Genomic DNA, 55,892 nt, shown 5'->3' with positions numbered 1-55,892 from the left:
TCAGCCTCACCAATAATCTCAGCAATTCCTGCCAAAATTTTTCGGTTATTCAACTTTACAACTACATTCAACTGAAGTCTTTTGTAAACCTGATCAACAATCTGAATTAATTCAACTTCATTTAAAAGAGAATTGCTGCCAATCACATCAACATCGCACTGAAAAAATTCACGGTAGCGCCCTTTCTGAGGTCTGTCTGCTCTCCAAACCGGTTGAATCTGATAACGCTTAAAAGGGAAATCAATTTCGTTACGATGCTGTACAACGTAACGCGCAAAAGGCACTGTCAGATCATAACGAAGTCCTTTTTCACTTATTTTTGTGGTTAATTTTACCGAATTCTTCTCCCGGATTTGATCTTCATTTATTTTGGATAGAAAATCGCCTGAATTCAGCACTTTAAACAATAGTTTGTCTCCCTCTTCTCCATATTTTCCCATTAGAGTAGACAAATTTTCCATTGATGGTGTTTCTATCGGCATAAAACCATATAACTGAAACACCTCTTTTATGGTATCAAAAATATAGTTTCTCTTTACCATTTCAACAGGAGAGAAATCTCTCGTCCCTTTAGGAATAGACGGTTTTTGAGCCATTTTTAAGTCTTTATTTTGGTTATTTTATTAGAGCTGTAAAATTATCAAATTATTTGACAGATACCACAGCATTCCAATGCGATCTTGTATTTGAAATGCAAAACAGACAACAATTTTAACTATGTCCTTTTTATCCGGCGAAGTATATTAGCAAAAAAATCGACTAGAAGCCCTAAAACAAATGGATAATACCACAGTTTAAAATCAATCACAAAAAGAAGAAATATTGAAGTCAGAAATAAAAGATTTACCGATAATTTCAAATAATCAAAGGTCCACCAATCCGTAATGCTTTTATAAAACAAAAACCTAATCTGAACGCCTGAATACAGCAGTACTCCAATTGTAAATAAAATTTCGCCGTAGGACAAATGATTTAGTAAGCGGATACCTCCCAAAACAATAAAGACAATCCCAACATAGTAGATTGTCTTATAACCAGAAAAAGATTTCATTCTTTCAATTTAGAAATTTAATACTCAGAGGATATTGGTAATCTTCCCCATTTAAAGTTTTTACAATCGCAATAACAACAAAAATCAAATTTAGCAAAGCAAGCCCAATCAGCAATAAAATTCCAATTCCAATAAAAACCAATATTGCGGATACAAAGATGTATATACACATCGATATCTGAAAATTAATTGATTTTTTTCCCTCTTGATCAACCAGTTCGGAATAGTCCTTTTTCATCGACCATAAAATGAGTGGCCCTATTACATTACCAAAAGGAATTATAACTCCGGAAAATGATGCTAAATGACAAAACATAGCCCAATTTTTCTCATCGGTTGGTGTTGCAAATTGATTCATGGAAATAGAATTAAGTGATAAATTATTTTGTTCCGTCAAGGTACAAAAACAAAGGGAAGAAAACCAATCCGGCTTCTTCCCCTCTGTTTTTTTGGCAGGCAAAGCGCTTCTTTATTAATCAATTAACTAATACCTGTTTTATGGCCTCCGGTATAGGTAATTGTTGGTGTTGCGAAATAGTTGTTCTTTTTCCAGAAACGAAGTAAGAAATCGATATCAGCCAAATACATTTTTCCAGGTTCCTCTTTAAAGAAAGGCAATTCCGATTTAAAATTAGTAATACAATACATTGCTAATTCGGCAGAAATATTTTCTTCTTCCAGTAATCTCATAAGATGCTCTTCGCTGTCTTCTTTGATAAAAAAAGGATTATTTAATATCGGAAAAGCACTGTTTACATCGAAAGCAATCTCCACTCCACTCTTAGGGTTAAAGAAAATCAAAGCACTTTCTGATCTATCTGTAAAATCAATTGATTCATCTTCGCCACCGAAGAAACCATCCGCTTTAGCGCGCTCTTTTGCCTTTTCTTTCTGTCTTTTAGAAAGCTTAAGTGAGTTATTAAAGTACTCAATATAGCTTTCTATAAAATCGTTTACTTTGTCAGAGTTCATAAACGCAATTGGATAGCCATTAGTAAAGTCCTTAAATGCCGCATATTGTTCCTCCAGCAATTCGTCAACTTTCTCATTCTGATGATCTAAGAAATTTACCGCTCCACGACTTTTTACTGAACTCTTTTCAGCTAAAACCAAATCAGCATTAAAGTCAGATTGAAAAGATATGCCCGAAAACCACCATTCATTTTTCCATTTAGCAATGCCAAGAAACAAAATTGCATCAATTTTTTTTAACGATTCAAAATGCTCATAAGACTTTTTAGTTAGATTGAATTTTTTACCTGATGCAATGTGTTCAATAAAAATATTCTCTGAATCCTGACCTTTGTAAAAAAAATACCCACTTATTTTTTGAGATATCTCCAAAAAATCATTCTTTAACGGATGGTTAACTTCCAATATTCTTGATGCCCATTCTTTTCCCTTTAAACCTAACAATCTTGTATGTACATTATGCAGTGCGTAATCCCGATGTTCATTTAGGTAGTTCAGCAAGTTTTCTTCATCGCTATTTTCTTCTATAATATCTAGTTCCTGGTCTTTTAAATCAAATAAGCTATCGGGATAAAACAGATATGTTTTAAATAAGATGGTATCAATTAAATTACGGGCTATGTAAAAATCCGTTTCATTTTCAGTAAGAGTATAAGCTGTTTTTAGCAATTCGTTTTCGGGGGCGTAATCCCATGCAGAATCGAACACATTCATTACCTTATTGGCAGTTTCAACAATAAAATCGTTAAGCGGAGCTATAAATTTATCATTCTGGATGGTATTCATAAAATACCAAATTAAGAAACTGATATCCTGCGGATTAATTTCTTCTGTATAATATTCATCTACATTGTAAAAAGGCAGTGGCTTGTTGTATAATTCGGTGTGATAAGCTGCAAAGCTATTCCAAATATTAGTTCCGGATATTATATCTTCGAAATATGAAGTAAGAAAACATGCCAATAAATCAATATCAGTATCATCCAAAAAGCGTTGTAAAACAAAAGACTGTTTGTTTGTTATAACAGCCTGTTTTACCTCGTTAGAAATTTTAAGGTAGTAACTGTCTGTGATAGTTTGTTTTTCATATGGCTTTAACTCCAGCCATTGCTGGATATAAATGCGCTCTTTTTGTTTTTTCATTGCGTTTAATTTTTCCCGATAAATTAGGTGCAAATATACAATTCGCACCCAAAATAATCCAGCAGTCTTTTAAATCTTAACCTTGTTCAAACATTTCCGCTTTTCAACAGTATTCTTCCTCGTACTTTTCTTCCGGAATTTGCAGACGTTCCTCACGTCCATTTTCTATATACGCTTCAACTTCGGCCCAATCCACATCATTCGGGTTTGTATCCGATTCCATTAACTTACCTAAATCAAAAAGTTTATCTATTCCTGCTTCCTGCATAATTCTCTTGATCAAACTATCCTCTTCGGGAGGATTTGAAAGAAAAGAGCTTACTGAATCGAAACGCCAATAGCTGATATCCTTTTTTCCCAGACCCGAAACTTTTTCCAGAAGATGCCCCTCGGGAGTAGATTGATGTGTTATAAATAGAAACGTTTTAATGATTACCTTTTCATCAATAACAGCCGCAACGAAATAACCAATCTTAATATCTCCATAATACTGAGGGATGAGAATCTTACCTCTAAACACCTCTGCAATAGAGTAATTTCGAAGTAATTTTGCCATAAACAGCCTACAGAAAATTAAGGATAGAGGCCTTGTTCTTTCTTCGAACCTTCTAATGGCATGAGATTGAATATAAACTTCCAGCTCTTTCTTATCTCCTTTATAGATATCTTTTATTTTGTGATTTTTAATTTTAAAGTACCAAATACCACCATTTGCTATGGGCCAGCCAAATTGTATAATCGGTCTTCGTTTTCCTTCAATGGCAATACTTCTTTTAACCGGACGATAATGTTTTACTTTTACAATATGAAACACGCCGCTAACAGGGTATTCTTTCCTGACAAAAGCTGTTTTAATACTGAACATTTCGCGGCCAACTGCATTCAACATTGCCAGTATATTGTCATACATACCGTAGAGGAGATCTTCGGGTGATTCCAATTCATTGTATGCATCAATTAAAGGTTTAAAGGCAGAATTGAATGCTTCCAAATCAAGCCCATTATCTTCTTTACGGATAAAATAAATAAAACAGTCAATAACGTAAACATCTCCAATTGAAATCAACTCTCTTCCCTTAATCAATTCAATATTGCGTCTCTCCCTCCAACTTCGGAATACCAAAGCCAAAATTTTTGCCAGTTCTTTACTGATTGGTTCCCCTTTATCCACACGCGGTTGGGTCAAATGAATCCTTAAAAGATACATCATCATTCGGTTGCTCTTATTTAAGAGCTTGCAGGCATCTTTGCATCCTGCTATTTCAGCTAGTTTCTCGAATCGATTAATAAATTCGGATTGGCCTCCCAAATTAATACCTTGACCTTTGAAATTAGATATTTCTCTGTTCTTTTTTTTTCGTTTTTTAGTCGTTTTTTTGGGCATAGCTTCATTTTTGGATATCATTACGAACCTATCATAATTTTATGAATAATCCAACAAATCGGATTAAAAACTTAACATTTTACAAGAAATTAGTACGATGAAATGGGAAGGCTTAAAGATTTACCCATGAGTCCAAAAAACAGTTAGTGAAACCTTGGAGGTTTACCCACGTGTCCGAAAAACAAAAAAAAAGACGTGGAGGTTTACCCATGAGTCCAAAAAGCAGTTAGTGAAGCCTTGGAAGTTTACCCATGTGTCCGAAAAACAAAAAAAACAGGCGTGGAGATTTACCCATGGGTACACAAAACAGTTGGTAAAAGCTTAGAGGTTTCCCCACAGCACACTTAAAAGAGTAAAGCAAGGTATGGAGGTGTGAATCCTATTTGCATTTGAAAAATTTAAATTACTTGTCATAAAAAGTTGCAAATATTTTCTCCTTCTAAATAAATATCTGTAAGTTTATTATCAATAACATATTTATGACGAATATTATTTCATATTAAAACAATCAAAATCATTTATTAACAAACTAAAAATCCAAAAAGATGATACCAAAACTTATTTCTCAAAGCAGAACAACCGAAGTAAATACAACTGCCGATAGTATGTTGCTGGCCTATCAAAAACAAAGCTGGGAAATTGATACTTATATGCTTACTATTTTTACTGATCTGCAAACAAAATCGAATGAATTAAAAACGGCCATTAACTGCAGTAAAACCGAGTCGAATCTCGATAAAAAGGATATTGTAAGAGATGAAAAAGTGAAAGCACTGCACTATTTGATACTGGGCTCAATTCATCATCCTGATCCGGAAGTGAAAGCGGCAGCTTTACATTTAAATGCTGTTTTTGCAAAATATGGGCTAAAGATGATCCACGAAAGCTATACCATTGAATCGTCGCTGATAGAATCCCTGCTCGAAGATTTTTCGGCTCCCGAACTGCAGGCAGCTATTGCTTTGGTATCGGGCTGCGCCGAACTTATTGCCGGTTTGCAAACAGATCAGAGTGATTTTAAAACAGCTCATTTTGCCTGGGAAGAAGAGAAAGCAAAAAATGGACTCACCCAATGTTCCACTGATATAAAAAAAGAAGTTATTTCGATTATCAACAATAAAATAGTGCTGCATTTAAAAGCCATGCAGCAGGCAAATAATGAGCTTTATGGGGAATTGTCCCAAACTGTTGCACAGATAATTAACGACACCAATCAGGCGGTGAAAAGAAGGAGAAAAAAGGAAGAAACTGCACCGGAAGCTGCAATTTAAAATTAGTGCTAAACTATTGAATTTTGTAAGTTGATAAAATTGAAAAAAGGTGAAAACTTCAAAACAGAGTTTTCACCTTTTATACTTTAATCAGCTATCAGCTTTTTATATCTGATTCGCTTAGGACCTTCATCGCCCATCCGCTTTTTCCGGTTGATTTCGTAATCGGAATATCCACCTTCAAAAAACTGAACATGGGAATTGCCTTCAAATGCTAAAATATGTGTTGCAATACGATCCAAAAACCATCGGTCATGCGAAATCACCACAGCACAGCCGGCAAAGTTTTCCAAACCTTCTTCCAAAGCCCGAAGTGTATTTACATCAATATCATTGGTTGGTTCATCCAAAAGTAAAACATTAGCCTCTTCTTTTAAAGTCAGAGCCAAATGCAGGCGGTTACGCTCTCCCCCAGATAATACACCACATTTCTTTTCCTGATCGGCACCATTAAAATTAAAACGGCCAACATAAGCCCGGGCATTTACTGTTCGTCCTCCTACATTAATCAAATCACCTCCACCGGAGATCACCTCATAAACCGATTTTTCCGGATCGATATCAGCATGCTGCTGATCAACATATCCTACTTTTACGGTCTCTCCTACCTCAAAAGTTCCTTTGTCCGGTTTCTCAAGATCCATAATCATCCTGAAAAGCGTCGTTTTACCAGCTCCATTGGGTCCAATAACCCCCACGATTCCTGCCGGCGGCAATTCAAATTCCAAATCATCAAATAACAACTTATTTCCGAATGCCTTTGAAACAGACTGAACCTGAATTACCTTACTTCCCAAACGCGGACCGTTAGGAATAAAGATTTCCAGTTTTTCTTCCTTCTCTTTCAAATCTTCATTCATCATACTGTCGTAGGCATTTAAACGAGCTTTACTTTTTGCCTGACGTGCTTTAGGAGCCATACGCACCCACTCCAACTCTCTTTCAAGGGTTTTCCGCCGCTTACTGGCGGTTTTCTCTTCCATTGCCATACGTTTGGTCTTCTGATCCAGCCAGGCGCTGTAATTGCCCTTCCAGGGAATTCCTTCTCCTCTATCCAACTCCAGAATCCAACCTGCTACATTGTCAAGAAAATATCTATCATGAGTAATACTGATTACAGTTCCTTTGTATTGCGCCAAATGTTGTTCCAGCCACTCCACCGATTCTGCATCCAAATGGTTGGTAGGTTCATCCAAAAGCAAAATATCCGGTTCCTGCAGTAATAGTCTGCAAAGAGCAACACGTCTTCTTTCTCCTCCCGAACAATTTTTAATTAACGCATCTCCCTCCGGACAACGAAGTGCGTCCATCGCCCGTTCAAGCTTAGTATCTAAATTCCAGGCATCAAAATGATCAATCTTCTCCTGAAGATTTGCCTGTTCATCCATTACGGCCTGCATCTTATCGGCATCTTCAAGAACTTCCGGATCACCGAATTTTAGATTAACGGCTTCGTATGCATTTAAGGCATCAACAATTTCCTGAACACCTTCCTCTACAATTTCTCGTACAGTTTTGCTGTCATCCAATGTTGGTTCCTGTGCTAAGTAGCCAATATTATGCTCTTTCGACCAAACAACATGTCCTTCAAATGAACTTTCCAGGCCGGCAATAATTTTTAAAAGAGTAGATTTACCGGAACCATTAAGACCGATAATTCCAATCTTTGCACCATAGAAAAAAGAAAGATTTATGTTATTCAGTACTTTTTTTTGTGATGAAAAGGTCTTGCTGACCCTATCCATCGAAAAAATAATTTTTTTATCGTCAGCCATTATTTCGCTTTTATTTATTTCATTCAAATCTTAAACGCAAAAATAGGAAAATTGCTTTTAAAATTTATCAATTCCATTTTCTTTAGAATTCTTAATTTATAGATTGATAATCACACTATTCTCATTTTTTAAATCAAAACTGAACATTTGTTTTTTTATTATAGTTAAAAATCACTATTTTTAAGTGTAAAATACTTTGGTTATTATGGAGAAAACAGCAAATAAAAAGCTTTCTGAATTACTTGAACAGATAGGTATTGAAACCAAGAAGAAAATATATTGGGAGGAAACACTTGATTCTGCCATTGTTGTAAAAACACATCCCAACAAAAGGAACATTCCCATAAATGAAGCAAAAATTCTATTGGTTGAAGACCAACCCAGCAATAGAAAAACGATTGAGGTTTATCTAAAACAAAAAGTTGCTAAGGTTGATATCGCCGAAAATGGAAAGCAAGCAGTAGAACTTTTCGAAAAAGAACAATACGATATTGTTTTAATGGATTTGCAAATGCCAATAATGGGAGGCATAGAAGCCTCATTGCGCATGCGTAAAATTGAAGAAGAACGTGAATTTTCTATTCCGATTATTGCATTTACAGCAAATTTTTATTCCGATGATAAGGAAATATCAATTGAGGTAGGAATGGATGCTTATCTTTCTAAACCTTTCCAGTGCAAAACTCTATATGGTTTAATACTGGAGTATATTTAAAAAAACAAATTGTTTTGGAATAAAACCAAACATAAAAAAGGGATCTTTACAGATCCCTTTTTTAATATATATTCCAATTAAGCTTAGCAACCAAAAATTGCATTTTCGCCTAATTCTTCTTCAATACGAAGTAATTGATTGTACTTAGCCATACGGTCAGAACGGCTCAAAGAACCTGTTTTGATCTGTCCTGCATTAGTAGCTACAGCAATATCAGCAATAGTAGCATCTTCAGTTTCTCCGGAACGGTGAGAAGTTACCGAAGTGTAACCAGCACGATGTGCCATTTCAATCGCATTTAAAGTCTCAGTTAAAGTTCCAATTTGGTTTACTTTAATCAAGATTGAGTTAGCAGCTTTAAGCTCAATACCTTTAGCTAAGTACTCAACATTAGTTACGAATAAATCGTCACCTACAATCTGACACTTATCACCAATAAGAGCATTTAAAGCAACCCATCCATCCCAGTCTCCTTCGTCCATACCATCTTCGATAGAATCAATAGGGTACTTAGAAATCAATTCAGCCAGGTAAGCTGCTTGCTCGTTAGAATTTCTTTTAGCTCCGTTTGGCTCAAATTTACTGTAGTCATACAAACCATCTTTGTAGAACTCAGAAGCAGCACAGTCCATAGCAATTGAAACATCACCACCATCTTCTTTACGTCCGGCTTTGTAACCAGCGTTTTTAATCGCGGTAAGAATACACTCAATAGCTTCTTCAGTTCCACCTAACATTGGAGCGAAACCTCCTTCGTCACCAACAGCAGTAGAAAGACCTTTACCTTTAAGTACTTTTGCAAGAGCGTGAAATACTTCTGCACCCATTCTTAAAGCTTCGCGGAAAGATGGAGCACCAATAGGACGGATCATAAACTCCTGAAATGCGATTGTAGCATCAGAGTGAGAACCACCATTGATAATGTTCATCATAGGAACAGGAAGTACATTTGCATTAGTACCACCAATGTAGCGATACAATGGCATACCTGAATACAATGCAGCTGCTTTAGCAGTAGCTAAAGAAACACCTAACATAGCATTCGCACCTAATTTAGATTTAGTTTTGGTACCATCAAGAGCAATCATTGCTTTATCAACAGCAACCTGGTCAGTAGCGTCCATACCAACTAATGCTTTTGCAATAACGTTATTCACGTTATCAATTGCCTTTAAGACACCTTTACCTAAGTAACGAGACTTATCGCCATCACGTAGTTCTAAAGCTTCGTTTTCACCAGTTGAAGCTCCTGAAGGAACACCGGCACGACCCATAAAACCACTAGCAAGAGTTACTTCAACTTCGATAGTAGGATTTCCTCGTGAATCAAGAATTTCACGACCATGAATGTTTACAATTTCTGACATAACTTTCGGATATTAAAAGTTTTACTGATTTATTTATACGATCATATGCAATCGTATGCAATTTCTATAGGGTACTAAAAAAGGGATAAAGATTTAACTTTACCCCCTTTTTTATCTTAGAAAGGAAGCTTATTCTTCTTCCTTTTTAATTTCTTCTGTAGCAGTTTCCGGAGCTTCAGGTGCTGTTTCGGTCTTAACCGCTTCAGCTTTTACTTCTGATACTTCAGTTGCCACTTGTTCTGAAGCTTTAGAACCACCACGTTTTCTACGTGTCGATTTTTTAGCTGCAGCTTTCTTTTCAGTTAAGTAAGTTTCATTGAAATCAACCAACTCCACAATACACATCTCTGCATTATCACCTAAACGATTACCAGTTTTTAAAATTCTGGTATAACCACCGTTACGGTTAGTGATTTTTGGTGAAACTTCTCTAAACAACTCAGTAACTGCTTCTTTTTGTTTTAAATAACCAAAAACAATACGTCTTGAGTGTGTAGAATCAACTTTACTTTTTGAAATTAGAGGCTCAACATACATTTTTAAAGCTTTCGCCTTAGCAGTTGTAGTCGAGATTCTTTTATGCAAAATCAAAGAAGAAGCCATATTTGAAAGCATCGCTTTTCTATGTGCTGTTTTTCTTCCTAAATGATTAAATTTCTTTCTATGTCTCATTTTCCCTTATTCCTTATCTAATTTATACTTAGAAATATCCATACCGAAAGTAAGATTCAAGGATACCAATAGATCATCCAGCTCGGTTAAGGATTTCTTACCAAAGTTTCTAAATTTCAGAAGATCATTCCTGTTGAACTGTACTAAATCACCTAAAGTATCCACATCAGCAGCTTTCAAGCAATTCAAAGCACGCACTGAAAGATCCATATCTACCAGTTTTGTTTTCAATAGCTGACGCATATGCAAAACCTCTTCATCAAACTCCTCGTTTGCAAACTTCTCGTCAGAATCAAGAGTAATCTTTTCATCCGAGAACAACATGAAGTGATAAATAAGAATTTTTGCTGCTTCTTTTAAAGCTTCTTTTGGGTGAATTGAACCATCAGTAGTAATATCAAAAACCAATTTTTCATAGTCAGTTTTTTGCTCTACACGATAGTTTTCAACAGCATATTTAACATTCTTGATTGGTGTAAAAATTGAATCGATCGGAATCACTCCAAACTCTACATCAACAGGTTTGTTTTCAACAGAAGGTACATATCCACGACCTTTGTTAATAGCTAAATCCATTTGCAATTTGGCAGAGCTGTCCATTTTGCAAATTACAAGCTCTGGATTCAACACTTCGAAACCTGTTAGAAACTTGTTAATATCGCCAGCTGTAAAAGTATCCTGATCCGAGATAGTTACAGTAACCAACTCGCTGTCAACTTCTTCAACTTTTTGTTTAAACCGAACTTGCTTCAGGTTCAGGATCATCTCAGTAACATCTTCGATTACTCCTGGTATTGTAGAAAATTCATGATCAACACCCTGTATTTTGATAGTCGTAATCGCAAATCCCTCTAATGAAGAAAGTAATATTCTTCTTAAGGCATTACCAATTGTTATACCATATCCAGGCTCTAATGGACGAAATTCGAATTTACCGAATTTATTGTCTGCGTCGAGCATGATAACTTTGTCCGGTTTCTGGAAAGCTAAAATTGCCATAAATTACTGATTAACTATTTATTACTTAGAATACAATTCAACGATTAACTGTTCCTTGATGTTTTCAGGAATTTCCGTTCTTTCTGGTGTATTAAGGAACTTACCACTAAGAGAGGTTTGATCCCATTCCAACCAAGATGATTGGTTATATCTAGCAGTAGATAAAGAATCGGTAATAACTTCTAAAGACTTCGATTTTTCACGAATTCCAATGATATCCCCAGCTTTTACTGAAAATGAAGGAATGTTACAAACTTGTCCGTTAACAGTTACGTGTTTATGGCTAACCAACTGACGAGCAGCTGATCTTGTTGGAGCTACACCTAATCTGAAAACTACATTGTCTAAACGACATTCTAAAAGTTGCAATAAAACTTCACCAGTAATACCTTTACTACGCGCGGCCTTTTCAAATAAGTTTGAGAATTGTTTCTCCAATACACCGTAAGTGTATTTTGCTTTTTGTTTTTCTTTTAGCTGAACACCATATTCAGACATTTTCTTTCTTCTACGGCTGTTACCGTGCTGCCCCGGAGGGTAGTTTTTGTTTTCAAATGCCTTATCAGGTCCAAAAATTGCTTCACCAAATTTACGAGCAATTCTACTCTTTGGTCCAATATATCTAGCCATTACTTCTTAAATTTAAATTTTTCTAACAATAGAAACTTTGCCATAAGTTTTGAATTATAAAAGTGCCGCGTTTTTTAGAGAGGATATCAATAAAACTAATTCAAAATCTTAAACAGCATTTTTTATTAAACTCTACGTCTCTTAGGAGGACGACATCCGTTGTGTGGTAATGGAGTAACATCTACGATTTCCGCAATGTCGATTCCACATGAATTGATCGCACGAATAGCCGATTCACGACCATTTCCAGGACCTTTTACATATACTTTCACTTTTCTTAATCCAAGATCGTGAGCAACTTTTCCACAGTCTGTTGCAGCTTGCTGGGCAGCATAAGGAGTGTTCTTTTTAGAACCTCTAAAACCCATTTTACCAGCTGAAGACCAAGAAATAACCTGTCCTGTGCTATTGGTTAAGGAAATGATAATATTGTTAAAAGATGAATGGATATGCGCCTGTCCTACAGGTTCAATTTTTACTACCCTCTTTTTAACTGATACTGACTTTTTTGCCATAACTTAACGATTATTTAGTCGCTTTCTTTTTGTTTGCAACTGTTTTTCTCTTACCTTTTCTAGTACGTGAGTTGTTTTTGGTTCTCTGACCACGCACTGGTAATCCAATACGGTGACGAATACCACGATAACAACCAATATCCATCAAACGCTTAATATTCAGTTGATTTAAAGAACGTAATTCACCCTCAACTTTTAAATTAGCATTAATCGCTTGACGAATACGATTAGACTCATCATCAGTCCAATCTTTTACTTGCTTATCGTAAGAAACTTCTGCTTCGTCCAAAATCTGACGAGCAGCACTTCTACCGATACCGTAGATATAAGTCAAGCTAATTATCCCTCTTTTATTTTGAGGCAAATCAACTCCAACAATTCTAGCCATAAATTAAAATATTTATCTATTACAAAGTTTACTAAATTATCCTTGACGTTGCTTGAACTTAGGATTCTTTTTATTAATCACATACAAACGTCCTTTTCTTCTAACAATCTTACAATCATCAGAACGTTTCTTTACAGATGCTCTTACCTTCATTATTATTGTATTTAATTTTTATATCTAAAAGTAATGCGCCCTTTAGTAAGATCATAAGGTGACATTTCTACCTTTACCTTATCACCAGGCAAGATCTTAATGTAGTGCATTCTCATCTTACCGGAAATGTGAGCTGTTATCACATGTCCGTTTTCAAGTTCTACACGAAACATTGCATTAGATAATGCTTCGGTAATTGTACCATCTTGTTCTATTGAAGGCTGTTTAGCCATAAGCTCATTAAATTTTATTAGTTTATATCTTCAATAAATTCAAAACTGGATAAGATCTGAGCTTTTCCCTTTCGAACTACCACAGTATGTTCAAAATGTGCTGAAGGTTTTCCATCAGCAGTAACAATTGCCCATCCATCACTATCCTGGTAAATATCTCTTTTTCCAAGATTAAACATCGGTTCAATTGCCACGACCAGTCCTTCTCTCAATTTCAATCCACGTCCTTTTTTTCCATAATTCGGAACTTGTGGATCTTCATGAAGATTTTTCCCAATTCCGTGTCCTACCATTTCTCGAACTACAGAAACTGAATTCTGTTCTGCATGCTTTTGAATAGCAAAACCTATGTCGCCTAAATGATTACCTTCAATGGCCTGCTCTACTCCTTTGTAAAGAGCCTCTTTGGTAACCTTCAACAGTTGCTGAACATTAGGAGCTACTGCCCCTACAGTAAATGTATATGCCGAATCGCCGTAAAAACCATTCAACAAAACACCACAATCACAGGAAACAACATCTCCTTCTTTCAGCTCATAGCTAGATGGAATTCCATGAACAACCTGACTGTTTATAGAAACACATAAGGTATTCGGGAATCCATCGTAACCAAGAAACCCTGGTTTACCGCCATTGTCTCTTATGTACTCCTCTGCGATTTTATCCAATCTCAAAGTTGATATTCCAGGGGTTATTTCTTTCGATATTACACCTAAAGTTTTCGCCACCAGCAAGTTGCTCATTTCGAGCCACTCTATCTCTTCTTCTGTTTTGTAAAAAATCATTGCAAAGAAAGCAAAAATATTTTAATAAGCAGCAGCTCCTCCCGGAGATTTACCTTTTATTCTACCAGACTTCATTAATCCATCATAGTGACGCATCAAAAGATGACTCTCTATTTGCTGTAAAGTATCCAATACAACTCCAACTAAAATCAATAAAGAAGTTCCGCCATAAAAATGTGCAAATTGATTATTTACTCCGGCAATCATTGCGAATGCAGGCAAAATTGCAACCAAACCTAAAAATATAGATCCTGGCAAAGTTATTCTAGACATTACAGTATCTAAAAAATCGATTGTTTTCTTACCAGGCTTAATTCCCGGAATAAATCCACCGTTCTTTTTCATATCCTCGGCCATTTGCGTTGGATTTACTGTAATTGCAGTATAGAAATAAGTAAATAATACAATCATTACAAAGAATAAAGCATTGTAGTAAAATCCAGTAAAATTGGATAAAGCTGCAGCTACTCCAGTTAACGCATCTGAACTGGCATAGTTAACAAACGCCATTGGCAAAAACATAATTGCCTGAGCAAAAATGATTGGCATTACACCAGCAGCATTCACTTTTAAAGGAATGTACTGGCGAACACCACCATATTGTTTGTTTCCTACGATTCGTTTTGCATACTGTACAGGTATCTTTCTTGTTCCCTGAACTAACAAAATTGTTGCTGCAAAAACAAGGAATAAAACTACGATCTCTAAAACCAATAGAATTAAACCTCCTCCTTGACCTTCAATTTTTGAAAGCAATTCTGCAAAGAATGAGAATGGTAATCTTGCAATAATACCGATCATAATAATGATGGAAATACCGTTACCAATTCCTTTATCGGTAATCTTTTCTCCCAACCACATAATGAACATTGATCCTGCTGCAAGAATCATCACAGAAGACACCGTAAATAATGTACCTTTAAGAATAAAGGCTGTTTCAGGCAATTGTGAATGTAAGTTTAATAGATATCCTGGTGCTTGAAGTACAAGAATTATAACTGTTAGATACCTTGTAATCTGGTTGATTTTACGAGTACCGCTTTCTCCCTCTTTCTGTAACTTCTGAAAATAAGGAACCGCAATTCCCATTAACTGAATTACAATAGAAGCCGAGATATAAGGCATGATTCCTAAAGCGAAGATTGATGCATTCGAAAATGCTCCTCCTGAAAACATATCTAATAATCCCAAAACTCCGTCTTGAGTTTGCGTTTTTAACGCGCCTAACTGTGCAGGGTCTACCCCTGGCAAAACTACCATGGTACCTAAACGATACACTAACACAAGACCGAGAGTAGTTAAGATTCTAGATCTTAAATCCTCAATCTTCCAGATGTTCTTCAATGTTTCTATTAAACCTTTCATATCTAAACTTACAATTTAACAACTGTTCCTTCGACTGCTTCAATCGCGGCAATAGCCGATTTTGAGAATGCGTGAGCTTTTACTTCCAGCTTCGCAGTAATAGTTCCATGTCCTAAAATCTTAACATTGTCGTTCTTTGACACCATACCTGCTGCCATCAAAACTTCCTGGTCGATTGTAGTAATGTTATTCTTTTCTGCTAAGGCCTGTAAAACTTCAACATTAATAGCTTTGTATTCTTTTCTATTAACGTTTTTAAATCCAAACTTAGGAACTCTTCGTTGTAAAGGCATTTGACCACCTTCGAAACCAACTTTTTTAGAGTATCCAGATCTTGACTTCGCACCCTTATGTCCTCTGGTTGAAGTTCCTCCTCTTCCAGATCCTTGTCCGCGACCAATTCTTTTTGAAGTCTTGGTTGATCCTTCTGCGGGTTTTAAGTTACTTAAGTCCATATCTATTTAATACTAAATATTAACAATAATTATTCTACAACGGAAACAAGGTGTTGTACTTTAGCCACCATACCTTTAATCTGAGGTGTAGCTTCATGTTCAACAGTTGCATTGATCTTGTTTAATCCCAATGCTTCCAAGGTTTTCTTTTGGCGATCAGTGCTTCCAATTTTGCTCTTTACCTGAGTAATTTTAATCTTAGCCATTTCCTTATTTGTTAACCGTTAAACACTTTATCTAATGATACACCTCTGTGTTCAGCAACGGTATGAGCATCTCTTAATTCAGCCAATGCACCAATTGTCGCTTTTACAAGGTTATGTGGGTTTGATGAGCCTTTTGATTTAGCAAGTACATCGGTTACACCAACACTCTCCAATACAGCACGCATAGCACCACCAGCTTTTACTCCGGTACCATGAGAAGCAGGCTTAATGAAAACCTCTGCTCCGCCAAATCGTGAAAGTTGCTCGTGAGGAATAGTTCCTTTATAAACCGGCACTTTGATTAAATTTTTCTTAGCTGCATCAACACCTTTTGAAATAGCAGTGGTTACTTCGTTTGCTTTACCAAGTCCCCAACCTACTAATCCATTTTCATTTCCTACAACAACAATTGCAGAAAAGCTGAAGGTTCTACCCCCCTTTGTTACTTTTGTAACACGATTAATAGCTACAAGCCTATCTTTAAGATCTGCATCGCTAGTTTTAATGTTTTTATTATCTGCCATAATTATTAAAATTTAAGGCCACTATTACGAGCAGCGTCCGCTAAAGATTTAATTCTACCATGGTATAGATAACCATTTCTATCGAATACAACACTAGTAATACCGGCTGCAACTGCTTTTTCAGCAATTGCTTTACCTACTAGCTCAGCTTGTTCAAGCTTAGTTGTAGTTTTCTCAGCGATTTCCTTAATCAAAGAGGAAGTTGCAACTATAGTTTGTCCTGATAAATCATCAATAATTTGTACTGAAATCTGCTTGTTAGAGCGAAAAACTGACATTCTAGGTCTTTCAGCAGTTCCAGCAATTGACTTACGAATTCTTCTTTTAATTCTAAGTCTTCTATCTTGCTTAGTTAAAGCCATAATTTACTGTTTTAAGAAATTATTTACCCGCAGATTTACCAGCTTTTCTTCTTAGCTGTTCACCAACAAATTTAACACCTTTACCTTTATATGGTTCAGGTTTTCTGAATGATCTGATTTTAGCCGCTACCTGACCAATAAGTTGCTTATCACAACTCTCTAATGTGATGATCGGGTTTGCACGCTTTTCAGTTACAGCGGTAACATTTACCTCTGGAGCAATTTCCATGTGGATAAGGTGAGAATAACCTAAAGCTAATTCCAAAATCTGACCATTTGAAGTAGCACGGAATCCCACACCTACAAGTTCTTGCTGCAATTTATAACCTTCAGCAACACCAAATACCATGTTGTTCATCAACGAGCGATACAAGCCATGCATGGCTTTGTGTCTTTTTTGCTCTGATGGACGTTCCAATACTACAGTATTTTCTTCAACAGATACCTTGATGTCAACATCAATTTGTTGTGTTAATTCACCTTTAGGCCCTTTAACTGTTACTGAATTATCTTTATTCACCGTTACGCTTACTCCTGCAGGCAAATTGATAGGTAATTTTCCAATTCGTGACATTTCTATCCTCCTTTATTAATAAACGTAACACAATATTTCGCCACCAACGTTTTTCTGACGAGCTTCCTTATCAGTCATTACTCCTTGCGAAGTAGAGAGAATTGCAATTCCCAAACCGTTTAGTACACGTGGTAATTCAGCCGCTCCACAATATTTTCTCAAACCAGGCTTACTCACCCTTTTAAGATTTTTGATCGCGGAAATTTTTGTCTCAGGATTATATTTCAAAGCAATTTTAATTGTGCCTTGAACTCCGTCATCAACAAACTTGTAATTAAGGATATAACCTTTATCCTTAAGAATTTTTGTCATTTCTTTTTTCACGTTAGACGCAGGTACGTCAACCACTTTGTGATTGGCCATAATCCCGTTTCTTAGACGTGTAAGAAAATCTGCTATTGGATCTGTCATTTTAAAAAAATTAAATTGATCCCGATTGCTCGGGACAATATTTAACAAAATTGTTTTTACAAACTAATCTGCTTACCAACTTGCCTTCTTAATACCTGGAATTAATCCTGAAGAAGCCATTTCACGAAAAGTAATACGACTAATACCGAATTGTCTCATGTATCCTTTAGGACGACCAGTAAGTTTACATCTGTTATGCAATCTTACAGGAGAAGAATTTTTTGGCAAACGACTAAGTCCGATGTAATCGCCTTCCTCCTTAAGTTGAGCTCTTTTTGCTGCGTATTTTTCAACAAGCTTTTGACGCTTAACTTCGCGAGCTTTCATTGATTCTTTAGCCATCGTCTTATTTTTTTAGGTTTTTAAATGGTAAGCCAAACTCCTTTAATAAAGCAAAAGCTTCCTCATCAGTTTTAGCAGTTGTAACGAAGGTAATATTCATACCCATTATTTTGTTTACTTCATCCAAAACAATTTCTGGGAAAATAATTTGTTCTTCGATACCTAAGGTATAGTTTCCTCTACCATCAAGTTTACCGTTAATACCTTTAAAGTCACGGATACGAGGCAAAGCAACACGCACTAATTTCTCAAGAAATTCGTACATACGCTCACGACGTAAAGTTACAGTTGTACCAACCGGCATCCCTTTACGAAGTTTAAAGTTCGAAATATCTTTCGAAGAAAGAGTTTGAACTGCCTTCTGACCAGTGATAGAAGTCATTTCGTTTACCGAAAATTCCAAAATCTTCTTATCAGCAATAGCCGAACCAACACCCTGATTAATAACTATTTTCGTTAATTTAGGTGCTTGCATTACAGATTTGTAGCTAAATTCCTTCATTAAAGAAGGAATCACTTCTTCTGTATATTGTTTTTTAAGAGTAGGTATATAGCTCATTACTTAATCTCCTCCCCTGACTTTTTAGAATATCTAACTAATTTATTGTCATCACCCAAACGTCTACCAACACGGGTAGCCTTTCCGGTTGAAGCATCTTTCACATTCAAATTAGAAATGTGAATTCCTGCCTCCTTTTTAACAATACCGCCCTGAGGATTTTCAGCATTAGGCTTAGTATGTTTAGAAATCATATTAGCTCCTTCAACAATTGCTCGTTGCTTATCTACTAATACTTCTAATACTTTACCTTCTATACCTTTAGATTCCCCTGAGTTTACAATAACGGTATCACCTTTTTTAATATGTAACTTTTTTCGCATTGTTCTAGGTTTTCAAAGATTATAAAACTTCTGGTGCCAGAGAAACGATCTTCATATCAGTATCACGTAATTCTCTTGCAACAGGTCCAAAAATACGGGTTCCTCTCATTTCACCAGTTGTATTCAATAATACACATGCGTTATCATCGAAGCGAATATAGGATCCGTCTGGTCTTCTAATCTCTTTTTTGGTGCGAACAACGACCGCTTTTGTAACTGTTCCTTTTTTCATATCGGAACCGGCTATAGCATTCTTTACGGTAACAACAATTTTGTCCCCAATCGAAGCATAACGCTTTTTAGTACCGCCCAACACACGGATACAAAGAACTTCTTTGGCTCCGCTGTTATCAGCAACTATTAGTCTACTTTCTGTTTGTATCATGTTTACTTAGCTCTTTCAATAATTTCAACTAATCTCCAACTCTTGTTTTTACTAATAGGTCGGGTTTCCATGATTTTTACGGTATCACCTTCATTACAGGTGTTTTCTTCGTCATGAGCAGTGAATTTCTTCGACTTGTTCACAAACTTGCCGTAAATTGGGTGCTTCTCTTTGGTATGCACAACAATAGTTATGGATTTCTCCATTTTATTGCTTACCACAACCCCGATACGTTCTTTTCTAAGATTTCTTTCCATCACTTTTTACTTATCAGTTAATTGCCTGTGACGCAACTCAGTTACAAGTCTAGCAATGTTACGTCGGGTTACCTTTATTTGCAAAGGATTTTCCAAAGGTGAAATAGCGTGATTTAGCTTGAATCGAGTTAATGTAGATCTTTCAAGATCTACCTTTTCTACTATTTCCGGTGTTGTTAACTCTTTAATTTCTGAATTCTTCATGATTAATCATTTGAATTTTCAACATAATCACGTCTTACGACAAATTTGGTAGTTACAGGTAATTTTTGAGCTGCTAAACGTAGTGCTTCTTTAGCAACTTCGAAAGGTACCCCTTCGCATTCGAATAACATTCTTCCTGGCGATACAGGAGCAACGAATCCTTCTGGTGAACCTTTACCTTTACCCATACGAACCTCAGCAGGTTTCTTAGTGATTGGTTTATCTGGAAAAATTCTAATCCAGATTTGACCTTGTCTTTGCATATATCGGGTTACTGCCACACGAGCAGCTTCAATTTGACGACCAGTGATCCACTTAGTTTCAAGTGATTTGATCCCAAAAGATCCGAATGCTAATTCAGTACCGCGACCGGCATTGCCTTTGATTCGTCCCTTTTGTTGTCTCCTAAATTTTGTCCTTTTTGGTTGTAACATCGTACTAATTCTTTAAAATTTAAAGACTACTTCTTTTTTCTTCTATTAAAACCACCTTTTCCTTTTGGAGCTCTTCCATCACGCATTCCTGCGTTAGGGGTTAAGTCACGCTTACCGTAAACTTCACCTTTACAGATCCAAACTTTGATACCTAGCAAACCGTAAGTTGTTAAAGCTTCGGCTAAACAATAATCGATATCAGCTCTTAAGGTGTGCAGCGGTGTACGTCCTTCTTTGTACATTTCTGAACGAGCCATTTCAGCACCGTTCAAACGACCAGAAATCTGTATTTTTATTCCCTCTGCACCCATTCTCATAGTAGAAGCAATAGCCATCTTAATTGCACGACGATAGGCGATACGACCTTCAATTTGACGAGCAATGTTATTAGCAACGATTACTGCATCCATTTCCGGACGCTTAATTTCAAAGATGTTAATTTGTACCTCTTTGTCAGTAATCTTCTTCAACTCTTCTTTCAGCTTATCAACTTCCTGACCACCTTTTCCGATAATAATACCCGGACGTGCAGTGTTAACAGTAATAGTGATCAACTTTAGAGTTCTTTCGATGATGATTTTAGAAATACTTGCTTTTGCTAAACGAGCATTTAGGTATTTTCTAATTTTGGTATCTTCAACAAGCTTATCGCCGTAGTTTTTTCCGCCAAACCAGTTAGAATCCCATCCTCTGATGATTCCTAGTCTATTTCCGATTGGATTTACTTTTTGTCCCATTCTAACTATTGTTTAGTACTATCGGCTTCAGCTGTTTTGCTGCCCAACAATATAGTTACATGATTTGATCTCTTCTTTATTCTATGTGCTCTTCCCTGAGGGGCAGGTCTTAAACGTTTAAGGATTCTCGCTGAATCTACGCTAATTTCTTTAACGTATAATGCGCTTTCCTCAATTCTTTGCCCTTCATTCTTAGCCTGCCAATTGGCAATAGCTGAAAGCAATAGTTTTTCTACGCGATTTGATGCCTCCTTCGGACTGAAACGAAGTACATCTAAAGCTCGGTTCACCTCCATACCTCTTACCATATCGGTAACCAGTCTCATTTTGCGAGGTGAAGTAGGAACATTTCTCAAGCTAGCAAATGCTTTGCTCTTGTTTTCCTCCTTTATTTGGTTTGCTTTTATTCTTTTTCTTGCACCCATTTTTACAAATTCAAAATGTTAATTAAAACCAATGACATGCTTATCTTTTTTTCTTGTCAGCATGTCCTCTAAAAGTACGAGTTGGTGCAAATTCACCTAATTTATGTCCTACCATGTTTTCAGTAACATAAACAGGAATGAATTTGTTTCCGTTGTGCACGGCGATCGTATGACCTACGAAATCCGGAGAGATCATTGAACGTCTTGACCAGGTTTTAACAACTGTTTTTTTCCCTGATTCGTTTTGTCCCAACACTCGTCTTTCCAGCTTGAAATCGATAAAAGGTCCTTTTTTTAATGAACGACTCATAACAATCTAATTATCAAATTATTTTTTCCTTCTTTCAACAATATACTTATTAGAAGCATTCTTTTTAGCTCTGGTTTTGAAACCTTTTGCTAAAACACCTGTTCTAGAACGTGGATGTCCACCTGAAGATTTACCTTCACCACCACCCATTGGGTGATCTACTGGATTCATTACCACACCACGAACTCTAGGTCTTCTTCCCAACCAACGAGTACGTCCGGCTTTACCACTTCTTTCTAACGCATGGTCAGTATTAGAAACAGTTCCGATAGTAGCCTTACAGGTTACAAGAATCATTCTAACTTCACTAGAAGGCAATTTGATAGATGCATACTTACCATCTCGTGCTACGAGTTGGGCATATGCACCAGCGCTACGAGCCATCACTGCACCTTGAGAGGGTCTTAATTCAATATTATGAATTATTGTACCTAATGGGATATCAGATAATGGCATTGAATTTCCGATTTCAGGAGCTATTTTATTTCCAGAAAGCAAAGACTGACCAACTTCCAATCCATTTGGTGCGACGATGTAACGTTTCTCACCATCTGCATACACTAGCAAAGCTATGCGCGCAGTACGGTTTGGATCGTACTCAATCGAAACCACTTTGGCAGGAACGCCATCTTTGTCTCTTTTGAAATCAATAACTCGATATCTTCTTTTGTGACCACCACCTATATATCTCATTGTCATCTTACCGGAGTTATTTCTACCACCGGTTTTTTTCATTGGTCTTAACAATGATTTTTCAGGTTTGTCTGTAGTAACCTGCTCAAAGGTGTTAAGAATCTTATGCCTTTGACCAGGAGTTACAGGTCTTAATTTACGTACAGCCATTTTCTAATTAAATATTGCTATAAAAATCTATTTTATCCCCATCAACTAAAGTAACGATCGCTTTCTTAAAAGAAGCAGTTCTTCCTTCAATTGCACCAGCTTTAGTAAAACGGCTCTTCTTCTTACCCTGATAATTCATGGTATTGACTGCCGCTACCTTAACGTTGTACATTGATTCAATTGCCTTTTTAATTTCGATCTTCTTCGCTCTGCGATCCACGACAAATCCAAAGCAATTTAATTTTTCGCTTTGGGCTGTCATCTTCTCGGTAACGATCGGTTTGATTAAAATTTCCATCTTTTAAACTTAATTTAGTTTAAACATTTCATCGAGCCCTTTTACGGAGCTCTCTACAAATAACAAAGCTGAAGCTTTCATAATATCGTAAGTTGCAAGATCAGAAACACGTACAACTTCAACATTCTTCAAATTACGAGAAGACAAATATATGTTTTTATTGTCTTCGGCTAACACCAAAAGTACTTTTTTATCAGATACTTTCAGGTTTTTTTGAAGTTCAACAAAACTTTTTGTCTTAACAGCTTCAAAATTGAAATCTTCGATAATTAACAAACCATCATTTTGAGCTTTTAAACTTAAAGCTGAACGACGAGCTAATTGCTTTAATTTCTTATTCAATTTGAAACTATAGTTTCTTGGACGTGGACCGAATACTCGTCCTCCCCCTCTGAACACAGGCGATTTAATGCTACCCGCACGAGCTGTACCAGTACCTTTTTGTTTCTTTATTTTCTTAGTACTACCTGAGATCTCAGCTCTTTCTTTCGATTTGTGAGTTCCCTGACGTTGGTTAGCTAAATATTGCTTAACATCTAGGTAAATAGCGTGTTCGTTTGGTTCAATTGCAAAAACCGAGTCGTTCAACTCAATTTTTCTGCCTGTATCTTCTCCAGATTTATTTAAAATAGTTAATTCCATTACTTTTCAATAATTACGTATGAACCTTTAGACCCTGGAAGAGATCCTTTAACTAATAATAAGTTGTTCTCAGGAATAACCTTAAGAACCTGAAGGTTTTCCACCTTCACAGTGTCCCCACCCATACGTCCGGCCATTCTCATGCCTTTAAATACGCGAGCTGGGTAAGATGCAGCACCAATAGAACCTGGAGCACGCAAACGGTTATGCTGACCGTGTGTCTGTCCTCCTACTCCGCCAAAACCATGACGTTTCACTACCCCTTGAAAACCTTTACCTTTTGATATACCTGTGATATCTACAAAAGTAGACTCCTCGATAATATCAATTGTAATAACATCTCCTAACTTGTACTCAGCTCCGAAATCGTCGAATTCAACAAGTTTTTTCTTAGGGGTTGTATTTGCCTTTTTAAAGTGCCCATCTAGCGCCTTCGTTGTTCGCTTTTCTTTCTTTTCGTCGAAAGCCAACTGAAGTGCTTCGTAACCATCAGTTTCAATAGTTTTGATCTGGGTTACAACACATGGACCTGCCTCAATGACAGTGCATGGAATATTTTTTCCCTCGGCACTGTAAACGGAAGTCATTCCGATTTTTTTTCCAATTAATCCTGGCATTTTTCTTTATTTTTTAAAAAATAAATCTAACAGTTTATCAAACTTTAATCTCTACCTCAACTCCACTAGGCAACTCTAGTTTCATTAGAGCATCAATTGTACTTGCAGTAGAACTGTAAATATCAATCAGACGTTTGAATGAAGAAAGTTGAAACTGCTCTCTTGATTTCTTGTTCACGAAAGTTGAACGAAGAACGGTAAAAATTCTTTTGTGAGTTGGAAGTGGAATAGGACCACTTACTACTGCACCTGTAGCCTTAACTGTCTTAACGATTTTCTCAGCCGAGTTATCAACCAAGTTGTGATCGTAAGATTTCAGTTTAATTCTAATTTTTTGGCTCATATTATTTAATATTATACGATAAAACTATAGTAATTCAACTTTACCCTTGGCTTTCTCAACCACTTCTTTTGCAATACCTTTTGGCACCTCAGCAAAATGATCAAATTCCATAGAAGAATTTGCTCGACCAGAGGATAAGGTTCTCAATACAGTAACGTATCCAAATTGCTCTGACAATGGCACTGTAGCATTAACAACGCGTGCTCCATGCTTAGACTCCATTCCTTCAATCTGACCTCTACGTTTATTCAAGTCACCAATGATATCACCCATATATTCTTCTGGTGTGATAACTTCAATTTTCATGATTGGCTCAAGAAGTACCGGTTTCGCTTTACCACAAGCTTCTCTGTATCCTTGCTTTGCTGCCAATTCAAACGAAAGCTGATCAGAATCCACAGGATGGAAAGATCCGTCAAGCAATTCAACTTTTAATGAATCAACAGTATAACCTGCCAACACACCATTTTTCATTGCTTCTTTGAAACCTTTTTGTACAGATGGAATAAATTCCTTAGGGATATTACCACCTTTAACTTTGTCTACAAACTGTAATCCTTCTCCTTCAAAATCGGCATCCACTGGAGACAAGTTGAAAATAATATCAGCAAATTTACCACGACCACCAGACTGTTTCTTAAATACCTGACGGTGATTAACAGTTCCGGTAATAGCTTCTTTGTATGCAACCTGAGGCGCACCTTGATTACACTCTACTTTGAATTCACGCTTCAAACGGTCAACGATGATATCCAAGTGAAGTTCACCCATACCAGAAATAACAGTTTGTCCTGATTCTTCGTCAGTTTTCACATGGAAAGTTGGATCTTCTTCAGCTAATTTAGCCAATGCCATACCCATTTTATCAAGATCTTTCTGAGTTAAAGGCTCAATAGCAATACCAATTACCGGCTCTGGAAAATCCATCGATTCAAGCTCGATTGAAGTTTCTTTTTGACACAATGTATCACCTGTTCTAATATCTTTAAACCCAACACATGCACAAATATCACCAGCTTCTACACGATCAATCGCATTTTGCTTGTTTGAGTGCATTTGATATAAACGCGAAATACGTTCTTTGTTACCTGTTCTAACATTATAAACGTAAGAACCAGCATCAATAGATCCAGAATACAAACGAGTAAAAGCCAAACGACCTACAAATGGATCGGTAGCAATTTTAAATGCCAAAGCAGCCAAAGGCTCGTCAACAGAAGGTTGTCTTGAAACTACTTCATCTGTTCCCGGAACTTTACCAACAATAGCATCAACATCTAAAGGAGATGGCAAGAATGTAATAACAGCATCCAACAAACGCTGAACACCTTTATTTTTAAATGCCGAACCACACAACATTGGAACAATATCCATAGCGATAGTAGCTTTGCGAATCACATTTAAAAGCTCCTGCTCAGTAATAGAATCAGGATCTTCAAAGAAACGCTCCATCATATCTTCATCATGCACTGCAACAGCCTCTACAAGTGTTTCTCTCCACTCATTAGCTTCTTCAACTAAGTAGTCAGGAATATCCTCTAATGTATAATTAGTTCCGTTCTCGTCATCATACCAAATAACAGCTTTCATTGCGATCAAATCAACCACACCTTTAAAACTTTCTTCAGTTCCGATAGGAATTTGAACAGGAATTGGATTTGCTCCCAATTTCTCTCTTACCTCACGAACAGCCTTGTAAAAATCAGCACCTGAACGGTCCATTTTATTTACAAAACCCATACGTGGTACTTTATATTTATCAGCTTGTCTCCAAACTGTTTCTGATTGTGCCTCAACACCACCAACTGCACAAAAACATGCAACAGCTCCATCCAATACACGCAATGATCGCTCTACCTCAACGGTAAAATCAACGTGACCTGGAGTATCAATAATATTTACCTGATACTTTTCGCTGTCGTAATTCCAAAAACAGGTAGTTGCAGCAGAAGTAATTGTAATACCTCTCTCTTGCTCTTGCTCCATCCAGTCCATTGTTGCTGCACCATCATGCACCTCACCAATTTTGTGAGAAACTCCGGTATAATACAAAATACGCTCAGTAGTCGTTGTTTTACCGGCGTCGATGTGCGCCATGATACCAATATTTCTGGTGAATTTTAAATCTCTCTTTGCCATATTCTTTAAGAATCGCTTAACAGTTATTAAAATCTAAAGTGAGCAAAAGCACGGTTAGCTTCAGCCATTCTATGTGTATCTTCTTTCTTCTTGTAAGCTCCACCTTCTTCATTGTATCCACCAAGAATTTCTGCAGACAATTTTTCAGCCATAGATTTACCAGATCTTTTGCGTGCAAAAAGAATCATACTTTTAATAGCGATTGAAACTTTTCTTTCAGGACGAATCTCTGTAGGAACTTGAAAAGTTGCTCCACCTACGCGTCGGCTCTTAACCTCTACTGCTGGAGTAATGTTTTCCAAAGCTTTTTTCCAAATCTCAAGTGGAGATTTTTCCAGCTTTTCTGTTTTCGTTTTAACGATTTCTAAAGCATCATAAAACACTTTAAAGGAAAGGTTTTTCTTTCCATCAATCATTAAGTCATTCACAAATCTTGTTACCAAAACATCATTAAACTTTGGATCCGGTAATAAGATTCTCTTTTTTGGTCTTGACTTTCTCATTTTCTCTTAGTTTACGAGTTATCCGTTGTAGCTGCCTGGTTCAGTCTTCAAAAATCTCACGATCATTTACTCAACTTAATAGAGAACAACACATAAACATTAACTCACAGTTTTAAAAACTAGAATTAATTACTTTTTAGCTTTAGGTCTCTTAGTACCATACTTAGAACGACGTTGTTTACGACCTTCTACCCCTGAAGCATCAAGAGCACCACGAACAAGGTGATATCTTACCCCTGGAAGATCTTTCACACGACCACCTCTAATCAAAACGATCGAGTGTTCCTGTAAGTTGTGTCCTTCTCCTGGAATGTAAGCATTCACTTCTTTTCCGTTAGTCAATCTAACACGGGCAACTTTACGCATAGCCGAGTTAGGCTTCTTAGGTGTAGTCGTATACACACGGACACAAACCCCTCTCCTCTGTGGACAAGAATCCAATGCCGGAGCCTTGCTTTTATCGATAAGCTTGGTTCTTCCTTTTCTAACTAACTGTTGAATTGTAGGCATATTAACAATTACTTTTTTAATTAAATATTTTTAACAATTTGGTTTGCAAAGGTATTATTTATTTTATAAAATCAGCAATTCAGCCATGTAATTTTATAAAACCCCTTTAAATCAGCGCACAAAGGTAAGAAAAGCCTTTAGAAAAGACAAGTTATTCTCTATCAAAAAAATAAGCTGTTTGAGTTTATTAAAAAAAGAGTCGTGTCTTCCAGTAAAATCAAGGAGTAAAAGTTAAAAATACGATCAAAATTTATGGATGTCAATTTTTTATGTCCAAGATCCCTTAATGTATATTGTATCTAACTAAAAAGTTAATTAATTTAGAAAACCTTATAAGTAAAAATGAAGTTTTATCAACTTCAAACCCAAAATAAATACATTTTTTTCAAACCCAAAAAAAAATACCATTATGAAAGTGTATCAATCAAATGAAATTAAAAACATCGCCCTCATTGGCAATGCCGGCTCGGGTAAAACTACCCTTGCTGAAGCAATGTTATTTGAAGGCGGTGTTATTACAAGACGCGGAAACGTGGAAGATAATAACACCGTTTCTGATTACAACCCTGTAGAACACGAATATGAGAACTCTGTTTTTTCAACAGTTCTTTACACTGAGTGGTTAGGAAAGAAGATTAATTTTATTGATACTCCCGGCGCAGATGATTTTTCCGGAGGAGTAATTTCAGCCCTCAACGTTGTTGATACAGGTTTAATGCTTATCAATGCTTTAAATGGTGTTGAAGTTGGCACAGAGATAATAGGCCGCAGAGCCGCAGCTTTAAATAAGCCCTTGATATTTGTTGTTAATCAACTCGATCATGACAAAGCTAATTTTGAACTATGCATTGAATCAGCCAAAACTAATTTTGGCAGTAAAGTTTCAATCGTACAATATCCCGTAAACGTTGGCGTAAATTTTAATGCTCTTATTGATGTACTAAAAATGAAAATGTACCAATGGGGTCCTGACGGCGGGGAACCGGAAATACTTCCGATACCGGACTCTGAAATTGATAAAGCCAATGAACTGCATAACGAGCTTGTTGAATCAGCCGCAGAAAACGATGAAGACTTGATGGAACTTTTTTTTGAAAAAGGAACTTTGACAGAAGATGAAATGCGAACCGGAATGAAGAAAGGAATGATCGCGTGTGATTTCTTTCCTGTTTTCTGTGTTTCAGCCAAAAAAGATATGGGCGTAAGACGATTAATGGAATTTATTGGAAATATTGTTCCATTTGTAACAGAAATGCCTGCCATACCAACAGTAAGCGGAAGAGAAGCAAAATGCGACCCTAATGCACCAACTTCAGTTTTCGTATTTAAAACATCCATTGAGCCCCACATTGGAGAAGTAAGTTACTTTAAAGTTATATCAGGAAGAATTAAAGAAGGTGACGACTTAATCAATATAAACAACAATATAAAAGAGAGAGTCTCTCAATTGTACATTATCGCAGGCAGAAACAGAGAGAGAGTTAGTGAGCTTGTTGCAGGCGACATTGGCGCAACTGTAAAATTGAAAAACACGAAAAACAATCATACATTAAATTGTAAAGATTGTGATTTTGTATATAAGGACATCCAATTTCCTGAACCAAAGTACAGAACCGCTGTAAAAGCTAAAGATGAAGCTGATGATGAGAAACTGGGAGAACTTCTTCATAGAATGCACGAAGAAGACCCTACTATTACAATAGAATATTCAAAAGAACTAAAGCAAATCATATTACACGGACAGGGCGAATTCCATATGAACACTCTTAAATGGAGATTAAGTCACAACGATCATCTGGAAATTGAGTTCCTAACTCCTAAGATTCCTTATAGAGAGACAATCACCAAACTTGCCCAGGCAGATTACCGCCATAAAAAGCAATCCGGAGGTTCTGGTCAATTTGGAGAAGTACACATGCTTATTGAGCCATATACTGAAGGGATGCCTGATCCTGTAATGTATAAGATCGATGGGAAAGAAATGAAAGTAAACCTGCGTGGCACCGAAGTTACCAAACTGAATTGGGGTGGAAAATTAGTGTTCTGCAACTGTATTGTTGGTGGTGCTATAGACACACGGTTCCTTCCGGCCATTCAGAAAGGAATAATGGAAAAAATGGATGAAGGCCCGCTTACAGGATCTTATGCCAGGGATATCCGTGTGGTTGTTTATGATGGAAAGATGCACGCGGTTGATTCAAATGAAATTTCGTTTAGATTAGCAGGCCGACATGCTTTTAGCGCCGCCTTTAAAAATGCAGGGCCAAAAATACTTGAACCTATATATAATATTGAAGTATTGGTGCCTGAAGATCGAATGGGCGATGTGATGAGTGATTTACAATCTCGTCGGGCAATGATTATGGGAATGGAAGCTGAAAAAGGATTTCAAAAAATCCTGGCTAAAGTACCTTTAAAGGAAATGAACAAATACTCTACTACGTTGAGTTCTTTAACCAGAGGTCGAGCTCAATTCACCATGAAATTTGACACCTACGAAAAAGTTCCAAACGAAGTTCAGGTTGAACTTTTAGCAGCCTACCAAGAAGAAACTGCTGAAGCATAACAAAGAAAAGGCTTCGCATGAGGCCTTTTTTCTATTTATAATTTATATTTCAATATTCTATTTTCTGATCAACATAAAAGATCCTTTTTTAGTATATTTCTTTTTTTGTTCTTCTCTGCCCGTTGCTGTTATCACATAAAAGTAGGTTCCCGGAGTTGCCCATTTACCATTGATTTTTCCATTCCAGCCTTCATCAGGGTTTTTCCACGAGAACACAACCCTTCCCCATCTGTTGATAATTGTTCCACTAAAACTTTTTAAGGATTGCGATTTCACTCTAAAAATATCATTCCTACCATCTCCATTAGGTGTAAACACATTAGGCACCTGCACCAAAGAAGTATCCACTACAATTGGTGTTCCTTCTGCTTTAAAATTAAATTCGTCGATACATGTTCCATCCACATTTTCTGACGAAGCTATTAATTTTACGAAATAATTTCCCGGATGCAAATAAGTGTAAGCAATAGGCCCCTCATCTGTAATTATTCCATCAACAAGAAGACTATCCTCTACATTGGCAGCATCTGCAATACGATCAAAATCCTGATAAATGAACCATTCAAAATCATCAGCATTCACAGATTCGTTTGTGAACTCTACTTCCAAAGGAGCTTCCCCAGCCTTTGGCTTAACAGTAAATTCCGCTTTTACAACGTACGTTTCAGAGGATATCATTGAGGACACGTAATCTCTTCCACATTCATCGGTAACTGTCAAGACATAATTTTTCTTTCCTTCAAAAGCTTCACCATCAAAGAAACTCTTTACTGAACCATCATAATCAATCAAAGGAGTTCGTTGAACACTTAAACCTTCACGCGTCAATTCAAACACATAAGTTGCTGGAAGTAATATTTCATCTTTCGTTGTAATATCCTGATATTTTAACTGAATAACACCAAACGATGAGTTGAAGAATATACCTGCACAATCTCTTCGCGAAAGACTAAAATTTGGCTGTTGAGAACTTGCCAATCTATTCAACACCCATGCCTGATCATTAAAAGAATTAACTCCATTCGTAGCTTCAACTTTATACAATCCATCAGGCAAATTTGTCAATATTGATTCTGTAGAAGTATCAACCGAAGGAATCGGTATTGCAAAAGTGCCTGTTCCCGAATCCCATTTCGTCCATGTAAAAGTCCAACCTGAGGTTCCATCATTAGAGACTGCTTTTAATTCACCAACACCGGCACCTATATTGTCACAAAAGACAAAAATATCATCCTGTGGTGAACTCGCATACTGAGTTACTGAGCTGTAGGTTGCTGTTGGTGCAGTAATCTGCGAGAAAATCGGATTGGACAAAATTGCAAATATCACAAGAAGTGAACAGCGAAAAATTGTCATCGAATCTATTAAGTTGGACTTAATTCTCATAGTGATGTATGAATAGTTTTATGATATATCTGGAATTACAATATTAAAAAAATTAAGCCGTTTTTTCTATTATTAAACAATTATCTTTATCTGCAAAATACATACTAAGAGATAAACAGAACCAAGAAAAGGCTTTAGTAAGACCCTTGACAATACCTCTTTAGAATCCTGGTTTACTTCACACTAAATGCTTTTTATGGATTTAATTATGGAGTAATATTCAAAAAAAAGACGAAAGTTACGGTTCAAATATTATTTTTGAGCTTCGAAATAATTGGAAAGATAGAAATAGAATGGAATATTTAAATGAATTAAATCCAGTACAACGAGAAGCCGTTGAGAATATTAATGGAGCATCACTGGTTATTGCCGGAGCCGGGTCGGGCAAAACAAGGGTGTTAACTTATCGGATTGCCCATCTTCTAAATCAGAAAATTCCTGCCTACTCTATTTTAGCTTTAACTTTTACCAATAAAGCTGCACGGGAAATGAAAGAAAGGATCGGGAATCTTGTCGATCAACAGCAGTCTCAATCGCTTTGGATGGGAACTTTTCACTCTATATTTTCGAAAATATTACGATACGAAGCCGAGCATTTGGGTTTTGATTCTAATTTTACGATTTACGATACTCAGGATTCGCGCAATCTGCTTCGAGCTATTATAAGAGAAATGCAGCTTGATGATAAAGTATATAAGGCAAATGAAGTTTTGAACCGAATATCATCAGCTAAAAATAATTTGGTTACTGCAAATGCTTATTCTCAAAACGCCGGCATTCAAAAAATTGACTCGAGCAATCGCCGGCCGCTAATTTTTGAAATTTACAAAAAATACAGTCAGCGGTGCCGGCAAGCCAATGCAATGGATTTTGATGATCTTTTATTGCAGACCAATATTCTTTTTAAATCCAAACCAGAAATATTAGCCAAGTACCAAAACAAATTTAAATACGTTTTGGTTGATGAGTATCAGGATACCAATTACTCTCAATATTTAATTGTAAAAAAGCTTGCCGATAATCATAAAAATGTATGTGTTGTTGGTGATGATGCCCAGAGTATCTATTCTTTTCGAGGTGCGAAAATTGAAAACATACTCAATTTCAAAAACGACTATCCTAATTACAAGCTTTATAAATTAGAGCAGAATTACAGATCGACACAAAATATTGTAAATGCCGCCAATAGTGTTATTCACAAAAACCGCGATCAGATAAAAAAAATATCTTTTTCGGAAAACGAAGAAGGAGAAAAAATAAAAGTTGTTAAAGCACTTACCGATCACGAAGAAGGGTATATTGTTGCCAATGCAATTTACGAAGAAAGAATGCGCGAGCATCTTCAATATCAGGATTTTGCTATTCTATACAGAACAAATGCTCAATCGCGTATTTTTGAAGAATCACTACGCAAACTAAATTTGCCCTATAAAATATATGGCGGACTTTCCTTTTATCAGAGAAAAGAAATTAAGGATCTGCTTTCCTATTTCCGCATGACGGTAAACCCGAATGATGAAGAAGCAATCAAAAGGGTGATTAACTATCCTAAAAGAGGAATTGGAGATACTACCGTTAGCAAACTGCAGGATGCTGCCACCCAAAACGAGTGCAGTATTTGGGATGTGATTTGTGGTCTGAACCAAAGACCCTACGGAATCAACTCCGGGACCATCTCGAAACTGATGAAATTTGCAGCTTTAATTACTGATTTTCAGAAAAGACAAGATACAGACACGGCTATTGATCTGGCAAACTACATTGCAAAAACAACCGGTATTATTCAGGATCTTTATAATGACCGATCGCCTGAAGGAGTCTCCCGACATGAAAATATTCAGGAGCTGTTAAACGGGATTCAGGAATTTACGCAAAACTCTTTGGAAGAAGGCAACGAATTGCAATTGGCCAATTATCTGGAAGATGTTGCACTGTTAACCGATCAGGACAAGGATAAAGATGAAGATCGGAATAAAGTGACCTTAATGACCATTCACTCGGCAAAAGGTCTGGAGTTTTCGCATTTACATATTGTAGGGTTGGAAGAAGATTTGTTTCCTTCGCAGATGGCTACCAGCACGCAGCAGGAATTAGAAGAGGAACGCAGGCTGTTTTATGTTGCTTTAACCAGAGCCGAAACAAAAGTCACCTTATCGTTTGCCAAATCGAGATACAAATGGGGAAACATGAGTTATCCGCGACCAAGTCGTTTCATCAATGAAATTGATGAGAAATTTATGGATCTTCAATATGAATCGGAGCCCGATTTTTCCGGAGCCGGAAATGAAAACTTCCAAAGCAGAACCGATTCTGAAATCGTAAGTCAACCAAAAAGATTCGAAGCAAAACAAAGTTTCTCTGCCAAACCAAAACTAAATCAACCCATTATCCGTAATAATACAAGTAGTAGTCAGGCTAATGATCCTAATTTCATCCCTTCCAATCCGGAACAAATACAATCAGGTATGATTGTAGAGCATCAGCGCTTTGGCAAAGGGAAAGTTTTGCAAATGGAAGGAAGCAAACCAAACATCAAAGCAACCGTATTTTTTCAAAATGTGGGTCAAAAACAGTTACTGCTAAAATTCGCAAAACTTAAAATTGTAGGATAAATACGCTAACTATTTGTATTGAAAGAAGAAATCTGTTACATTTGCCTTGAGTTCTAAGATTTTCTGTAATTGTTTAGTTCATAAAAAACAATTCATTAAAGCTTCTTTTCTACTTCGTTTAGTAAAACCAGTGAAATCTTAGATTCTTCAGTAGTACTTATAACTATCTTCATTCTTTTTGTGCTATTGCGTTGCATTCTATCAAGTTTGCCAAATTACCTATCGTATAAAAAAAGTTATTACCAGATTAAAACAACAACAAAATAAATGGATTATAATTCAAGCAGGAAACATCTAATTCTTCCTGAATATGGACGAAATGTTCACAAAATGGTAGATTACGCCCTAACTGTTGAAGACAGGGCTCAGAGAAACCATGTGGTAAAAAGTATTATTGCCATTATGGGAAATATGTATCCTCACCTTAGAGATGTTAGTGATTTTAGGCACAAACTGTGGGATCATATAGCCATCATGTCTGATTTTAATTTAGACATCGACTCGCCTTACGAAGCTCCTACAAAGGAAAAGTTAGCTGAAAAACCTGATCGATTGCCTTACAGCACTAAAAGAATAAAATACCGCCATTATGGCCGTACGGTAGAAGTTTTAATTGCAAAAGCCATCGAACTTGAAGATCCGAAGGAAAAAGATGCTCTCATAATAATGATTGCCAATCACATGAAAAAATCATTCCTTAACTGGAATAAAGACAGTGTTCCTGACGAGAAAATATTTAAAGATCTGGTTGCATTATCAAAAGGGAAACTTGAAATTCCTGAGCGATTAAAATTAGCCGAAGTCAAAGAAAGGGAATTCGTTCAAAAAATTAAAAAGAAAAAAAATCCAAGAACTGATAATCGAAACGATAATAAAAACGATCATCGAAAGTTCAATAAACCAAGAGCATAAAACAAAAACCGGTTCCATACCGGTTTTTTTTATGTCAAGACCAGTCTACTTTCACTTTCCCAAACGTTTTTTATAATTATCTTTAGCCTTTATACACACCAAAAATAGCAGCCAATGAGCACTTTCGAAATTATTGGAGGTAAATCGTTAAAGGGAGAATTAACCCCGCAAGGGGCAAAAAATGAAGCCCTTCAGATTTTATGCGCCACTCTTTTAACTGAAGAAAAGGTAACCATCCATAATATACCAAACATACTAGATGTTAATAAGTTAATTGAATTGCTGTCGGAACTTGGAGTTAAGGTTAATCAGGAATCTAAAAACACTTATTCTTTCGAAGCAAAAAACATTAATCTTGACTATCTAAATTCTCCTGAATTCGCAAGCAAGGGATCATCATTAAGGGGTTCAATAATGATTATCGGTCCTTTATTGGCAAGATTTGGCAAAGGATATATTCCTCGCCCGGGCGGAGATAAAATAGGAAGACGACGTCTGGATACACACTTTTTAGGTTTTGAAAAATTAGGTGCCAAATTCAATTTTAATCAGGATGAAAATTTCTATCGTGTTGAAGCCAAAGAATTAAAAGGTTGCTATTTACTCCTCGACGAAGCTTCGGTTACAGGAACTGCAAACATTGTTATGGCCGCAGTAATGGCCAAAGGTACAACAACAATATACAACGCAGCCTGTGAACCTTACATACAGCAATTGTGTAAAATGCTGATATCGATGGGTGCAAAAATAAGTGGTGTTGGTTCAAATCTTTTATCGATTGAAGGAGTTACTTCTTTATGCGGATGTGAGCATAGAGTACTTCCGGATATGATTGAAATAGGCAGTTTTATTGGACTTGCGGTAATGACTAAATCCGAAATTACAATAAAAGATGTTGCCTATCACGAACTGGGGATGATTCCTGGTGCATTTAAACGTTTAGGTGTAAAAATGGAATTAAGAGGCGACGATATTTACATTCCAAAGCAGGAAAATTATCAAATCGAAACCTTTATTGACGGTTCAATTCTCACGATTGCAGATGCTCCCTGGCCAGGACTTACTCCGGATTTACTAAGTGTATTTCTTGTGGTAGCAACTCAAGCTAAAGGAAGCGTATTAATTCACCAAAAAATGTTCGAAAGTCGTTTGTTCTTTACGGATAAACTAATTGACATGGGAGCTCAAATCATTCTTTGCGATCCGCACAGAGCTACTGTTATTGGTTTAAATCAAAGACAGGGTTTACGACCAACAACAATGGTTTCGCCGGATATTAGAGCAGGTGTTGCCCTTCTTATTGCCGCACTTTCTGCCGATGGGAAAAGTACAATTCATAATATAGATCAGATAGACAGAGGTTACGAAAACATTGACCTGCGACTGAATGCAATTGGTGCCAGCATTAAAAGAATCAGTAATTAACTATTTATTAACATTTTAAATAAGGATATCTAATTAATTTAGAGAAATAGAAATTGTTAGTTACAGTTAAAATTTTGAGTTATGAAAAAAATAAAATTAGGCTTGATATTATTCTCCTTTCTTTTTTCTTTATCCGCTTTTGCCGGAACGTTAAAAACTACTGAAGGAAGAGATGTAAAAGAAGGCTATGAAATTGGGGATAAATTACCGGATATTACAGCAAAATCAATAGCCGGAAAAGACATAAAATTAAGCTCACTGGAAGGCAAATTGGTTTTAGTCGATTTTTGGGCTTCATGGTGCCCTCCTTGCCGTGCAGAAAACCCCAGAATTGTAAACGCATACAACAAATTTAAAGACGCAAGTTTTAAAAATGGGAAAGGCTTTACAATTTATAGTTTTTCTCTTGATACCAAACAAGCAAACTGGAAAGCTGCAGTAGCAAAAGATAAACTTGACTGGGATTATCACGTTAGTGAACTAAAGGGATGGCACTCTCCAACATCAAATAAATTTGGTATTAACTCTATCCCGTCCAACTTCTTAATCGATGGAAATGGAATTATTTTAGCGAAAAACCTAAGAGGTGAGAAATTAGAATTAATTCTTCAGTACTACCAAAAAAAGTAATAATCTTTAAAGATATAAAAGAGGGTGTCCAAAAAGTAAAGTTTTATTTGAAAATGTCCTGTTGAGCGAAGTCGAAACATCTGTTATTCAAAGATAAAGATTCTTCGACAAGCTCAGAATGACAATAAGATTGACCTTTTTGGACACCCTCTTTTCATTCCTGATATTTCATTAAAAACATCTTAATCCCTTCAGCACAGAAACCTTTACTTTCAATCCATTTAATCGCTTTATCCTCCCGACTAAACACATGAGTATTTAAATTTGTATCCCTCAAATAAAAAGAAAAGACATACGCCCTTACAATTTGTCCAAACTTAGGACTAACAATCACAGCATTATATTCAAACTTTAATTGATAGGTGAGCTTACGAATTGCATCATTTATTATCCGGGCTATTTCAGGTGATGATATAATTAAATCTCTCAAATCACAAACAGACGCCAGATCTTTGTAAGAATACTCTTCCAACATTTGATCAATTGCACTGGAAAAAAAATAAGCAGCCTCCTCATCCTGCATTCCCATAACTTTTAGATACGCTACATTTGAGTATACTCGAATACAAAAATCATCATTATCGATCACAATTTTCATTCCTGTAAATTTTCGGTTATTATCGCACTCTTATTTAACAGCCCAAAACCTAAATATAAGATTTCCAAAAGAATATCGAACAATTTATTTGAACAATGCCTTATTTTTAAATCCCGAACCCAAAACTCAAGATAAAGGCTTGCCGGTTAATAATTACAGCATACAACAAGACTCTCTCATCCGGCAAAAAAAGATAAAATTGAACAACTTATAATTACAAATTCTATCTTTGTGCCAATTTGTCGGAAGACAGCACATTGGCAGACTATTTGTATTTACTGCCGGGTAATAAAAACTAAAACGATAAAAATCATTGAAAAATGACAAAAGATAAAAGCAAATCAAACAAAGAAGAATTGAAAGATAAAGATATAGAAACTACTGAAAACCAAATAGTAGAAGAGACCTGTGAAAAGGAAGAATCAAAGATTGAAGAAAATAAGGATACGAAGAAAACCAAGAAATCTTCGAAAGAAAAAAAAGCAGACGAGCTTGCCGAATTAACAATCCAACTTCAGGAAATTAGTGACAAGTATGTACGTTTGTCAGCTGAATTTGACAACTACCGTAAAAGAACTTTAAAAGAGAAGATGGAACTGACCAAATCGGGCGGAGAAAAGATTCTTATCAATATTCTTCCTGTTATGGATAACTTCGAACGCGCCTTACAATCTATTGATGCAGCAAAAGACATTGATGCGATAAAAGATGGTGTTCATTTGATTTATGGCAATTTCAAAGAATTTGTTACTCAAAATGGAGTAAAAGAAATTGAAGCTGTAAATCAGGCTTTTGATACCGACATCCACGAGGCAATTACTAAAATCCCTGCTCCAACCAAGGAGTTGAAAGGAAAAGTTGTTGACTGTGTTGAAAAAGGATATTTCCTTCACGACAAGGTAATTCGTTTTGCCAAAGTTGTTGTAGGAGAATAAGGAAATTCAAAATCTAAGCTGAGAAAAAGATGTCGAAAAGAGATTATTATGAAGTGTTGGGAGTTTCCAAGTCAGCCTCGGAAGCCGAATTAAAAAAAGCATACCGTAAAAAAGCCATTCAGTTTCACCCCGATAAAAATCCGGATGACAAGCAAGCTGAAGAAAACTTTAAAGAGGCTGCAGAAGCTTATGAAGTTTTAAGTAATCCTGAAAAACGTCAGCGATACGATCAATTTGGCCATTCGGGAATGAGCGGTTCAGCCGGAGGTGGTTTCGGTGGTGGTGGAATGAACATGGAAGATATTTTCTCTCACTTTGGCGACATATTTGGTGGCGGTGGCGGATCTTTCTTTGGTGGTGGATTTGGCGGTGGAGGCCGGAGCTCAAGAAGAGTAAACCGTGGCAGCAACCTAAGAGTTAAGGTTAAGCTGACATTGAAAGAAATTGCCGAAGGTGTTGAAAAGAAGATAAAGGTTAAAAAACAGGTTGAATGTAAATCCTGTAATGGATCAGGAGCAAAAGACGGATCGTCATTTTCTACTTGTTCTACCTGTCACGGTTCTGGTCAGGTAACACGTATCCAGAATACAATACTTGGACAAATGCAAACATCTTCCACTTGTCCGACTTGTAGTGGTGAAGGAAAAATTATAACAAATAAATGTACCAGTTGTGCCGGAGAAGGAATTGTTCAGGACGAAGAGGTAATCACAATTAATATTCCTGCCGGAGTTGCAGAAGGAATGCAGCTGTCGGTTAGCGGAAGAGGAAATGCTGCACGCCGGGGTGGAGTAAATGGTGATTTATTAATTCTTGTTCATGAAGAAGAGCATCCGGAATTAATTCGGGATGAAAACGATCTTTTATACAATCTGTTTATTAGCATTCCTGATTCAATTTTAGGCACTGCTGTTGAGATTCCTACGATTGAAAACAAGGTGAAAGTGAAAATTGATGCAGGTACTCAACCTGGGAAAATTCTTCGCTTAAGAGGCAAAGGTCTGCCTGATATTAATGGTTACGGACGAGGAGATTTACTGGTTAAAATTAATGTTTGGATACCGAACTCCATTTCCAAAGATGAAAAGAAAACTTTAGAGAAACTGCAAACCTCTGAAAGCTTTACTCCTAAGCCTACTGCTCATGAAAAAAGCTTTTTCAAAAAAGTAAAGAACTTTTTCGATTAAGAATTAAGATATAGAATCCATAAAGAAAGAGATCATCCAATACTGGGTGATCTCTTTTTTCATCTGCCCAAATTGCAAACCCGAAGAGCAAATTCATGAACAAAACAGCAAACTTCCTGCTTCAGGTTGCAGGTATCCTGCTTCGAGAGTTCAGCACCACTCTTTCCTCAGCAATCATTCTATATGATAAGGCATACTTTCTGTCTGGAGAGGCAAGCTTCCCTCCCAAACAGGCAAGTTTCTCCGAATCAGCAGCATGATTCCCTCTCAGTCTAGGAATATTCCTTTCGCCATAGGCAAGTTGATGTGTTAAAGGGGAAATTTCACTCTACAAGTGAGAAACATCCATAATCAACAGGAAAATTTCTTATCCGAAGAAAGGAAATTATGAGTTAAACACAACCAGCCCAGATTAATCCGAATATTTATCTTATTTTGATCAAAGCAATCCGCAGCAAATTACATCGTACAAAACCAAATTAAAAACCTGTCCAATCTTCTTTACATCGATTTTATATGTTGGATTTCTCTAAATTGATTACTTTAGTTTTCAATTGAAATTTTAGTGTCACCAAACCCAAATATACATGGCATTTTTCGAAGCAAAAGACATTATTAAACAGTACGCAGGGCACAAAGCTTTAAACAAAGTAAGTATCTCCGTTCCAAAAGGAAGTATTTTCGGTCTGTTGGGACCAAATGGTGCAGGAAAAACAACCTTAATCCGAATTATAAACCAAATAACCGGCCCTGACTCAGGAGTGGTTTTATTTAATGGCAACCCTCTAGTTCCCAATGATATCACACGAATTGGGTATCTTCCTGAAGAAAGAGGTTTGTATAAAAAAATGAAGGTTGGAGAACAGGCTGTTTACCTGGCTCAGTTGAAAGGAATGAACCAAAAGGAAGCAACAAAAAAGCTGAAAGTCTGGTTCGACAAGTTTGATATTCTTCAATGGTGGGACAAAAAAGTAGAAGAACTTTCAAAAGGAATGCAGCAAAAAATACAATTTATTGTTACCATTCTGCATGAACCCGAATTACTGATCTTCGACGAACCATTTAGTGGTTTCGATCCGATCAACGCCAATCTGCTTAAAAAAGAAATTCTGGAGCTTCGCGACAAAGGGGCAACCATCATTTTCTCGACACACAATATGGGATCTGTTGAAGAAATTTGTGATCACATTGCACTGATCAACAAATCAGAAAAAATACTGGACGGACCGGTTGATCAGATCAAAAAGAAGTATAGAACCAATACCTATGAACTAACTTACACTGGTGAATTTGACAAACTGGAGCAAGTTCTGAATCCGGATTTTGAAATTGTTGAGCAACAAAAAGGAATTGAGCACAACACTCTTACCGTAAAATTAAATAATGGTTCTACATCCAATGAGTTATTGGCGCAACTACTCCCCTATTTAAACATCGTTTCCTTTAGCGAAATCATTCCCAGTATGAATGACATCTTCATTCGAGTTGTGAATGAAAACAAAAAAATCTAACCCGAAACACCTTTAAAAATGAATAAAATTTTCATCATTATAAAAAGAGAATATCTTTCCAGAGTAAAAAAAAGATCATTCCTCATTTTAACCTTTTTAACTCCTGTTTTAATTGCCGGTATCTATGCATTCATGATTTGGATGATGCTTAAAGACGATACTGAGAGCAGAACTATTGCTGTGATTAATGAGTCGCAATTAGTTGAGCCGGTACAATCCAAGGACTTCACCACCTTCAAATACTTAAACGATACTAGTTTTGAAGATGCTAAAGCTCAAATGGAAGAGAAAGACTATTATGCCATTCTGTTAATTCCCAAAAATATTTTGGAGAGCAAAACGGCAGAATTGTTCTCTTACAAACAGGTAACAATGGAAGTAAAATCGGAAGCAGGTTCACAACTTCGAGATCATATTGAGCAACTTAAACGATCAAAAATTATTGCGCAGGCCAATATGCCTGATTTAGAAGAAAAACTGGCTGCAACCAGAACTCCTATTTCCATGAAAACCATCAAATTTGGTGAAGGCGGAGAAGTAAAACAAAGCTCTACCGAAATAGCAATGGCCATTGGATTTATATCCAGCTTCATCATTTACATGTTCATCTTTCTGTATGGTGTGCAGGTAATGCGGGGGGTGATCGAAGAAAAAAGCAATCGAATTGTTGAGGTGATTATTTCATCAGTAAAACCATTTCAACTGATGATGGGAAAAATAGTTGGGGTTGCCATGGTTGGATTGACTCAATTCATTATGTGGGTAATTCTTACCGGTATCATTATCACTATCGGCACCGCAGTAGTGTTGCCAGGTGTTGATATGGATTCTTTGCAGCAGGCAAAAACACTTTCAGAATTGCCTCAGGGCGCAGCTTCGTTAAATGCTGACCAGTTAAAAATGGCTCAGGATTTATTGGGTACTTTTGACTTTGGATACGTTGCCGGAATTCTTGGTGCATTTGTCTTCTTTTTCCTTGGCGGCTATTTATTGTACTCGGCGCTTTTTGCCGCCGTTGGCAGCGCTGTTGATAATGAAACCGAGACTCAGCAATTTATGCTTCCAATAACCATTCCCCTAATATTAGCCATGTATATCGGTTTTGCTGTTGCGAAAAATCCCGAGGGAAGTCTTGCTTTTTGGGGATCAATTATCCCATTAACCTCTCCAATAGTGATGCTTGTTAGAATTCCATATGGAGTTCCGGTATGGGAATTATTACTCTCTATGGTAACACTAATCGGAACTTTCCTCTTTGTTACCTGGATTGCAGCAAAAATATACAGAACCGGAATTTTAATGTATGGAAAGAAAGTTTCCTACAAAGAAATTTGGAAATGGCTTCGCTATCATAATTAGAAAGAAACAGATAATGACCTTTGTAAATGCCTCATTTTATGAGGCATTTTTTACAAATAGATAACAGGCATGATTTTTGGAGAATCCTTAAACGTTAAAAAAACTTATTCATCGCAATAAGCCCGTCAAAAATTACAAGCCGAGAACAAAGTTTTTACTATCTTCGGTTTCAAATTGAATCTTGAAAAGTTAAATAGTTTTTTCAGGAAACACTAATAAATCAGACAATTAACTCAACCAAATAGTAATTCATGCGAATTTCTGTAATAGATTTAGGAACGAATACATTTAATTTGCTTGTTGCAGAATGGGATGAAACCGGAATCCCAAAAATTCTGAACCGTTCAAAATACGCAACAAAAATAGGGAAAGGCGGCATCAACAATAATATAATTACTGATGAAGCAATTGAAAGAGCTAAAAATGCCTTTGATACGATAACAGAGATATCTAATCAATTTGAAGTATCAAAAACCCTTGCATTTGCCACCTCTGCAATCAGATCTGCCGAGAATGGTAACGAATTTGTAAAATTAATTGAAGAAAAATACCATGTCAATATCGAAATAATTTCGGGAGACAGAGAAGCCGATTTGATTTTTTCAGGGACAAAAAAAGCGATTGAATTAAATCATGAAGTTGTAGCAATTCTTGATATTGGTGGTGGCAGTAACGAGATAATAATTGCCAATAATGAAAAGATATTTTGGAAAAACAGTTACCCTTTAGGAATGACTCGTTTATTGGAGAAATTCAATCCTGCAGATCCTATTAATAAAAATATGATAAAGGATATTGAAGAGTATCTTAAATCTCAGATGACCGATTTATTTGAAGCTTTGGACATTCACTCTGTAAAAACATTAATCGGTTCCTCCGGATCATTCGACACATTTAAACAAGTATTAGTGGCAAACAGCCCTGAACTGAATGGCTTTCCAACAACACATTTTGAGATTAAGCTAAAAGATTTTTTCAAATTGCACCAATTATTTTTGGCTTCGAGTCTTGAAGAAAGAGAACAAATGCCGGGAATGGATCCTGTTCGTGTTGAGCTGATCGTTATAGCCAGTATCTTCATTAATTATCTGGTTAAAGAATCCGGAATCAGTAAATTGTTCCAATCTTCTTTTGCACTAAAAGAGGGTGCTCTTTTTGAGTACATTGAGAAAAATACCAATCCTGCTGACAGAGATAAAACTATAGAAACAAAAAAATAAGCATGTCAAAAATTCTGATTATCGACGACGAGAAAAGTATTCGAAACACTCTAAAAGAAATTTTGAGTTACGAAGATTATGAAATAAGTCTTGCCGAAAATGGCCTTGAAGGAATTGAATTGGCCAAATCAGATGAATTTGATGTTGTTTTGTGCGATATTAAAATGCCGCAAATGGATGGAATTGAAGTTCTTGATAAGATTCAAGAACTTGGATTAGATACTCCTGTTATCATGATTTCGGGACATGGAAATATTGATACTGCAGTAGAATCCATTAAAAAAGGAGCTTTTGATTTTCTTGAGAAACCATTGGATTTGAATCGCATTTTGATCACGATTCGAAATGCCATGGACAAATCAAAATTGATTACAGAAACTAAAGTTCTGAAACGAAAAGTCGGCAAGAAATATGAAATGATTGGGGCTTCAGGAGTTCTGGAATCAGTTAATAGTATGATTGACAAAGTTGCTCCAACCGATGCAAGAGTTCTGATTACCGGTCCAAACGGAACGGGTAAAGAATTGGTCGCTCATCGTATTCACGAACAAAGTAACCGTTCAAAATGTCCGTTTGTTGAAGTAAACTGTGCTGCTATACCTTCAGAATTAATAGAAAGTGAACTTTTCGGTCACGAAAAAGGATCATTTACTTCGGCAATTAAGCAACGCAAAGGGAAATTCGAATTGGCCGACGGCGGTACTCTTTTTTTAGATGAAATTGGTGATATGAGCTTATCTGCGCAGGCAAAAGTTTTACGCGCATTACAGGAAAACAGAATTACCCGCGTTGGTGGGGATAAAGAAATAAATGTAAACGTTAGGGTTATTGCTGCGACAAATAAAAATTTAGCCGAAGAAATTGAAAATAATAATTTCCGGGAAGATTTATACCATCGACTGAGCGTTATCTTGATATCTGTTCCTCCTTTAAACGACAGAACCGAAGATATTCCACTGTTGGCAAATCATTTTATTGAGACAATTTGCGGAGAAATGGGAGTACCGCAAAAAAGTATTGATGAAGAAGCAATCAAAGAATTGCAAAAAATCAACTACACAGGGAACATACGTGAATTCAGAAATATAATTGAGCGATTGATCATTCTGGGCCAGGAAAGAATTTCAGCAGAGGATGTAAAATCCTATACCAAATCTTCAAGCTGATCATGAGAACCGAATCTGATTTTATAGGACAAAGGGAAATTCCAAAAGATGCTCTTTGGGGAATTCATTCTCTTCGGGCCAAAGAAAATTTCCCAGACCAAACAACTTTTCATAAAGAGTGGTTTATGGCCATTGGTATTGTGAAACAAGCCTGTTACCAAACTTATTCAAGCTTTTTAAAAGCGATTCAAGACAAATTTCCGAATGAAGAATTTCCTTTTCAATTGATCGAATCCAATTTAATTGAAGATTTGGAAAAAGTCTCGATAGAAATTAATGCAGGAAAACACTTTGAGCATTTTATAATCCCTGCAATTCAAGGCGGTGCCGGCACAAGCATCAACATGAATGTAAACGAAATAATTTCCAACCGGGCTCTTCTAAATGTTGGAAAACCTGCAGGTTCATACCATGATATTGATCCTTTCGAACACGCCAACGTATTTCAATCCACAAATGATGTTATTCCCACTTCTCTAAAAGTAGCATGCATTCGTCTCTTACAGGAATTGGAAGAGTCGATCAATACTCTTCGTATGGAAGTGGAAAAAACAGAAAGTAAATACAGGAATGTATTGCGTCAGGCTTATACTCAAATGCAGACTGCTGTTCCTTCCTCTTACGATAAATTATTTAGTACGTACAACAATGCTCTTTCGAGAGATTGGTGGAGAGTTTCGAAATGTTTCGAGCGAATAAAAGAAGTGAATTTAGGTGGCGGAGCCATTGGAACAGGGCTGTCGATTCCACGGTTTTTTATTATGGAAGTGGTTCCTAATCTTCAAAAATTAACCGGTTTGCCTATAACCCGATCAGAGAATTTATCGGATGCAACTGCAAACCAGGATTCTTTTGTCGAAGTTCATGCAACTCTAAAAGCTCATGCTGTGAATTTGGAGAAAATGGTTTCTGATCTCCGTTTACTGGGATCCGATTTATTTGTGAACCGGGAAGTATATTTGCCACAAAAACAGGTCGGCAGCTCCATAATGCCCGGGAAAATAAATCCGGTAATTCCTGAATTTGTAATCAGTGTTGCTCATAAAGTTTACGCTAACGATTTGATGATTAGCAATCTTTCAGGACAGGGCTGTCTGGAGTTAAATGCTTATTTACCTTCAATCGGTCATGCTTTACTTGACAGCATAAAACTACTGATTGCAGCCAACAACAGTTTGGTCAGGAATTTATTTCTGGAATTGGAAATAAAAACCAATCCTCTCGAAGAAAGTATCCTGAAAAACCCATCTGTTGCAACAGCATTATCGCCTTACATTGGCTATCATCAGGCAGCCAAGCTTGCCAAAGAAATGAAAACCAACCAAATATCAATTCGGGAAGCAAATGCCAAACTAAATTTAGTTACGGCTGAATTACTGAACAAACTAATTCAGCCGGAAGAATTGCTAAAAATGGGATTTCGAATTGGTGAAACTCTGAACAGATAACCGATTACTGTAAACTGAAGAAAATGGGAAGAGAAAGACGTCCTCATATTGGAATTTTTGGAAGAAGAAACAATGGGAAAAGTACTCTCATCAATTTTTTGGCCGGACAAGATATTGCAATCGTTTCGGATGTTGCAGGCACAACAACTGATCCGGTAAAAAAGTCTTTTGAGATTACCGGATTTGGCCCGGTTATTCTCATTGATACGGCGGGAATTGATGATACCGGTGAGTTGGGGGACAAGCGGATCACAAAAACCAATCAAATCATAAAAATCATAGATCTTGCTGTTCTTGTAATCACTCAAAATACTTTTGGTGATTTTGAATTGGGTCTTATTGATAATTTCAACAAGCAAAATATTCCTTTCATTACAATACACAACAAAGAAGACATTGAGATTTTAAATCAGCAAACAACTGATTTACTAAAACAGTACGGATCTAAAGACATTCTTCACTTTTCCAATTGCAAAGCCAATATCGAACCTATTGTTAAAAGTATTAAAATAACAATTCCCGAATCGGCCTATACTACTCCTTCCCTTTTGGGAGATTTGATCTCATACGGCGATATCATTCTTTTAATAACTCCAATTGATATTGAAGCTCCTGAAGGTAGATTGATTTTGCCGCAAGTTCAGGCAATAAGAGATATTTTGGATAATGATGCTGTGTGTATTGTTTTAAAAGAAAGGGAAGTTGATGCATTTTTACGTAAAACCGGAATTAAACCAAAGCTGGTTGTCACCGATAGTCAGGTATTTTTAAAAGCCGGAGCTTCCATTCCTTCTGATATTCCATTAACAAGTTTCAGCATCATGCTGGCACATTTCAAAGGAAATTTTAATGCTTACTTAAAAGGAACACCAAAAATATCGGAACTAGTTGATGGTGATAAGATTATACTATTGGAAAGCTGTACTCATCACAGCTCTTGTGACGATATCGGAAGAGTGAAAATTCCTCGCTGGATTTCCAACTTTACAGGTAAAAAACTGGAATTCGTGGTAATTGCCGGTTTGGATGAAATCCCGGGAGAAATAACGGATTACGCTCTTTTGATTCAATGTGGCGGCTGTATGATTACCCCAAAACAATTGGGCAATCGTCTGCAACCCGCCATAGATGCAGGAATACCTGTCACAAATTACGGAATGGCAATCGCCTACGTTCAAGGAATTTACAATCGTGCAGTTGCTCCATTTGCTAAAATTGAAGATTCAAACTCAGACTACCTATAGCGAGTTTTAGATAAAGTGATTATACTATGAAAAAATTATTTATTGCATTTCTATTCCTATCTATCAACATCTTGAACACTTACTCTCAAGAAAAAGAATTTGTACTAACAGGAATGATAGGAGGAATTCAGAACGAAACTCTGTTTCTTTATCAGGAAACCGGGGAAAATGTAATTCTTCTTGACTCTGTAATTACAAAAAACGGTGAATTTCAGTTTACAGGAAAAACAGATCATGCATTCGTTGCACAACTTGGATTATCTAAAAACAGACGGGCAAAAATTTTCATATCGCCATCCAAAATGAATCTATTGGTTCATAAAGATGAGTTTAAACACAATTTCCTGATCAAGAAACTCACGGGATCCGAAGCTCAATCCCGATACGAAGATTTTCAAGATAAACTACAGAAAAATAATCAGCAAAAATTAAAAATAGCCAATGATCTTGAATTACCGGAAGTAAATTCCGATTCAATTAAAAAGAAAATGCTGCTTGCAGAGTACAAAAGACTGAATAAATTTAAGAAAGAATATTTTCACAATTATGCATCTTCTCCGGTTGTGTCTTATTTAATTTTTCAGGAATATTTTGGCGCCAAATGCAGTTTAGACGATGTGAAAATCTACTTAAAAACTCTTAACACAGCCAACCCAAACGGAATTTATGTGCAGAATTTAAACAAACGTGTTGAAACAATTGAACAAATTTTCACCAGAAACGAATTCCCTGACTTAAGCTCCACTACACTTAAAGGGCAAGAATACAATTTTGCAGACCGGAAAGCCCAGTATTACTTATTTTATATCTGGAGAGCCTGGACTCCGGATAAAAACGAGCCTAATTATCTGGCTTTAGATCAATTACAGACCAGCTGCAAAGAAAATGGGATTGAACTGGTAAGCCTTATTCGAAATTCATCCTACAACCTGCTTCCTGTTCCAGAAACAAAAAAATGGAAGCAGTGGAGACCAACAATTGATCCCTCTCATAAATACATCGAAATAGAGAGTATAGACAACAGTGTTGACCTTATTAAGTATCTGGATCGACAATTTCACGCATTTTTAGTCAATCGAGAAGGTAAAATTATTTATCATCAGGATATTTTTGATACTGACTTACTGATATCGGAACTGACTAAGTTTGTTTCAAAGCCTTAAAGAGTTTATTTTAATTCTGATTAACTATATTTATCTGCTTGCTAACAAAAATAAACATGGATACGATACCCGTTAATTTACTGAAATTGGAAAGAAGGATAAATAGTTCCATGAATATATCCTACTGAATTAGAACAGACAGTCCGAAAGAAAACTGTTCAGATTAATTCAGTCATGAAGATGTGAAGAGGAAGGATTTTAATTATTTACGGGCTTCAAAAACATGGGAAATATTCTCTTTGTATGTTTGTACAAAGAAATAAATAGTAAAGAATGGAAAATTTCATTAAAGTTACTGATGATTTGGGAAGAGAAGTAAACATCCCTTTTCCTCCCAAAAGAATTATTTCTACGGTTCCATCCACAACCGAATTTCTATTTGATTTAGGATTGGGAGACCGTGTTATTTCCAAAACAAAATTTTGCAAATATCCCAAAGACAAGATCGCTAAACTCCCAAATATAGGAGGCACAAAAGATTTATACTTTGATAAGATTAACTTACTAGATCCGGATATAATATTTGCCAACGAAGAGGAAAACAGTAAGAATCAGATTGAAGCCTTAATGGATAAATTCACAGTTTATGTATGCAAAGTCCGCAATTACGCCGAAGCTCTCCAAAACATTCTGAATACCGGTAAAATTGTTGGAGCTGAAACCAAGGCTTTCGAAATTGCCAATCATATTCATACCGGTTTTTCGCAATTGCCAATCATGCAAAATTCGCTAAGCGTGCTTTATCTGATTTGGAAAAATCCATATATGGCAGCAGGAAAAGATACATTTATTAATTCTATGATTGATAAATGTGGTTTTAAAAATGCAATTGAAGATAACAATTCAAGGTATCCACAACTAACTGAGGAAGAAATTCAGGCACTTAATCCTGATCTAATCTTTTTATCATCGGAGCCATTTCCTTTTACGCAAAAACATATACCGGAAATCCAGAACTTATTGCCAAATACAAAAATTGAACTGGTTGATGGTGAAATGTTTTCCTGGTTTGAATCTCATCTGCTTAAAGCAGGAAAGTATTTTAAGGATTTAATTCAAAAAATAAACTCTTGACCAAAGCAAAAATCATTACAATAATTCTTACTATTTTTGTTTAGCACTTAAAATTTTTTTAATGAAACACATTGCCATATTCCCAGGTTCATTTGACCCTTTTACCGTTGGTCACGAATCAATTGTGACCAGAGCATTGCCTTTATTTGATAAAATCATCATATGTATAGGATACAATTCAGAAAAAAAACAATTTTTCCCTATTGAAAAGCGAATACAGTGGATAAAAGAGGCATTTGCGAACAATCCAAAGATTGAGGTAGAAACATTCAGCGGATTAACGGTCGAATATTGTCAGTCTAAAAATGCAAAATTTATCCTGCGAGGGCTTAGAACTGCCGCCGATTTTGAGTACGAAAGAGCCATTGCTCAGATCAATAAAAAAATGGTTTACGAATTGGAATCCATATTTCTGTTAACCACTCCTGAACATACTCCTATTACTTCCACCATTGTAAGGGATATTATCCGCCACGGTGGAAATGCCTTGCAGTTTTTACCCAAAGTGAAAGATCCTGAAGCCTATAAATACAAACAATAACCTTATGTCTAAGCTCGTAAAGATACTTGTCATTATTTTGATTCTAGCTGGTGCATGGATGCTTATTGCTCCAAATTACCTTAGAACAAGTCTTATTTATTGGTATGCAAATATTGATGACTATACCATCTTTGAAAATAAAGAAGTGTCCGTAGAAAATGGTGAAGACTGGCAGGAAGATTCAGAATATAACGAATACATCCTTGATTCGGCTGATCGGAATTATCTTGAAGACAATGAAACTGTTGCTTTTTTGGTCATTCAAAACGGCACCGTTGTATATGAAGAATATTGGGACGATTACGGAACAGAATCACTTTCCAATTTATTTTCTGCAACAAAAAGTATCGTTAGTTTACTAATTGGTATTGCTATTGATCAAGGGAAAATTAATTCTATAAATGATCCTATTGGTAAATATCTTAAAGAGTTTTCGAAAGATGAACGCGGCAACATAACCATTAAGAATCTACTTACCATGAGCTCTGGATTGGATTGGGACGAAGCATACAGCAGTCCAACATCAATTACTACAAAAGCTTACTATGGCAAAAACCTTAGAGAAGTTTCCACCAATCAGCATCTGGTTGAAAAACCCGGGGTTCGTTTCAGATATCAAAGTGGAAACACCCAACTTTTATCGTTCATTATAGAGGAAGCTACAGGCGAAACAATTGCAAAATATGCCGAACGTATGCTTTGGAAACCAATGCAGGCAACACAACCTGCTTTATGGAGTTTGGATAAAAAAGAAGGAGATGAAAAAGCATTTTGCTGCTTCAATACAAACGCCAGAGATGCTGCCCGTTTCGGACAACTGGTTTTGAATAAAGGAAAATGGAATGGAGTACAACTGGTATCGGAAGAATATATTACGGAAGCAACTAAGGCGGCTTCATATCTTTTAAATGAAGAAAAAACAGAGCCGTTAAATTTCTACGGATTTCAGTATTGGATTCTTCCTTATTCAAGGATGAATATTCCCTATATGAGAGGACATCTCGGTCAGTACATTTACAGCATTGCTGAAAAAAATACAGTTGTTGTTCGTTTAGGAAAGCAAAAGGACAAGATTAAGCAAGGTCAGATCACTTTAGATATTCCAAAGTATGTTGACATTGCCCTGAAAATAATCAAGTAAAATCATCACAAAGCATTTGCCCCAATGAGAATTCTTTTATTATTGTTTTTGTCGCTTGTCTCAATTTCTGTCTCTTTGGCAGATACTGTGCGTATTCATGGTACAAATACAAGTTATGCAGGATCAAAAATTGAGATCAAGTATCATACTGATGTATTTACCTACTCAGAAAAAACAATAACAGAATTCACTGTTCCGGCTGATGGTTCCTTTTCGGTCAATTTAGACCTCGATGAAGTTACTTTAGTATTTCTGCCTCTTGGTATTTACAAAGGATTCCTCTATTTAGAACCTGGTAAAGAGTACGAAATCAAATTACCTCCTAAAAAAGATTTATCGCCCGTTCAAAAATTAAATCCGTTTTTTGAACAGGAAGAGCTTCTTATTGGCGTGGCGAATACCCACCCAAATGATATTAACCTGTTGGTTCGCAAACTGGATGACAGGATAGATTCCTTTGTCAATCAAAACTTTAATAAAATTTACCGAAAAAAAAAGAATTCCCCAGGCATCAAATTCTCAGAAGAATTAAAACTGGAATATAAAGACATAAACAATCCTTTTTTTCAAGATTATCTGACCTATCGCCTGGGGTTTATCGAATACCTGGCATTCCCTGCTTCGTTTGCAAAAATTGAAGAAAAATATTTTGAAAATCAGGAAATAAAACTAAACAATTCTGCCTATACCAGTCTTTATAAAAAACAATACGGCAATTTCCTAACCGGATATTTTAGTCAGTTGGAAAGTGCAGGGCTTTCCAATGCCCTAAAATCAGAAAACACTTATCGTGACATCTATGAACTGATGCGGAATTATCCTGCCTATAAAAATATCCAGTTCAGGGAGTTGATTATCGCAACATCAGTTTTTGATGCATTTACAAGAAAATTCTACAGCAGAAACAAAACGATTGAAATACTATCTCAATTAAAAGAGCATAGTACAAACCAATACAATCAGGATCTGTGTGAAAATTTCATCAGAAAAATCACCCATTTGCATACCAATTACCCTGCTCCTGATTTCTCTGTTGGAAAATATCAATTGGCAAATTACAAGGGGAAATATCTGTATCTGAATTTCTGCAACACAGAAAGCTATCCTTGCCTGCAGGATTTTAAAGAAATGACAAAACTGAAAAAACAATTTGGTGAACACATCGAATTTTTAAGTATTGCCTGTGATTGGGATGTAAGCAAGTATCTCGATTTCGCATCAAAAAAAACGATTGATTGGCCAATCATCCATATAGGCGATCAACAGCATTTACTTGGGGACTATAAGGTAAAAGCCTTTCCAACTTACATTCTTATCAATCCCGAAGGCAAAATCGTTAAAGCTCCGGCACAGGGACCAAAAGAAAATATTCAATTGGAATTTATTAAGATTGCCCGGGATGCAGCAAGAAAGGCTTATAAAAAATAGGTACTAAAACACTATTAAGCCTCATTCATCACCTCTAAAATAGAAGCATAAGTATTTGCTTTAAATTCATCCAGTTGATCCGGCGAAAGCCACTTAGCTTCCTGTATGTCTTCTTCGGTTTGAGGAACCAAATTTTCTGAACCTAAGTAACTCATTTTATACCAGTAGGTTCGTTTCAATATGTGTTTGCCTTTCATCCAATAGGTGTGGTAAGTTGAATTCAATTCCTTTTCAATTTTCAAATCAGTAATACCACATTCCTCCTCTACTTCACGAACTGCAGCCTCACGAACCAACTCACCTTTTTCAACCTTCCCCTTGGGTAAATCCCATTTTTCGAGTCGGTAAATGGCCAAAATCTGCTGCTTGAAATTGAACACTTTTCCACCCGCCGCTTCGATATATTTAAAACAGGATGCAAAGTGGTCGTAAAGCTGTTCTAAATCTTCAGCAACAATAAAAATTGCATCCTTACTTTCATCTTCAGCAAACTGAAGAATAAGACCTTCTAATGACTCGTTTTCCACCCAAGCATAAACCATCCCTTCAAAATTTACACTCTCACTTTTATCTCCTAAAAAAATGATTCGATCTTTAAAAAATACTTTATACATTTGCGGTAGAATTTTAAAATGCTTCGGAAAAATACAATCAACTGAATTTCCGCTTTTTGAATTCATTTAACAATCCATAAATCCATTGAAAGAATGCAAGATACTGCTAAACAAGTCGCTGAATATTTGTTGCAAATAAAAGCAATTAAACTAGAACCAACAAACCCGTTTACTTGGGCTTCGGGATGGAAATCGCCAATTTATTGTGATAATCGCAAAACACTTTCGTATCCGGAAGTTAGAACTTACATTAAAAAAGCCTTTGCTGAGGCAGTATTGACAAAATATCCTGATGTGGAAGTAATTGCCGGCGTAGCGACAGGAGCAATTGCACTAGGTGCTTTAGTGGCCGAAGAGATGAATTTACCAATGGTTTATATCCGTTCATCGGCGAAAGCCCATGGGATGACAAACCTAATTGAAGGTGAAATTAAAGCAGGACAAAAAGTTGTAGTTATTGAGGATTTAATTTCGACTGGTGGCAGCAGTTTAAAAGCTGTTGAAGCACTGCGTGAAGCAAATTGCGAAGTGTTGGGAATGCTGGCAATATTCACTTACGGTTTTCAAACTGCAGCTGACAATTTCGCAAATGCAAACTGTAAATTAGACACATTAAGCAATTACAACGTAATGATTGATCGTGCTCAGGAAATTGGATACGTGAAAGCTGAAGATGTTGATCAGTTAAAAGAATGGAGAAAAGATCCGGCTAACTGGAGAAAATAAGCGCCGCATTTTTTATAAAAAATAATAGTCGAAAGAGAGTATTCCAATGCGAATGCCCTCTTTTGCATTCTAAAGGAGGAACAGACAAATGTCGACAACAAAAATTATTAGTGAAGTAAAAAAGATTCCCCATACAGTAGGTGATGTATATGGTTTCTTTTCCGATTTCAGAAAAATTGCCAAGGTATTCGAATTGGCTGCCAACAATCCTCAGATTCAGGAACAAATTGAAGCTCAAGCCAAGAAAAAAGTAAATTTTAAAGAATACATTGAGCATTGGGAAGCTACCGAAAACAACTGCACTTTCGTGATTAAAGGTTTTGGCGAGGCTGGTTTGGAATTTGTTGAAAAAGAAGAAAACAAAGTATTGAAAATGACCGGATATGGCAGAAGTCCTTTCGAATTCTACATTTGGATTCAACTGGTTGAAAAAGATGCTTATGACACCAGAATACGACTGACAGTGCATGCAGAATTGAATGCCATGATGAAAATGATGCTGAAAAAGAAATTGGAAAAAGGAATTGATCAATTGGCCGAAGGTCTGACCCAAATTCCTTACAATATGCTTCAAAGTATTGAATAAAGATTAATCAATCTTATGAAAGCTGTTGAAAATCTCAACAGCTTTTTTTGTACATTTCGTTTTTTTAGATAGCTTTGTTTTAAATGATTCTAAATAGAAGATATCGAATTCTTGCTTGGTTTTTATCATTGGCATTTGCATTGCCAATACTGATAAAAACACAACACGTACTGTTCCCAAATCATGAACATCACTGTCATTCCTGCACCGATAAGACTGCTTCTGTTGAGGATATTTGCGAGATATTAGCATTCGATTATTTCTACTTTACACCGGCAGGCATTACCAATATTCCTGTCTCGGCAATTTTCAAATTCGAAAATCAAAGAGTAGAATCAACCAAAAAATCGTATACCGAATCAAAGCTTTCCTATAGTTTAAGAGCTCCGCCAATTATCGTAGGTTAAATTTATTAATCTGATTGAAAGAGATCAGAAGATATACTGTGGATGAGTTTTTGAAAAGCTTATCGATTATATCTATGTATTTCAAATTTTACTACGTAAATTAATATAACTCAGAGTTATCATGATACGATATATCCTGGCAATACTATTACTATTGCCGCAATACACCTATGCCTTAGGTGAAATAAAAAA

General features: G+C 36.3%; 67 protein-coding genes (2 of these 67 running past the window's edge). 24 read left to right on the top strand and 43 right to left on the bottom strand.

Going from position 1 to position 55,892, the window contains the following annotated elements:
• The 5 genes from hisS to BZG01_RS02175 form a co-directional block, all read right to left on the bottom strand.
• Positions 1-596 carry the start of a histidine--tRNA ligase gene (gene hisS / locus BZG01_RS02195; protein ID WP_101308184.1) on the bottom strand. The gene continues 766 nt to the left of window position 1, outside the view, so 596 of the gene's 1,362 nt are visible here — the first part of the coding sequence; the start codon lies at positions 594-596; its stop codon lies off the left edge, out of view.
• A gap of 119 nt (positions 597-715) precedes the next feature.
• Positions 716-1,051 carry a hypothetical protein gene (locus BZG01_RS02190; RefSeq protein ID WP_101308183.1) on the bottom strand — a complete coding sequence of 112 codons (336 nt, stop codon included), beginning with the start codon at positions 1,049-1,051 and terminating at the stop codon, positions 716-718.
• Between the two features lie 4 nt (positions 1,052-1,055).
• Positions 1,056-1,409 carry a DUF4870 domain-containing protein gene (locus BZG01_RS02185; protein ID WP_101308282.1) on the bottom strand — a complete coding sequence of 118 codons (354 nt, stop codon included), beginning with the start codon at positions 1,407-1,409 and terminating at the stop codon, positions 1,056-1,058.
• Positions 1,410-1,531: 122 nt separating this feature from the next.
• Entirely contained in the window at positions 1,532-3,166 is a 1,635-nt protein-coding gene (locus BZG01_RS02180) for a DUF3843 family protein (protein WP_101308182.1), read from the bottom strand.
• Between the two features lie 103 nt (positions 3,167-3,269).
• The gene (locus BZG01_RS02175) at positions 3,270-4,550 is read right to left on the bottom strand and encodes a hypothetical protein (protein WP_143470810.1); all 1,281 of its coding nucleotides are present in this window, start codon (positions 4,548-4,550) and stop codon (positions 3,270-3,272) included.
• Between the two features lie 545 nt (positions 4,551-5,095).
• Here BZG01_RS02175 and BZG01_RS02170 point away from each other — a divergent pair.
• Entirely contained in the window at positions 5,096-5,821 is a 726-nt protein-coding gene (locus BZG01_RS02170) for a DUF6261 family protein (RefSeq protein ID WP_101308180.1), read from the top strand.
• A gap of 86 nt (positions 5,822-5,907) precedes the next feature.
• Here the strand turns inward: BZG01_RS02170 and ettA are convergent, their stop codons facing one another.
• The gene (gene ettA, locus BZG01_RS02165) at positions 5,908-7,596 is read right to left on the bottom strand and encodes an energy-dependent translational throttle protein EttA (RefSeq protein ID WP_101308179.1); all 1,689 of its coding nucleotides are present in this window, start codon (positions 7,594-7,596) and stop codon (positions 5,908-5,910) included.
• A gap of 205 nt (positions 7,597-7,801) precedes the next feature.
• Between ettA and BZG01_RS02160 the strand changes: the two genes are divergently transcribed.
• The gene (locus tag BZG01_RS02160; RefSeq protein WP_101308178.1) at positions 7,802-8,311 is read left to right on the top strand and encodes a response regulator; all 510 of its coding nucleotides are present in this window, start codon (positions 7,802-7,804) and stop codon (positions 8,309-8,311) included.
• 83 nt (positions 8,312-8,394) lie between these two features.
• On the opposite strand, the gene eno is transcribed toward BZG01_RS02160, so the two are convergent.
• From eno to rpsL, 34 genes are all read right to left on the bottom strand, one after another.
• Complete coding sequence (gene eno / locus BZG01_RS02155; protein WP_101308177.1) at positions 8,395-9,678, bottom strand: phosphopyruvate hydratase; 1,284 nt, start codon at positions 9,676-9,678, stop codon at positions 8,395-8,397.
• Between the two features lie 129 nt (positions 9,679-9,807).
• The gene (gene rplQ / locus BZG01_RS22060) at positions 9,808-10,350 is read right to left on the bottom strand and encodes a 50S ribosomal protein L17 (protein WP_101308176.1); all 543 of its coding nucleotides are present in this window, start codon (positions 10,348-10,350) and stop codon (positions 9,808-9,810) included.
• Positions 10,351-10,356: 6 nt separating this feature from the next.
• Entirely contained in the window at positions 10,357-11,349 is a 993-nt protein-coding gene (locus tag BZG01_RS02145; protein ID WP_101308175.1) for a DNA-directed RNA polymerase subunit alpha, read from the bottom strand.
• Between the two features lie 21 nt (positions 11,350-11,370).
• Complete coding sequence (rpsD, locus tag BZG01_RS02140) at positions 11,371-11,979, bottom strand: 30S ribosomal protein S4 (RefSeq protein WP_101308174.1); 609 nt, start codon at positions 11,977-11,979, stop codon at positions 11,371-11,373.
• Positions 11,980-12,104: 125 nt separating this feature from the next.
• A complete protein-coding gene (gene rpsK / locus BZG01_RS02135; RefSeq protein WP_096428425.1) occupies positions 12,105-12,494 on the bottom strand; it encodes a 30S ribosomal protein S11 in 390 nt (129 codons plus the stop codon).
• A 10-nt stretch (positions 12,495-12,504) separates the two neighbouring features.
• Complete coding sequence (rpsM, locus tag BZG01_RS02130) at positions 12,505-12,882, bottom strand: 30S ribosomal protein S13 (RefSeq protein WP_101308173.1); 378 nt, start codon at positions 12,880-12,882, stop codon at positions 12,505-12,507.
• Between the two features lie 36 nt (positions 12,883-12,918).
• Positions 12,919-13,035, bottom strand: a complete 117-nt coding sequence (gene ykgO, locus BZG01_RS02125; RefSeq protein ID WP_101259629.1) for a type B 50S ribosomal protein L36 — start codon at positions 13,033-13,035, stop codon at positions 12,919-12,921.
• An 11-nt stretch (positions 13,036-13,046) separates the two neighbouring features.
• Positions 13,047-13,268: a translation initiation factor IF-1 gene (gene infA, locus BZG01_RS02120; RefSeq protein WP_054714084.1), complete on the bottom strand. Its 222-nt coding sequence runs from the start codon at positions 13,266-13,268 to the stop codon at positions 13,047-13,049.
• A 17-nt stretch (positions 13,269-13,285) separates the two neighbouring features.
• Positions 13,286-14,053: a type I methionyl aminopeptidase gene (gene map / locus BZG01_RS02115; protein WP_101308172.1), complete on the bottom strand. Its 768-nt coding sequence runs from the start codon at positions 14,051-14,053 to the stop codon at positions 13,286-13,288.
• 21 nt (positions 14,054-14,074) lie between these two features.
• The gene (secY, locus tag BZG01_RS02110) at positions 14,075-15,418 is read right to left on the bottom strand and encodes a preprotein translocase subunit SecY (RefSeq protein ID WP_101308171.1); all 1,344 of its coding nucleotides are present in this window, start codon (positions 15,416-15,418) and stop codon (positions 14,075-14,077) included.
• An 8-nt stretch (positions 15,419-15,426) separates the two neighbouring features.
• Positions 15,427-15,873, bottom strand: coding sequence for a 50S ribosomal protein L15 (gene rplO / locus BZG01_RS02105; RefSeq protein WP_101308170.1), 447 nt, complete (start codon positions 15,871-15,873; stop codon positions 15,427-15,429).
• Between the two features lie 29 nt (positions 15,874-15,902).
• Complete coding sequence (gene rpmD, locus BZG01_RS02100; protein ID WP_096428430.1) at positions 15,903-16,079, bottom strand: 50S ribosomal protein L30; 177 nt, start codon at positions 16,077-16,079, stop codon at positions 15,903-15,905.
• 11 nt (positions 16,080-16,090) lie between these two features.
• Positions 16,091-16,603 carry a 30S ribosomal protein S5 gene (gene rpsE / locus BZG01_RS02095; protein ID WP_101259634.1) on the bottom strand — a complete coding sequence of 171 codons (513 nt, stop codon included), beginning with the start codon at positions 16,601-16,603 and terminating at the stop codon, positions 16,091-16,093.
• A 5-nt stretch (positions 16,604-16,608) separates the two neighbouring features.
• A complete protein-coding gene (gene rplR, locus BZG01_RS02090) occupies positions 16,609-16,965 on the bottom strand; it encodes a 50S ribosomal protein L18 (protein ID WP_101308169.1) in 357 nt (118 codons plus the stop codon).
• A gap of 19 nt (positions 16,966-16,984) precedes the next feature.
• Positions 16,985-17,539 (bottom strand): 50S ribosomal protein L6, encoded by a 555-nt coding sequence (rplF, locus tag BZG01_RS02085; RefSeq protein WP_101308168.1) that lies wholly within the window; start codon positions 17,537-17,539, stop codon positions 16,985-16,987.
• A gap of 15 nt (positions 17,540-17,554) precedes the next feature.
• Positions 17,555-17,950, bottom strand: coding sequence for a 30S ribosomal protein S8 (gene rpsH, locus BZG01_RS02080; protein WP_101308167.1), 396 nt, complete (start codon positions 17,948-17,950; stop codon positions 17,555-17,557).
• A 72-nt stretch (positions 17,951-18,022) separates the two neighbouring features.
• A complete protein-coding gene (gene rpsN, locus BZG01_RS02075) occupies positions 18,023-18,292 on the bottom strand; it encodes a 30S ribosomal protein S14 (protein WP_101308166.1) in 270 nt (89 codons plus the stop codon).
• Positions 18,293-18,296: 4 nt separating this feature from the next.
• Positions 18,297-18,851 carry a 50S ribosomal protein L5 gene (gene rplE, locus BZG01_RS02070; protein ID WP_101308165.1) on the bottom strand — a complete coding sequence of 185 codons (555 nt, stop codon included), beginning with the start codon at positions 18,849-18,851 and terminating at the stop codon, positions 18,297-18,299.
• Positions 18,851-19,174, bottom strand: a complete 324-nt coding sequence (gene rplX, locus BZG01_RS02065; protein WP_101308164.1) for a 50S ribosomal protein L24 — start codon at positions 19,172-19,174, stop codon at positions 18,851-18,853. Before rplX ends, rplE begins: the two co-directional genes overlap by 1 nt.
• A 19-nt stretch (positions 19,175-19,193) precedes the next feature.
• A complete protein-coding gene (gene rplN / locus BZG01_RS02060; RefSeq protein ID WP_101308163.1) occupies positions 19,194-19,559 on the bottom strand; it encodes a 50S ribosomal protein L14 in 366 nt (121 codons plus the stop codon).
• Between the two features lie 2 nt (positions 19,560-19,561).
• Positions 19,562-19,816, bottom strand: coding sequence for a 30S ribosomal protein S17 (rpsQ, locus tag BZG01_RS02055; protein WP_101259642.1), 255 nt, complete (start codon positions 19,814-19,816; stop codon positions 19,562-19,564).
• A 6-nt stretch (positions 19,817-19,822) separates the two neighbouring features.
• Positions 19,823-20,020, bottom strand: coding sequence for a 50S ribosomal protein L29 (gene rpmC, locus BZG01_RS02050; protein ID WP_101308162.1), 198 nt, complete (start codon positions 20,018-20,020; stop codon positions 19,823-19,825).
• Between the two features lie 2 nt (positions 20,021-20,022).
• A complete protein-coding gene (gene rplP / locus BZG01_RS02045) occupies positions 20,023-20,454 on the bottom strand; it encodes a 50S ribosomal protein L16 (RefSeq protein ID WP_101308161.1) in 432 nt (143 codons plus the stop codon).
• A gap of 26 nt (positions 20,455-20,480) precedes the next feature.
• A complete protein-coding gene (gene rpsC, locus BZG01_RS02040) occupies positions 20,481-21,191 on the bottom strand; it encodes a 30S ribosomal protein S3 (protein ID WP_101308160.1) in 711 nt (236 codons plus the stop codon).
• A gap of 5 nt (positions 21,192-21,196) precedes the next feature.
• Complete coding sequence (rplV, locus tag BZG01_RS02035) at positions 21,197-21,616, bottom strand: 50S ribosomal protein L22 (protein ID WP_101259646.1); 420 nt, start codon at positions 21,614-21,616, stop codon at positions 21,197-21,199.
• Between the two features lie 40 nt (positions 21,617-21,656).
• Positions 21,657-21,926: a 30S ribosomal protein S19 gene (rpsS, locus tag BZG01_RS02030; protein ID WP_101308159.1), complete on the bottom strand. Its 270-nt coding sequence runs from the start codon at positions 21,924-21,926 to the stop codon at positions 21,657-21,659.
• 18 nt (positions 21,927-21,944) lie between these two features.
• Positions 21,945-22,769 carry a 50S ribosomal protein L2 gene (rplB, locus tag BZG01_RS02025; RefSeq protein WP_101308158.1) on the bottom strand — a complete coding sequence of 275 codons (825 nt, stop codon included), beginning with the start codon at positions 22,767-22,769 and terminating at the stop codon, positions 21,945-21,947.
• 7 nt (positions 22,770-22,776) lie between these two features.
• Positions 22,777-23,067, bottom strand: a complete 291-nt coding sequence (gene rplW, locus BZG01_RS02020; protein WP_101308157.1) for a 50S ribosomal protein L23 — start codon at positions 23,065-23,067, stop codon at positions 22,777-22,779.
• A 9-nt stretch (positions 23,068-23,076) separates the two neighbouring features.
• Complete coding sequence (gene rplD / locus BZG01_RS02015) at positions 23,077-23,709, bottom strand: 50S ribosomal protein L4 (protein ID WP_101308156.1); 633 nt, start codon at positions 23,707-23,709, stop codon at positions 23,077-23,079.
• Positions 23,709-24,326, bottom strand: coding sequence for a 50S ribosomal protein L3 (gene rplC, locus BZG01_RS02010; RefSeq protein ID WP_101308155.1), 618 nt, complete (start codon positions 24,324-24,326; stop codon positions 23,709-23,711). Before rplC ends, rplD begins: the two co-directional genes overlap by 1 nt.
• Positions 24,327-24,363: 37 nt before the next feature.
• Positions 24,364-24,669 carry a 30S ribosomal protein S10 gene (rpsJ, locus tag BZG01_RS02005; RefSeq protein WP_096428449.1) on the bottom strand — a complete coding sequence of 102 codons (306 nt, stop codon included), beginning with the start codon at positions 24,667-24,669 and terminating at the stop codon, positions 24,364-24,366.
• 24 nt (positions 24,670-24,693) lie between these two features.
• Positions 24,694-26,808, bottom strand: coding sequence for an elongation factor G (fusA, locus tag BZG01_RS02000; protein WP_101308154.1), 2,115 nt, complete (start codon positions 26,806-26,808; stop codon positions 24,694-24,696).
• A 26-nt stretch (positions 26,809-26,834) separates the two neighbouring features.
• On the bottom strand, positions 26,835-27,311 hold the full coding sequence (gene rpsG, locus BZG01_RS01995) for a 30S ribosomal protein S7 (RefSeq protein WP_101308153.1): 477 nt from the start codon (positions 27,309-27,311) through the stop codon (positions 26,835-26,837).
• A gap of 129 nt (positions 27,312-27,440) precedes the next feature.
• A complete protein-coding gene (gene rpsL / locus BZG01_RS01990; protein WP_101259654.1) occupies positions 27,441-27,821 on the bottom strand; it encodes a 30S ribosomal protein S12 in 381 nt (126 codons plus the stop codon).
• Between the two features lie 409 nt (positions 27,822-28,230).
• Here rpsL and BZG01_RS01985 point away from each other — a divergent pair, with 409 nt between their 5' ends.
• Complete coding sequence (locus tag BZG01_RS01985; RefSeq protein ID WP_101308152.1) at positions 28,231-30,387, top strand: elongation factor G; 2,157 nt, start codon at positions 28,231-28,233, stop codon at positions 30,385-30,387.
• 57 nt (positions 30,388-30,444) lie between these two features.
• Here BZG01_RS01985 and BZG01_RS01980 read toward each other — a convergent pair whose 3' ends face one another.
• Complete coding sequence (locus BZG01_RS01980) at positions 30,445-31,743, bottom strand: T9SS type B sorting domain-containing protein (protein WP_180327175.1); 1,299 nt, start codon at positions 31,741-31,743, stop codon at positions 30,445-30,447.
• Between the two features lie 323 nt (positions 31,744-32,066).
• On the opposite strand from BZG01_RS01980, the gene BZG01_RS01975 reads away from it, so the two are divergent.
• From BZG01_RS01975 to BZG01_RS01960, 4 genes are all read left to right on the top strand, one after another.
• Complete coding sequence (locus BZG01_RS01975) at positions 32,067-34,385, top strand: ATP-dependent helicase (protein ID WP_101308150.1); 2,319 nt, start codon at positions 32,067-32,069, stop codon at positions 34,383-34,385.
• Positions 34,386-34,652: 267 nt separating this feature from the next.
• The gene (locus tag BZG01_RS01970) at positions 34,653-35,297 is read left to right on the top strand and encodes a DUF4290 domain-containing protein (RefSeq protein WP_101308149.1); all 645 of its coding nucleotides are present in this window, start codon (positions 34,653-34,655) and stop codon (positions 35,295-35,297) included.
• 114 nt (positions 35,298-35,411) lie between these two features.
• Positions 35,412-36,722, top strand: coding sequence for a UDP-N-acetylglucosamine 1-carboxyvinyltransferase (murA, locus tag BZG01_RS01965; RefSeq protein ID WP_101308148.1), 1,311 nt, complete (start codon positions 35,412-35,414; stop codon positions 36,720-36,722).
• Positions 36,723-36,803: 81 nt separating this feature from the next.
• Positions 36,804-37,352 (top strand): peroxiredoxin family protein, encoded by a 549-nt coding sequence (locus BZG01_RS01960; RefSeq protein WP_101308147.1) that lies wholly within the window; start codon positions 36,804-36,806, stop codon positions 37,350-37,352.
• 154 nt (positions 37,353-37,506) lie between these two features.
• On the opposite strand, the gene BZG01_RS01955 is transcribed toward BZG01_RS01960, so the two are convergent.
• Positions 37,507-37,950 carry a hypothetical protein gene (locus BZG01_RS01955; RefSeq protein ID WP_101308146.1) on the bottom strand — a complete coding sequence of 148 codons (444 nt, stop codon included), beginning with the start codon at positions 37,948-37,950 and terminating at the stop codon, positions 37,507-37,509.
• A 320-nt stretch (positions 37,951-38,270) separates the two neighbouring features.
• On the opposite strand from BZG01_RS01955, the gene BZG01_RS01950 reads away from it, so the two are divergent.
• From BZG01_RS01950 to BZG01_RS01890, 13 genes are all read left to right on the top strand, one after another.
• A complete protein-coding gene (locus BZG01_RS01950) occupies positions 38,271-38,885 on the top strand; it encodes a nucleotide exchange factor GrpE (protein ID WP_101308145.1) in 615 nt (204 codons plus the stop codon).
• 29 nt (positions 38,886-38,914) lie between these two features.
• Positions 38,915-40,072, top strand: coding sequence for a molecular chaperone DnaJ (gene dnaJ, locus BZG01_RS01945; RefSeq protein ID WP_101308144.1), 1,158 nt, complete (start codon positions 38,915-38,917; stop codon positions 40,070-40,072).
• Positions 40,073-40,659: 587 nt separating this feature from the next.
• Positions 40,660-41,583 (top strand): ABC transporter ATP-binding protein, encoded by a 924-nt coding sequence (locus BZG01_RS01940; RefSeq protein WP_101308143.1) that lies wholly within the window; start codon positions 40,660-40,662, stop codon positions 41,581-41,583.
• A gap of 18 nt (positions 41,584-41,601) precedes the next feature.
• Positions 41,602-42,942: an ABC transporter permease gene (locus BZG01_RS01935; RefSeq protein ID WP_101308142.1), complete on the top strand. Its 1,341-nt coding sequence runs from the start codon at positions 41,602-41,604 to the stop codon at positions 42,940-42,942.
• Positions 42,943-43,193: 251 nt separating this feature from the next.
• Entirely contained in the window at positions 43,194-44,162 is a 969-nt protein-coding gene (locus BZG01_RS01930; RefSeq protein ID WP_101308141.1) for a Ppx/GppA phosphatase family protein, read from the top strand.
• A gap of 2 nt (positions 44,163-44,164) precedes the next feature.
• Positions 44,165-45,328 (top strand): sigma-54-dependent transcriptional regulator, encoded by a 1,164-nt coding sequence (locus tag BZG01_RS01925; protein ID WP_101308140.1) that lies wholly within the window; start codon positions 44,165-44,167, stop codon positions 45,326-45,328.
• Positions 45,329-45,330: 2 nt separating this feature from the next.
• Complete coding sequence (locus BZG01_RS01920; RefSeq protein ID WP_101308139.1) at positions 45,331-46,776, top strand: lyase family protein; 1,446 nt, start codon at positions 45,331-45,333, stop codon at positions 46,774-46,776.
• A 23-nt stretch (positions 46,777-46,799) separates the two neighbouring features.
• The gene (gene hydF / locus BZG01_RS01915; protein WP_101308138.1) at positions 46,800-48,020 is read left to right on the top strand and encodes a [FeFe] hydrogenase H-cluster maturation GTPase HydF; all 1,221 of its coding nucleotides are present in this window, start codon (positions 46,800-46,802) and stop codon (positions 48,018-48,020) included.
• 26 nt (positions 48,021-48,046) lie between these two features.
• Positions 48,047-49,183: a DUF4369 domain-containing protein gene (locus BZG01_RS01910; RefSeq protein WP_101308137.1), complete on the top strand. Its 1,137-nt coding sequence runs from the start codon at positions 48,047-48,049 to the stop codon at positions 49,181-49,183.
• 273 nt (positions 49,184-49,456) lie between these two features.
• A complete protein-coding gene (locus BZG01_RS01905) occupies positions 49,457-50,257 on the top strand; it encodes an ABC transporter substrate-binding protein (RefSeq protein ID WP_218972981.1) in 801 nt (266 codons plus the stop codon).
• A gap of 61 nt (positions 50,258-50,318) precedes the next feature.
• Complete coding sequence (coaD, locus tag BZG01_RS01900; protein ID WP_101308136.1) at positions 50,319-50,798, top strand: pantetheine-phosphate adenylyltransferase; 480 nt, start codon at positions 50,319-50,321, stop codon at positions 50,796-50,798.
• Between the two features lie 4 nt (positions 50,799-50,802).
• Positions 50,803-51,939 carry a serine hydrolase domain-containing protein gene (locus BZG01_RS01895; protein ID WP_101308135.1) on the top strand — a complete coding sequence of 379 codons (1,137 nt, stop codon included), beginning with the start codon at positions 50,803-50,805 and terminating at the stop codon, positions 51,937-51,939.
• A gap of 24 nt (positions 51,940-51,963) precedes the next feature.
• Positions 51,964-53,367, top strand: a complete 1,404-nt coding sequence (locus tag BZG01_RS01890; protein WP_101308134.1) for a TlpA family protein disulfide reductase — start codon at positions 51,964-51,966, stop codon at positions 53,365-53,367.
• Between the two features lie 14 nt (positions 53,368-53,381).
• Here the strand turns inward: BZG01_RS01890 and BZG01_RS01885 are convergent, their stop codons facing one another.
• Entirely contained in the window at positions 53,382-53,981 is a 600-nt protein-coding gene (locus tag BZG01_RS01885; RefSeq protein ID WP_180327174.1) for an NUDIX hydrolase, read from the bottom strand.
• A gap of 93 nt (positions 53,982-54,074) precedes the next feature.
• Between BZG01_RS01885 and pyrE the strand changes: the two genes are divergently transcribed.
• The 4 genes from pyrE to BZG01_RS01865 all read left to right on the top strand — a co-directional run.
• The gene (gene pyrE / locus BZG01_RS01880; RefSeq protein WP_101308132.1) at positions 54,075-54,707 is read left to right on the top strand and encodes an orotate phosphoribosyltransferase; all 633 of its coding nucleotides are present in this window, start codon (positions 54,075-54,077) and stop codon (positions 54,705-54,707) included.
• Between the two features lie 88 nt (positions 54,708-54,795).
• The gene (locus BZG01_RS01875; protein WP_101308131.1) at positions 54,796-55,293 is read left to right on the top strand and encodes a hypothetical protein; all 498 of its coding nucleotides are present in this window, start codon (positions 54,796-54,798) and stop codon (positions 55,291-55,293) included.
• A gap of 83 nt (positions 55,294-55,376) precedes the next feature.
• Positions 55,377-55,700, top strand: a complete 324-nt coding sequence (locus tag BZG01_RS01870) for a hypothetical protein (RefSeq protein ID WP_101308130.1) — start codon at positions 55,377-55,379, stop codon at positions 55,698-55,700.
• 121 nt (positions 55,701-55,821) lie between these two features.
• On the top strand, positions 55,822-55,892 hold the start of the coding sequence (locus tag BZG01_RS01865) for a TonB-dependent receptor (protein ID WP_101308129.1). The gene runs 2,200 nt beyond the window's last position; the window shows 71 of its 2,271 coding nt (coding positions 1-71); the start codon lies at positions 55,822-55,824; its stop codon lies off the right edge, out of view.

The sequence above is a fragment of the Labilibaculum manganireducens genome, assembly GCF_002843385.1.
Lineage (GTDB): Bacteria > Bacteroidota > Bacteroidia > Bacteroidales > Marinifilaceae > Labilibaculum > Labilibaculum manganireducens.
This window is presented reverse-complemented; position numbering and strand designations above follow the sequence as displayed.

Excerpts from the sequence above, each read along its gene's own strand:
- BZG01_RS02170 (WP_101308180.1), top strand. The coding sequence starts at position 5,096 with ATGATACCAAAACTTATTTCTCAAAGCAGAACAACCGAAGTAAATACA.
- rpsE (WP_101259634.1), bottom strand. The coding sequence starts at position 16,603 with ATGGCAGATAATAAAAACATTAAAACTAGCGATGCAGATCTTAAAGAT.
- rpsH (WP_101308167.1), bottom strand. The coding sequence starts at position 17,950 with ATGACAGATCCAATAGCAGATTTTCTTACACGTCTAAGAAACGGGATT.
- BZG01_RS01910 (WP_101308137.1), top strand. The coding sequence starts at position 48,047 with ATGAAAAAATTATTTATTGCATTTCTATTCCTATCTATCAACATCTTG.
- rpsK (WP_096428425.1), bottom strand. The coding sequence starts at position 12,494 with ATGGCAAAAAAGTCAGTATCAGTTAAAAAGAGGGTAGTAAAAATTGAA.
- rplQ (WP_101308176.1), bottom strand. The coding sequence starts at position 10,350 with ATGAGACATAGAAAGAAATTTAATCATTTAGGAAGAAAAACAGCACAT.
- BZG01_RS02175 (WP_143470810.1), bottom strand. The coding sequence starts at position 4,550 with ATGCCCAAAAAAACGACTAAAAAACGAAAAAAAAAGAACAGAGAAATA.
- pyrE (WP_101308132.1), top strand. The coding sequence starts at position 54,075 with ATGCAAGATACTGCTAAACAAGTCGCTGAATATTTGTTGCAAATAAAA.
- BZG01_RS01890 (WP_101308134.1), top strand. The coding sequence starts at position 51,964 with ATGAGAATTCTTTTATTATTGTTTTTGTCGCTTGTCTCAATTTCTGTC.
- eno (WP_101308177.1), bottom strand. The coding sequence starts at position 9,678 with ATGTCAGAAATTGTAAACATTCATGGTCGTGAAATTCTTGATTCACGA.
- rplD (WP_101308156.1), bottom strand. The coding sequence starts at position 23,709 with ATGGAATTAACTATTTTAAATAAATCTGGAGAAGATACAGGCAGAAAA.
- BZG01_RS01905 (WP_218972981.1), top strand. The coding sequence starts at position 49,457 with ATGGAAAATTTCATTAAAGTTACTGATGATTTGGGAAGAGAAGTAAAC.
- rplE (WP_101308165.1), bottom strand. The coding sequence starts at position 18,851 with ATGAGCTATATACCTACTCTTAAAAAACAATATACAGAAGAAGTGATT.
- BZG01_RS02185 (WP_101308282.1), bottom strand. The coding sequence starts at position 1,409 with ATGAATCAATTTGCAACACCAACCGATGAGAAAAATTGGGCTATGTTT.
- rplC (WP_101308155.1), bottom strand. The coding sequence starts at position 24,326 with ATGCCAGGATTAATTGGAAAAAAAATCGGAATGACTTCCGTTTACAGT.
- BZG01_RS01930 (WP_101308141.1), top strand. The coding sequence starts at position 43,194 with ATGCGAATTTCTGTAATAGATTTAGGAACGAATACATTTAATTTGCTT.
- BZG01_RS01935 (WP_101308142.1), top strand. The coding sequence starts at position 41,602 with ATGAATAAAATTTTCATCATTATAAAAAGAGAATATCTTTCCAGAGTA.
- rplR (WP_101308169.1), bottom strand. The coding sequence starts at position 16,965 with ATGGCTTTAACTAAGCAAGATAGAAGACTTAGAATTAAAAGAAGAATT.
- secY (WP_101308171.1), bottom strand. The coding sequence starts at position 15,418 with ATGAAAGGTTTAATAGAAACATTGAAGAACATCTGGAAGATTGAGGAT.
- rpsJ (WP_096428449.1), bottom strand. The coding sequence starts at position 24,669 with ATGAGCCAAAAAATTAGAATTAAACTGAAATCTTACGATCACAACTTG.
- rplB (WP_101308158.1), bottom strand. The coding sequence starts at position 22,769 with ATGGCTGTACGTAAATTAAGACCTGTAACTCCTGGTCAAAGGCATAAG.
- BZG01_RS01980 (WP_180327175.1), bottom strand. The coding sequence starts at position 31,743 with ATGACAATTTTTCGCTGTTCACTTCTTGTGATATTTGCAATTTTGTCC.
- BZG01_RS01885 (WP_180327174.1), bottom strand. The coding sequence starts at position 53,981 with ATGTATAAAGTATTTTTTAAAGATCGAATCATTTTTTTAGGAGATAAA.
- rpmC (WP_101308162.1), bottom strand. The coding sequence starts at position 20,020 with ATGAAGAATTCAGAAATTAAAGAGTTAACAACACCGGAAATAGTAGAA.
- dnaJ (WP_101308144.1), top strand. The coding sequence starts at position 38,915 with ATGTCGAAAAGAGATTATTATGAAGTGTTGGGAGTTTCCAAGTCAGCC.
- infA (WP_054714084.1), bottom strand. The coding sequence starts at position 13,268 with ATGGCTAAACAGCCTTCAATAGAACAAGATGGTACAATTACCGAAGCA.
- BZG01_RS01895 (WP_101308135.1), top strand. The coding sequence starts at position 50,803 with ATGTCTAAGCTCGTAAAGATACTTGTCATTATTTTGATTCTAGCTGGT.
- BZG01_RS02160 (WP_101308178.1), top strand. The coding sequence starts at position 7,802 with ATGGAGAAAACAGCAAATAAAAAGCTTTCTGAATTACTTGAACAGATA.
- rpsQ (WP_101259642.1), bottom strand. The coding sequence starts at position 19,816 with ATGGAAAGAAATCTTAGAAAAGAACGTATCGGGGTTGTGGTAAGCAAT.
- BZG01_RS01975 (WP_101308150.1), top strand. The coding sequence starts at position 32,067 with ATGGAATATTTAAATGAATTAAATCCAGTACAACGAGAAGCCGTTGAG.
- BZG01_RS02180 (WP_101308182.1), bottom strand. The coding sequence starts at position 3,166 with ATGAAAAAACAAAAAGAGCGCATTTATATCCAGCAATGGCTGGAGTTA.
- rpsC (WP_101308160.1), bottom strand. The coding sequence starts at position 21,191 with ATGGGACAAAAAGTAAATCCAATCGGAAATAGACTAGGAATCATCAGA.
- ykgO (WP_101259629.1), bottom strand. The coding sequence starts at position 13,035 with ATGAAGGTAAGAGCATCTGTAAAGAAACGTTCTGATGATTGTAAGATT.
- rpsS (WP_101308159.1), bottom strand. The coding sequence starts at position 21,926 with ATGAGTCGTTCATTAAAAAAAGGACCTTTTATCGATTTCAAGCTGGAA.
- BZG01_RS01875 (WP_101308131.1), top strand. The coding sequence starts at position 54,796 with ATGTCGACAACAAAAATTATTAGTGAAGTAAAAAAGATTCCCCATACA.
- rpsD (WP_101308174.1), bottom strand. The coding sequence starts at position 11,979 with ATGGCTAGATATATTGGACCAAAGAGTAGAATTGCTCGTAAATTTGGT.
- rplO (WP_101308170.1), bottom strand. The coding sequence starts at position 15,873 with ATGGACTTAAGTAACTTAAAACCCGCAGAAGGATCAACCAAGACTTCA.
- BZG01_RS02145 (WP_101308175.1), bottom strand. The coding sequence starts at position 11,349 with ATGGCAATTTTAGCTTTCCAGAAACCGGACAAAGTTATCATGCTCGAC.
- BZG01_RS02190 (WP_101308183.1), bottom strand. The coding sequence starts at position 1,051 with ATGAAATCTTTTTCTGGTTATAAGACAATCTACTATGTTGGGATTGTC.
- map (WP_101308172.1), bottom strand. The coding sequence starts at position 14,053 with ATGATTTTTTACAAAACAGAAGAAGAGATAGAGTGGCTCGAAATGAGC.
- murA (WP_101308148.1), top strand. The coding sequence starts at position 35,412 with ATGAGCACTTTCGAAATTATTGGAGGTAAATCGTTAAAGGGAGAATTA.
- BZG01_RS01955 (WP_101308146.1), bottom strand. The coding sequence starts at position 37,950 with ATGAAAATTGTGATCGATAATGATGATTTTTGTATTCGAGTATACTCA.
- BZG01_RS01985 (WP_101308152.1), top strand. The coding sequence starts at position 28,231 with ATGAAAGTGTATCAATCAAATGAAATTAAAAACATCGCCCTCATTGGC.
- rpsG (WP_101308153.1), bottom strand. The coding sequence starts at position 27,311 with ATGAGAAAGTCAAGACCAAAAAAGAGAATCTTATTACCGGATCCAAAG.
- rplV (WP_101259646.1), bottom strand. The coding sequence starts at position 21,616 with ATGGGTGCAAGAAAAAGAATAAAAGCAAACCAAATAAAGGAGGAAAAC.
- rplW (WP_101308157.1), bottom strand. The coding sequence starts at position 23,067 with ATGGAAATTTTAATCAAACCGATCGTTACCGAGAAGATGACAGCCCAA.
- BZG01_RS01960 (WP_101308147.1), top strand. The coding sequence starts at position 36,804 with ATGAAAAAAATAAAATTAGGCTTGATATTATTCTCCTTTCTTTTTTCT.
- coaD (WP_101308136.1), top strand. The coding sequence starts at position 50,319 with ATGAAACACATTGCCATATTCCCAGGTTCATTTGACCCTTTTACCGTT.
- rpsM (WP_101308173.1), bottom strand. The coding sequence starts at position 12,882 with ATGGCTAGAATTGTTGGAGTTGATTTGCCTCAAAATAAAAGAGGGATA.
- BZG01_RS01940 (WP_101308143.1), top strand. The coding sequence starts at position 40,660 with ATGGCATTTTTCGAAGCAAAAGACATTATTAAACAGTACGCAGGGCAC.
- hydF (WP_101308138.1), top strand. The coding sequence starts at position 46,800 with ATGGGAAGAGAAAGACGTCCTCATATTGGAATTTTTGGAAGAAGAAAC.
- rplX (WP_101308164.1), bottom strand. The coding sequence starts at position 19,174 with ATGCGAAAAAAGTTACATATTAAAAAAGGTGATACCGTTATTGTAAAC.
- rplN (WP_101308163.1), bottom strand. The coding sequence starts at position 19,559 with ATGATACAAACAGAAAGTAGACTAATAGTTGCTGATAACAGCGGAGCC.
- rpsL (WP_101259654.1), bottom strand. The coding sequence starts at position 27,821 with ATGCCTACAATTCAACAGTTAGTTAGAAAAGGAAGAACCAAGCTTATC.
- BZG01_RS01870 (WP_101308130.1), top strand. The coding sequence starts at position 55,377 with ATGATTCTAAATAGAAGATATCGAATTCTTGCTTGGTTTTTATCATTG.
- BZG01_RS01970 (WP_101308149.1), top strand. The coding sequence starts at position 34,653 with ATGGATTATAATTCAAGCAGGAAACATCTAATTCTTCCTGAATATGGA.
- rplP (WP_101308161.1), bottom strand. The coding sequence starts at position 20,454 with ATGTTACAACCAAAAAGGACAAAATTTAGGAGACAACAAAAGGGACGA.
- ettA (WP_101308179.1), bottom strand. The coding sequence starts at position 7,596 with ATGGCTGACGATAAAAAAATTATTTTTTCGATGGATAGGGTCAGCAAG.
- rpsN (WP_101308166.1), bottom strand. The coding sequence starts at position 18,292 with ATGGCTAAAGAATCAATGAAAGCTCGCGAAGTTAAGCGTCAAAAGCTT.
- BZG01_RS01920 (WP_101308139.1), top strand. The coding sequence starts at position 45,331 with ATGAGAACCGAATCTGATTTTATAGGACAAAGGGAAATTCCAAAAGAT.
- BZG01_RS01950 (WP_101308145.1), top strand. The coding sequence starts at position 38,271 with ATGACAAAAGATAAAAGCAAATCAAACAAAGAAGAATTGAAAGATAAA.
- fusA (WP_101308154.1), bottom strand. The coding sequence starts at position 26,808 with ATGGCAAAGAGAGATTTAAAATTCACCAGAAATATTGGTATCATGGCG.
- rpmD (WP_096428430.1), bottom strand. The coding sequence starts at position 16,079 with ATGGCTAAGATTAAAATTACTCAGGTAAAGAGCAAAATTGGAAGCACT.
- BZG01_RS01925 (WP_101308140.1), top strand. The coding sequence starts at position 44,165 with ATGTCAAAAATTCTGATTATCGACGACGAGAAAAGTATTCGAAACACT.
- rplF (WP_101308168.1), bottom strand. The coding sequence starts at position 17,539 with ATGTCACGAATTGGAAAATTACCTATCAATTTGCCTGCAGGAGTAAGC.